Raw genomic sequence first — 56,552 nt, forward strand, 5'->3', positions numbered from 1 at the left:
CGCGACATGGGCGAGCTGGCATTGGTGGTGGCGCGCGCGCCCTTGATCTGGGCGACATTCTTGTGGTCGGCCTGTTCGAGTACCTGGATGCCCATTGTGATGACGAACGGGCACGGGTAGCCGAGCTGGCCCAGGTAATAGTCGCCGATCAGATTACCCATGGCCCAGAGCGGAAAGTCCTTCGGGTAGCCGGTCACGCTGTACAGGCGGCTGTGCACTTCGCTCGCTTCGCCCGGCAGGCCGTAGCGCAGCGATTTGCCGTCGTCGGTTGGTACGCAGACCGTGTCCTGGTCCACGATCTGGTGGCGGATCAGACGCCCCGGATCGTAGGACTTCTTGTAGTGGGCCGAGCGGGTCAGCAGCTTGTTCGGGTTGGTCAGCTCGTAGCACCAGTTGATCAGGTCATTCGGGGACCAGTTCCAGCAATCGAAGTTGGCTGCCTTCAGCGTAGCGTGGATGCCGTCGCGCATGCGCACCAGTTCTTCAATCACCGTGACGTCGCGCGGGTCGCAGTGGCGCGCAATCGACAGCACCAGCCGGAAATCGCGCACCAGCATCGGGATGTGCGGAATGAGGCGCCGAGCGGTGCCGCGCATGTAGTAGTCGATACGGTGGCGCGCCATGGCGCGGAAGATGTCGGCGCTGCGCCGTTCCCCTTCATCGGGCGGCGCGGCTTCGCCATTGTCGCGCAGCAGCGCGTACAGCTTCATGCGATCAATGATGCGCGATCCGCCGTACAGGCTGACCTGCATGAAGGTGCCGCCTGGCGCCGAGGCGATGATGGGTGCGAGCACGTTGATCATCTCTTCGGTGGCGCCGGTCTGCGGTGTGAGTTCGATCACCATGCCGAGCGCCTCGCTGCGTCCTTTCGGATCGCGCTCTCCCGTATCGAGGACGAACAGTCCGTCGACCTCGTCGTAGGCGCAGTGGGGCAGGAGAGCGCGAAAGCTTTCCGTGTTGGTGATCTCGCGCATGGCGCGTAGCGGTGACGGCTGGTACGGCTCCGGGTCCCCGCGCGACAGTACATCCACCATGGGTGCGAGCAGGCTTTTGAGTCCCGTGTGCAGGTTCATGTCAGTCTCCTGACTCGGCTGGAACAATGGCTGCGTCACGCGCAGATTGTTGCGCCTGGGCGTCGTCGCGCACGTTGGCCAGCTGGCCGGCCGCCGGGCCCCGTGTTGTGGTACCCGCATCAGCTGCCGGCACGCGCGCAGTGCCCAGCGGCTGCAGGCGGCGTATGGTTCTCTGCACCGTAGCGGCGCTACTGTGCTCCACTTGCCACTGGCCGGGGGCGATCATCATGTAGAGATAGGACTGGTCGTGCAAGGTATCGTCTTCGTCGCGCCATGGCGCCACCCAGATGCGCAGCATGCGCGGCTGGCTGCGGATCGGCATGCCGGCGGCCATGACAGGTAGTGCCGACGTGCCAGGGCGCGCGGGCGCAGCGTCCGTCGCCGGCGCTGATGTACCCGCGCGCGCTCGCGGCCGCAAGGCGGGCAGATTGTTCTGCTGGGCGTTGGCATAGACGCCGCTGACCGACGTGCACGAAACACCGTCGGGCGCCTTGCACGCGAACTTCTCGTTTCCCGTCAGGCCCGTCATGGACAGGCAACCCGACAGCAGTGGCGCCGCCAGCAATGCACACGTAAGTCTTGGATTCATGGCAATCTCCGGTTCAGGGGCGCGCCAGGCGTTCTTCAAGTTCGGCTGCGGACATGGCGCCGGCGGCGCTGCCGCCGTTGCCAAACAGGATGTACGGGGTGCCGCTGATGCCAGACCGTTCGGCCAGCGCCACGTTGCGCGCGATAGGCGTGGCACACGCTACCGACGTGGGTAACTTGGACGCCTTGCCTGTCTGGTTGAACTGGCGCCACGCTGCCGCACGGTCTGCATGACACCAGATCGCTTTTGCCACTGCGGTGGCCTGCGGGTGCAGCGAGGCGAGCGGAAACAGGAAGGTGTAGACCGTTACATTGTCGAGTTTTGCGAGTTCCTGTTCCAGCTGCCGGCAGTACGGGCAGTGGGGATCGGAGAACACGGCCAACTGGCGCGCGCCGCTGCCACGCACGGTCTTGATGGCGTCTGCGAGCGGCAGGTCCTGGAACGTGAGCCGGGGACGGTCTTGCTTCTCCTGCCGCAGTGCGCCTTCCTTGCTCGCAGCGGTCAGGTCGGTCTGGGTCTGCATGTCGTACAGGTGGCCGAAGATGAAGTGCCTGCCCTCGTCGGTCATGTAGGCCACGTTGGAGCCTATCCACACCTCCCATAGCCCGGGCACTGGCGTGCGGGCGATGGCGCCAAAGGTGGTGGAAGGGTAGCGCTGCGACAGCAGCTGGCGCATTGCCGTCTCCGCCGTGTCTGCCGTGCCGGCCTTATTGCTCGAGTCGACAGGGACAGCGTGCGGCGCCGCCGCAGCGCGGGTAGCGTAGTCTTGTACGGCACTGGCAGCGCCATCGGGCGCGGCGCCGACAGCCCCGTAGCTGGCCAGCAAAGCGGCCGTGGTCAGCAGCACGCGCGTGCGGGTGCTATTCGTGTTCAGGGTCGACATCGACTTTGACTCCTTGGGTGAGGACGATATCGACCACGCGACCGGCGTCGATCTCGATGACTGGAAACATCTTTTCTGCGAGCTGGATGTAATACGTCGCCAGGCGATCGAGCGCCCGGCCGACACCGCTGCCTATCCCGGACTGGAATTCCTGGCCCGGCTTGATCGAGTTGGTCGATCCCAGCGGGGACACCGACTGCACCGACGACGATCGCTCCAGCCCGGTGCCGATACCCGCCACCACGCCGGCCAGCAGGGCGTTGCCGAGCACCTGTCCCTGTTTGCTGACCAGGCGCCCACGCATGCCGGCCTTGCCGTCTTCGCCGACGATGTAGCCCTTGATCGGTACGTCGAGCACATGGCCGTCTTTGGAGACGCAGGACAGCGACTCGGTGCGGATATAACCGCGTTCGCTGCTCAGGTCCCCGTAGCCGGCGCCCGTGATCAGGCACTGCGCCCAGTCGTAGCGGTAGCGGTTGGGCAGCACTGCAAGGTCATGTAGTTGCAGCAGGACTGGGTGGGGATTGGACTGCGACTGGCCTCCGGTCGGTGCGTCGAGCCCGGAGAGCAGGATTGCCTGGCCGAACATGCCCGCTGGCAGATAGTTCTGCGCGGTCTTGCGTGCGGCCCTGGACTCTGGCGAATTGGCCACCGCAGCCGGGGCTGCGCTGCGTGTCGCTTCCGGTCCCCGACCGAGTCTCACCGTCAGGATGCCGCCGCTGATCGGCGCCCCCGCGTTCCTGGCACCCTGGCCGGGTAGCTTTTGACCTGGTGCACTCGCTGTTTGCGGTGCTGGCTTCGGAGGTGTCTGCCCGGGCACCGGTGCCGAGGGCGTGCCGGCCGGGTAGCCGCTGCTCGTCTTGTCGATCTTCTTCTCGTATTCGGCCAGGCGCCGGTCAAGATCGGCATCGCTCATTTTCTCGGGTGTCTGCTCTGGCGTTTTTCCGGCCGCGTTGTCGCGGGTAGCGCTGCCCGTACTGCGCGCGGTCAGGATGCGGTTCTCGTTTTCCAGTATCGCCAGCTTGGCCTCCATCGAGGTCAGGCGGGAATCCGATACGCCGCGCCAGGCGTCTTGCGGATCGACCTTGTCGCCGGGCGCGATGTAGCTCTTGGTCTTGATGTCGGCCTTGGATGTGATACCTGCCTGCGGCGCCGCATCGGAGGTGAAGTAGACGCCGACGGACGCAATGGCGAGGATGCCGAGCAGGACGCCGCCAAGCAGAACGTACTGCTTGCGCCGCGCACGCGTGGTGGGCGAGGGCTTATTCATGTTGGGCCTTCCTGCGGATGATGTACAGGCGCGTTGACGCCTCAGGCGCCAGGTTGAGCTGGTCGAGCGCGATCACGTGCACGCCCTGGCGGTAAAACTCCCGTTCATCGAGCACCATCGGGGCTTGCGAGACGTTGGCGATCAAGTAGCGTTCACCGACCATGTCGCCGCTGCTGTACCTTGTTTCGAGCAGCATTGATGCCTCCTGCCAGAGGTCGAGCTTGCGGCCTACCTGGGTCACCTCGATGTCCACGGGCAGTTCGTCGCCAGCCATCACGCTGATGAGCCGCTTTATCGCCTTGTCGTACGCGCCGGACTTGAAGTCGTTTTGGGCGAGGGCGCTACGCTGCCTGGGTTGCTTGATGATGATCGAGTCGGCCGGCGCGTCGACGATCTGCAATACCAGGGTGTAGGTATTGCCGGCGTCCGTGGTCAGGAAGCCGTTAATCGGTTTGCTGGCGCCGTCCGGCACCGTGAGGAAGACCTGCCCGGTTTCCTCGTCGGGGTCGATGCCCAGTTCTCCCTCGCGCACACGCAGCGAGGCGACGCGGCCATGATCGACCGCCAGCCGCGTCATTTCCTTCTTGGACAGCTTGGCGTAGACGGTACTGCCATCGCCGCCCTCGACGATCTGGACGGCCTTGGCCGGAGCGCAGGACAACGCCAGGGCAGTTGCCAGTGCTATCACCACTGCCACCGACGCGCGGGCAGTGCGACTATTTTTTTTCAGCGAAGGGATCATCGAGGTCTGCCTCGTGGTGGTTGGTGATGTAGAACCGGCCGCCGGTGTGAACGAAATCGATCACGTAAGCCTGGCGCCGGGGCGGAAATGGTTTGCCTGAAACGATGGTGATCAGGTCGCCCGTGATGGCGACGCGGCGGTTGCGCATGTCGGTGCTGATCTCCCTGACCGAGAACATCGAGCTCGATCCATCGCGCTTGACGCGCATCTCCTGCAGGTCGCAGCGCTTCTTGTACGTGTCGCGGTCGCGCGGTAGCACGTAGGTCAGGTACTGTCTGCACGCGGTCTTGACGGTTTCGGGCGTGACGTTCAGGGACAGGCCGTTGATGAATTGGCCGAGGTCTTCGTAATACGATTGCGAGGCGTCTTCGCTGCTGATCCAGAAAGGGCGCGTGATTTCCGGCGGCACGAACGCGGTCTTGGTTTCGCCGGTTTGCGCGAGCACCGTGCTTGCCAGGATGATGATGGCGACGATGCAGCCCGCCAGCATCCAGCGCAGCATGCGGTTCTTGTTTTGCTCGTCCGAGAGCTGGCCGAGGTAGGAGTGCTTGTCCATGGTCAGCCTATGAATTCACGGGTGGACGATGGCGGCAGCGAGGGAAACGGAAACACAATCTCGCTGGGCAGGTACCAGTACATGATGTGGACCACGTACATGCGGTGCTTGCCGGCCTTCTTCTTGCTGTACCAGCGTGCGCACCAGACGCCGATCACCACCCCCAGTAGCAGAAAGCCGGACAGGATGCCGAAGACTACGCCGATCATGAAAATGATGGTCTGGTCGAAGTCCCACCACAACATCTTGGGCGGCTCGTCGTGCTTGGTGGGGATGGCGAAATCCATGGCGTCACCTCAAACGACCGCGGTCAGGATAGATTCGATCAGGGACGGACCGAAGCCGATGATCAGCGCCAGGACCAGGCCGAAGATGGCCGGCATCGGGTTCTGGCGCGCGGCAGAGAAGCCGGCGCCGATCAGGAAGGCGGCGATGGCGAAGATCTTGCCGAGGTAGCCTTTGGCCCAGCCGACGATCAGGTCGTAGGTTTCCTGGAATTCGGTACCGGTCACGCCCGCGTGGGCGCTGCTCATCAGTATCGCGATTGCCGCCAGTGTCAGCGCCACGCTCAGATGACGTTTGCTCACCAGGGGCGAGCGGTGTTGGACGATTGTGTTCACTTTGCATTTCCTTTCATGTGGACATCAGCAGGGGGAGTGAAACGTACCGATCCCCGCCGCTGCATGGCCTGTTCGGCGCGTGCAACCGGGCGTGGAGCGGCGACCTCTTGGCGCTCGATCATCTGGGCGCCGGGAGCCAGGCGGGCGACGATGCTGCGCATCGCCCGCGCGCGGGCCGCGATGACGGCACGCTGTCCGGCAGGCGGTCCAACGAAATCCGAGCGGGCGGTCATCTCGACTTGGCCGTTTGGATGCGCCTGCGCCGTCCTAGACAGCAGGTGACGGTCTGCATTGCTCACCCGCGAAGAATTGAAGGGAAAGCCGATATCGACGGTCAGCTTCACGTCCTCCTTTTCTCCAATGCCGACGGCTGCGCGGGCGACGGGTGTCGCTGTCGGCACTGGCAAAACAGCTGTCTTCACGCTCGGCACGGGGCAGGTCGGCACGGCGCAGTACACGTACCGCGTGCTCTGGCCAGTTCCGACCTGGGTGGTGATGTCGAACCGTGGCGCGGGCAGTGCTGACGTGCGCGGCGCCGCCGCAGTCACTGGCGGCAATGCGGATGTACCGCACGCGCACAGCGAGGCCGCCAGGCACGCAATCAGCGCGCTGCGTTCAAGTGTCTGTAAATTTTCCATGCGTACTCCATCCGTTTGGATTCGCTAGCTGCGTTATAGGCGCCCACGGCTTGCCATGTATCGCCGAAGCGGCGCACGTTCTTGGCGAAGATCCATGCGCCCACGTGGACGTTGGTGCAGGGTTCAAGCAGGTCTTGCTCGGTGATGCCGAACTGGCGATGCAGCATCGGCAGCCAGCTGCTGTTGATGCCCATGCAGCCGATGTCGTAGGTGCCGTTGCTGTTGACGGAATGACGTGCGATACATGCGCTAGATGACTCTTGCTGGGCAAGTGCGCGCAGGATGTCGGGGCGGGGCAGATTGAAACGTTTGCCGGCGTCGTCAAAGCACTGGCGAGGAATTTCCTTCGCGGTTGCGCAGGTGGCACAGGTGAGAAGAAGGGCGGCTGCGAGGTAGCGGCCGGGCAGAAATCCCTGTCCATCCTTTGTGTTTTGGAAATTCGGGCACATCTTGTGTCTCCCGCTTATTGTTTTGTAGCGAGCAATAAATTTCGTATAAAAGCTCGCGTCTATAGCCAGTTTTGATCAGTTAAATTTGCGCGTCAAGACAATTTGGATGGTTAAAAATTGCGTTTGATGGAAGTCATGTCTGCCGATTTCAGCCTTTACAACGCGAGATTTCCTGCATGGTTTTGCACTTTCCTTTTGAGTGATTTTTTGGTGGTACTGCGGCGCGGAAGTTGTCTGAGGGGACAAGGCCTGCTGGTACTTGAGGTGGACAGGTCAGGTTCTTCAGTATTGACGAGGCCTCAGAAAAACGGGGCCGGAAACGTCGCTAGCGGTGGTGCGGGCTGCGCGAACTACGCGGGCGTGCCGAAAGGGTGCGCCGTATCGAAGGGCTTTAAGCTGGTCGTGCAATGTGCGGCATGTCCCCGGACTCCGGATGCCATACCCAGGCAGTCATCTTGCTGCCGTCGATGAGCTCTGCCAGTGCCGCTGCATAGTCGTCGCCACTGCCAATTGGCGGAACGAACATCGCCGTCGGTGGCTTGGTGTCCGCGAGTACGGCAACTGCGAGGGGGCGGTTCTGCGGCAGGTTGTATCGCAGTCCTATCAGGAACCGCCTGCCATCTGCGGTCAGCATATCGAGTAAGCTTTTTTCCGCACGGTTCTCGAACGGCAGCCAATTTTCGGTGGTGGCCATCAAGGCCATTTCCTCGATGGTGGCCACGCCAGCCTGATTGACGCCGAAGGTCGCGATGGTGACCAGGTGGGTGCCGTCGATGCTTCCCCACAGGCTCAATTCCTGGTCGAAGCGTTTAAGCAGGCGCTCGTTCATGCCCGGTCCCAACATGAAGGGGAAGTCCGCCGAATGCCGGACGACGAGTTTGTGCCCGTTGCGGGACGGCGCAAAATCCTTGACCTCGGCGATCAGTACCAGCAGCCTGCGCTGGCCTTGATGGCCGCCTGTCTGGGCGACTTGCGCCAATTGAGCGGTACGCCGATGCGCGATGGCCTGCTTGCGTTCGAGCGTGAACGGCTCCGGGATATACAAAAGATCTGAGAGGTCGTAACCTTTTACCTGCTTATGCCGGGCCGCTTGCAGCAGGTACTTGCGCAGCACGGCCCAATGGCGCTTGCCATGCATGGCGGGCGACCACTTGTGAAAGCCGGCTTGCTCCCACAGGAAGTGCAGCAGGGCGCGCAGCGACAGCTTCCTGGCGTCGGTCTTGACGCTGTCAACGTCACCATCGTCAGGCTTGGGTGCTGCACGGCCGCCCGACTTGGTGAGCGCAAACTGCAGCTTCAAGGTCGTGGCGTCGAGGTCGGGCACTTCGATGATGGCCGACTCCAATACCTCGCCAAGCCCTGACAATTCCGGGGGCGGCTCGTACGAGGTGCAAACGGGATCGTGGTCGTCGGCGGAGTAGGGCATGCGCTTGATGACATAGCGCTCGTCGATGCGGGCGACGTACATGTCGACCCCGCCCGGGCGGCACAGGCATTTCGGACGTTGCCTGGCGCCATAAGCAGCGGCGAGCAGCGTCTCAAAATTGTGGTCGCCTTTTTCGACTGTAGCGCCGCCGATTTTGTAGAGCGTCATGAAATCCTCGCAAACAATATCGCTCGGGAGAGCAGTACGCCCACGATTCGAGTGGACGTGAGTTGATCATCGTGCTCCGACTGTGCTCCGACGATTTGCGCTATATGCTATTTTTGATCAATCGCTTCCATCTTGCGGAAACGTTGCGGTCCCGCTAGATTGGCTTGCTACAATTGATTTCACCAATTCATTGTTGTCCAGCATTGGCGCCGATCCGCCAGCTGCTTTCTCCTAGTGAGGAAAAATATGCATGTGCCCGATACTGAAGGCAGTTCCGCGTCCATCGTTGACGCTGTGGGGGAGCTGCTACTGCGCCACGGGGTTCCTTCGCGTCAGCGCAGCAAGAAGTTGGCGGAAATTCTGGGCCTCAGTTATTCGCAGGCGCACCGCAAGCTTAATGGCGGGGTGGACTGGACCATCGGCCAAGTGCGAACGGTGGCCGATTTTTTCAACGAGCGTCTCGATAATGTAGGTTTGGGAGGGGCGGGTGGCGGTAATGCGACCGATGCCTCACGGGCGACGCTGACGATGGGTGCCGATGGCGCCCGGTATCCCTGTATGGTGTGGATCGGCGAGCAACTGAGCACCAGGGCGAAGGTTGACTTCGTCGTGATCGCGGAGGGCGACGGTTGGGCAGTGATTGAAAGTTCCAGGTGCCTCGACGATGCGGCGCGCTATCGCGTCAATAAGCTGGAAATCGTTGTCGAGAACCCATTCGCGCCGACCGTGGCGATCGTTGACGATGAGCGCGGCTTTGCTGACAGCCTGTGCGATTATCTGAACGATAGCGGCTTGCGGGCGGTTCCTTTCTATGACTTGGCGTCGTTTGAGCGGTCAATGGCGGAACGCGAGTACGATGGCTATGTGATGGACTGGATACTCGGTGAGCGGACGTCGGAGTCACTGATCAAAAAAATCCGGTTGTCTGAAACTAACGCGGTGCCGATATACGTCCTCAGCGGAAAGGTTGCCAGCGGAGATGTGGCCGAGGCTGAAGCAGCGCGTGCGATCCGGCAGCTCGACGTGCACTGGCGCGATAAGCCGATCAGGATGGCGACGTTCGCTGCGGAGCTGCAGAAGACCTTGGGTGCGTAGCAGGCTGGATACCACGGCTTGCAGCCGCCGGTATGACAGGTCACGGCTTTATTTTGTGTGCATGTTTGTACGGCGCGCGAATGCCCCACCCTGATGCCGCCGGCGGCATTCCATAAACCCTGTCAGGAGCAAGACATGAAGCTAGTTCGCCTTTCGGCCAAGGACTTTGCGCGGATCGCTTCGCGAACCCGGTTGGGGCCGGCCGCAACTGCCATGGCTTCCGGCATTCTGGTTGAGCGGAGAGGCTTGACTGAGGTCGCTGCCGAGCATGGCGTTACCAAGCAACGTGTATTTCTGGCGGTGGAGTCGGTTCGCAAGGAGTATTCGAACTCGCTTGAACAGTGTGGGAGTTTAGCCGTAGAACTTGAATTGCCCCACACGCTGGCCGCGCCGCTTGAGCAGTTTGTGTTGGCACTTGACGCCCAGGAAAGCGGCGAGTTAAAACTTGCCATGGTCAGAAGATTGGCCGTGGCGCTCGAGTAAGGTTTTTGTCGGATGGAGAATCCCGGTAAGCGTCCGCTCAGCGCCGTCTTTAGCGCTCGGGCGGTTTTGATCGATGATGGCGTCACATCGCTGGGAAGGGGCGTGATCTCAAAGGGCTGCTGGGAGGTTGCAATTCCAAGGCCATAAATTATTAACCTGATGGACGGGCTGATCGGCGATATGCGTAAGCACATGACGTAACCACGCCTCCGGGCGGCACGTTTCAGCTTGGCACAACATTAGCGGAGGCCTCTACTGGCTTGTTGAGCTAAAAAGAAAAACGACTACCAGGACCAGTCCTACTAACACGACCGCCGCGCCCGCCAGAAACGGGCGCGCGGGCTTTGGGAGCGTGTCAACCTTGCGGCACACGATGGCGCACCCGTCGTGCTGCACCAGTGCTGCGAGTTCGCTCGATGAGGCCAGGTTCAGATAAACCGCGCGTTCCAGACCTCCAGGCTTCAGAGCAACCACCATTGCCGCCATGGCCGCCAGCCGCGTAAATGCCCTTGTACTGTCAATGTCGGCCACAAAAGGTGACGGTGCGAGGCCGTTGTCCGGTTGGAGAGGGATGTCGAGGAGCACCGCCATCACAGCTTCGTCAATTTCATCGTTCTCACCCTGTACCGCCGCGCTCCAGGCGTCTTCACCTAGCGTGTCCAAGTACTTACCGGCATCTTCAAACGAACCGCTACGCTGCCGGATGTTACATAGCCAGGCCAGCAGTTGAGCGGCAAGCGCTTGGCCATCTGGCTGGACCATTACATGCAGTGCATAGTGGATTCGTGCGCCTTTGCTGTCGGTGCGCGCCGACGCGATGCCCGACACAAAAATCTTTCCGGGCTCGACCAGGATCGTTGGGCGAGAAAAATCAGTCCAGCGCCCGTAGTTTTTTTCCCACCAGCGTTCTGGCGGCTGGCCGCGTCCAACAAAACGATAATCGAGTATTTTTGAGCGCGTGCGTACCTGAACCGAAATGCCGTTCATGCCGGCTCCTGCATCCTGACAGGCTGCGCTCGCTGACTCAGTTTCATGTCGTTCAGGCGTGTAACCGCCGCGCGCAGTTCACGGCTTTCGCCCGTTATGTAGCGCCACAAATTCTTCAACGGAGACCGGTCCTGCTCATTTTCTGCACTGGCCAGCTGGCGCGCAAGCAGTACCAAAATGTCCAGTGCGCCATCCACCTTTCTTTTGCCAGGAGGCAGCACGCGAAAGACAGGATGACTTTCGAGATACATGTCATCGGCCATCTCCCAGCCGGCATCAACCAAGTCAACGCAACCAATCGTGTTGACTGGCGCGTAATACGCGGACACCAGGCCGCTGCCGTCCATCTCTTCCGCAACGGCGGCAAACATGCCTTCGTACAGATCGTCGACAAGTCGACGCTGCAGCTTTTCGGCGAGCGCACGCGTCGAGCCGGGCGCTACCAGGTAGCTCTCGCACTTCACGGGCGCGAGGACAATCGTTCCTGTCTCGTTTGCAGCCTTCCGCTCCTTCGCCCACTCGCGCACGATCGAGGTGACTTGTGTAATCTTCAGGCGCGTACGACACGCTTTCTCCTCTGCGGCCGTCGCACAATTCATGGCCAGAACAGTATCCACCGGCAGGATCAGCACGCTGGAAGCGTTGATCCACTCTGCACACTTCTCCCATTCGGGGCCTTGTTCGCTGAGCCAGCCGCCCGGGTAATCCAATATATTGATTGGCAATTTGGACTTTCCCACATCGAGCGAAAGCTCATAGATACTGACGTCGCTCGTGCTATTCCTGACGGCTTCGGGCTCGAAGGTGCCGTGCGCAAGCGCGCCGGCCAGTTCGTCGACGTTATCGGAAATACGTGCAGCGGTTGAGCCTTTGGATTTCAAGCTAGCAGGCGTGCCCGCCAGTGCTGTCTGGGCTTCAGCGAGGATCGAACTGACTAGGGAAGTCTTCCCCACCCGCGTCGGACCAATCACGGCGATCTTGTATTCGTTATCACTCATGCTGCGCTTTCACTTTCAGTTTGTCGATGGCACTGCGCGCGCCGGCAAAAGCTGCTTTCACTTGGCGAGCGTCGATGCGCGATGTGGCGATGGCGTCGAACTTTCCGGGGAACAGTTCGTCCCGCCAAGACCGCGCGAAGCGATGAAATTCCTTTTTGCTCGTGCCGGAGCGAATGAAACTGTCATCAAATTGTTCGACTGCGGCGTGGATGATTTTGTCCATAAGGCTCGATTCACGCAGCAGGCCATCACGCACCGATGCCGATGCCTTGATGGCCAACAGGCGCAGCTCGGACAGCAGATGACGGGCAGCGACCACATCTACGCCTGGCACGTCGATGGTGAGCTTGATGGTCTGGGTTTCAGGATCTAAGTACCGATGCTCGAGGATGTCGAGGCGGGCGCGAACGACCGGGTGGAAGTGGCTGCGGTAGCTCACTTTCAGGCTTGACAGTTCATTCGTTGCACGCTGCAGGTTGACGCAGGTTTCGTCACCGGCCGTGAGCAGTACCGCGAGCCGTTCGAGCGCCTCCCGCCCCGATAATCCATGCATCAAACGGCCACAACGTTCTACAAGGATGCCGCCCACTTCATCGAACAACGCGTGCGTCTGCGCAGCGAGTTGCTCGTCGAGGCCGCAATAGACTTCACCAATATGAACGCGAATCCGATTCAGCTCGGTCATGGCGAGGTTCGAACTGTCCCGGTTCACGGCGAACTCGCCGAGCGCCTTGTCGATCCATGCGGCTTCGCCGGTTCCCAGTGCGTCGTCGGCCCATGATTTGATCTGTGCATGCGCAGCGCGAATCGCGACTGTCAGAGTGGCGTCATCGGCTTCGGTCCGCGCACTGATGCGGTGGCTCTCAAGAATCGGCACCAGGTCGCGTGCAATGAGTTGTCGCATCTGCGTGGTCAATTCACTCAATTTTTCCGTGACGCCGCCGGTTTCCGGCAGGCTGGCAGTCATCGCCGCCTCCAGCGCCTGCAGATGGTTGCCGACGTGTTCACATGCGGTATTGGCCAGAATCCGGGCTTGTTCCAGTACCTCTTGGTCCATTACTGGCAGCCGGTCGACCAAGTGCGCGAGCACCGGCTCGAGTAGCTGCAACCCGACGCTTGCCGGATCCTTCCCTTGGCACCGGAACAATGTGATCGGCGCATGCTCCAACCCGACGTTGGCGTCCAGCCTGATTGAAGCAAGCATCTCTTGGAGCGTTTCGTCCGGAACCCCGCCTTCATTCGACAAAATACCCAGAAAATCGGCCGTATTCGAGATCGGCTTTCGCGCCTCGTCGATGAGCTTGCGCGCCAATCCGTCCTGCTTGGTCCAGAATGCCATGCCTTCATTGGCGCGCTTAACCAAGACGACGAAATCTACGTCGTCGCGTAATCCTTGCACGTGGTGCGCTTCGGCCGACGCTGCAATTTCACCCAATCCGGGCAGGTCGATCAAACCGATAGAACGCGCAATCGGATCCGGGAAAGGACATTCGATCGTGGCCTCCCGCACCGCCAAGTAGCGGTTGTCTTCCTGCGCTGCCGTGTCGCGTTTCGGATAGGCGATCCAGGCGCGCAATGCCGAAAAATCCGAAATGACGCGGTCGGCGCCGTTCAAGTGCTCCGCGTATGACGCGAGCGAATCGCGCATGCGGCGCAGTCGCTTGAGCATGACGCCCCGTGTATTTTCGTCGTCGGGACCTGGCGTTGGATAGTCGCGCCTACGGAAATCCTCAAGCGTCGCGGGAACCGGGCCGAGCCGCAGGTCGTCGTGATATGGCTTCAGCACCTCGTCGCGGAAAGTCGCCCAGCTATGCATGCGGAGCCTTGCAACGCGTTCTGTACTGCTGAGGATGCGACTGCGCACCGCCGTTACTGGATTGCCCGTCCCGGTAGGGATGGCCTCTTCGCTTAAGCCCGACAGTGCTTGCAGGAGCGTGCTCTTGCCCACCCGCGCCTGCCCGGACACTCCGAGGTTAATAGTCGGCCGGCTAAAGCGTGCCTGAACCCGTGTCATTTCATCTACAGCGACTTGTACGTGGTCTTTGCATGACTGCAAGTCGGCAGTTGCGATAACACCACGCAATTCTGCTGGAGTTTGCGGATGCTTTACAAGCCCCGCGAGGGCGTCGTCGAGTACGCTCAAGGTGGTGGTGAGAGCGACCAAGCTCTCCTGCTTTTCGCGGACCACCGGTAATTTGGTGCGTCGCGCGCTCAATACGACATCAACCTGCTCTGCAATCCCCAATTGACCTCTCCTCAGTGACAAGCATTGAACATACATGATTTCTTGCCACAATGGAATATTGGATTTTCTTTTCAGATATTTTTCTTATGATCCTCGCGCGTCCTCGTAGCGGAAGTAAGCGTGTTCCTAGCGCCGTCTGGACTGCGTGAGCACCGTCATCCATGATCGAATTTTGGCAAAGCATTTGTGCCCACAAATTGATTATGGACACAAATTTTCAACCCAGCGAGCTCCGGCTGCAGGCGCAAAGGCCCGTAAGTTTCACGGTCTGCAGGTGGGCCGCCTTGATGGTCACCTTCAATCGTTCATCGTCCTGTACCCGCCGCGACGGCGGGCGATCGAGCGCCGCATAAAAGCCGCTGCGCGACACATCGAAGACGCGACACAACAGGCCAAGCGGGTATTCAAGTCGAACCTATTTCATGAGCGCATAGCGGGCAGCGACTCCCTGGCAAAGTACCCCGTGGCCTTTTTTAACACTTCCTTCTCCATCCGTTCGACAGCAAGCTCCTTACGCAGCTTGGCGACCTCGGCCTCCAGCTCGGCGACGCTGCGGCGCCCTGGTGGCGCGTTGGCGTCCGTGCCGCGCTTGGCCGCGCTCACCCAGTTGGCCACCGTCCCTTTGGGCGTCGCGATGCGCTGCGCCGCTTCCTCTATCTTCAATCACTGCACCAATACCAGTTTGACTGCCTCGGCCCGGAACTCCGGCGTTTATGTTGGTTATTTCATGTTTTCACTCCCTTTGACAAGTTTATCAAATGGCAGTGTCCATTAATTTCAGAGTACCTCAGTAGTCTAGGCAAGCAGACGCCACAGCGGCTGCGCCCGCATGCGCCGGTAGGTCGCGATGGCTTTGTATGCTTTCACTCCCATGCTCCAAAGTGCGGGTATCGCCCATCATGTGGTCATCACAATGCAACACATACAAGAATCAAAAACATTGCATTGCCACATTCCAGAGCAACTTATATACTTCACGCAACAACCCGTACAAGCATTCGTTAATCCGATAGAGCACTCAGTAATGCCCAAAGATAAACTTGCAGAATTGACCCAGCCGCAGCGCGACCGGCTCGCGTTCATTGAGCTGCGTGTGCGCTTCGTGGGGGAGATCCGTAGGCAGGACCTGGTTGGGCGGTTTGGCATCCAGTCCGCAGCAGCAACCCGGGATTTAGCACTCTATAAGGAGTTGCACCCGGGTAACATCGACTACGATCCCAAAGGCAAGGCTTACGTCCTGGGACCGGACTACCGGCCCGTGTTCAACTATCCCCCGGAACGGGTGCTGTCTTGGCTGACTCAGGGCTTTGGAGACGGCGAACCCATGCGGCTCAATGCGTGGGTGGCTAGCGAAAGCCCGTCACGGCTCACACACCCGGATCTGGATGTCTTGGCAAGCGTGACTCGTGCGATTCATCAGGGGTGTCCGCTCCGCGTTCAGTACTTCTCCATATCTAGAGGCTGTACTGATCGGGAAGTCGTCCCCTTTGCGCTGATCGACAACGGCTTGAGGTGGCATGTCAGGGCGTTCGACCGGAAGTCTCAGGAGTTCCGGGATTTCGTCATCACCCGGATCAAAAACCCCGTTGTGCTCAAGGGGCAGTCAGTTGCAACCCATGAGATGAGCGATCAAGACATTCAGTGGACCCGGATCGTCGAACTGGAGATGGTGCCGCACCCGGACCAGCCCCGTCCCGATATTACGGAGATGGACTACGGCATGGTTCGCGGTTCATTGCGGATGAAGCTGCGGGCTGCGACCGCTGGATACATCCTGAGGCAATGGAGTGTCGACTGCTCTCCGGACCATAGTCTGCGTGGACATGAGCACCGGCTCTGGCTGAAGGACCACTTGGCGCTATACGGCGTCAAGAATGCTGTTTTGGCACCAGGCTACAAAGAACCCCGCTTGGACGAGGCGAAGAAAAATTATTAACTGTGCTGCCCCCCTCCGCCGCATGGTTGAAAAAACGATTTAGGACTTTTGATGAACGCTATCGCAACAACAATCGCAGAGCTCCGAGTTCTGATTGGTTACCTAGGAGAGAAGGGCCAGGCCAATTGGTGGGGCTGCGAGTTCTTCAGCGCCACAGCCACTGCTTTTTTGGCGCCTATATTCAACCGCTCTTTGTTTCTTGCCCAATACCAAGGGGCAACGGCAGCGGCGGCAAAAGTCCACGACGAAGCCATTGGTGTAGGCCGTATCTATCATCTTTTCCGCTTGCCTATAGGACTCGAACAAGCATCAGCAGATGCTCTCAACGACGCCACATTTGTTCAAGCAGTGCAAGCTAGATTGGCGAATCGTGAGTTGGCGCTGACGCGCCTGACTGAATTGGCTGAAAAAGCAGAATCCGCATCGCCGGGCCCCGTGTCACTGGGGCAGATGAGTCAAGATATCAAAGCCGAATTACAATGTGCTGCTGGCTTTTATTGTGCCGCCTTCACTTCCGGAATTCAGACGTTCCCCTACGTTCGGGAGGTTGAGTGAGTCAGCAGCGCTACTACACCACCCAGCTTCAAGCCGGGCTGGGTCTCCTGGAAGAAACAAGGCAACTGCTCCAGGTTTATCAGCCTGGTATGAGTGCGTCGCAGTTCTACGAAGCGGCGCTGGCATCGGGGCGCTTCCCTTTGGTAACGGCAAGACGCCTACGCAATATTGTTGCCGAGTGCTTTGCTCCACGCTACATGCGCGCCCCGCACGTTGCCGCGCGCCTCAAGTCCCTGGTTGATCGTTTCACGATCGCCGAGCTCAATCAGCTGCTCTTTATCTATACGGCGCGCGCCAATCTTGTGTTGGCAGACTTTGTCCGAGAGGTTTACTGGGCACGCTATTCAGCCGGGCGAAACGACCTTCAACTGGAAGACGCACGCACATTTGTTGCCAACAGCGTGCGCGAAGGAAAAACGCAAAAGCCATGGTCTGAGACCACGATCAAGCGCATCTCATCGTATTTGATGGGATGCTGCGCCGACTATGGATTGCTCACCACCACAGGCCGCAACCAGCGCTCGATTGCTGCGTATCGCATCTTGCCAAAGGTCACTGCCTACTTGGCCTACGACTTGAAGTTCAGTGGTCTCGGCGACAACCAAATTGTTTCAAGCTCCGACTGGAATCTCTTCGGGCTGGAACGTGCCGACGTCCAAGATCAACTGAAACGTTTGTCATTACAAGGCCTGCTCATATTCCAGGCCGCCTCCGATGTCGTGCACATCGGGTGGACCTATAAAAGCATGGAGGAACTGATCGATGTCATCGCTGAAAGCTGATTTCAATGAGTTGATGGAGCGAATTAAGCAGGGGCGCGAATTCGGCCATGCCAGCTTCGAGCCCATTTTCTACTTGGTTTTCCCACCGAATCAGATTCTCAATGTGAAGCGCGAAACACCCGCGTGGATGCACCGACTGCGCAATGATGGCTGGGAAGTCGAAACCTTTTCGATCGCCGAGCATGTTGCAGACATTATCGAGAAGGCACCGCTTCGCAAGATCTGGCTCGCAGCCGATCAGAAAGCGCCGTTGGCATGGGACAAGACCAATACGTCGCTCGCCAATGCCATCAGTAATGGCGCGTTGCAGGCACGCATCGAAGCCAAGCTGGCCGAGCTTGAGGGCAAGCCTAAGGCCATTTTGCTGGTTACCGACCTTGAGGCGCTGCATCCCTACACACGCATCGGTGTCATCGAAGGCAAGCTGCAAGGCAAGTTCCATGTGCCCACAGTGTTCTTCTACCCTGGTGTGCGCACCGGCAAGACCCGACTCAAATTCCTGGGGTTCTACCCCGACGATGGCAACTACCGCTCTGTCCACGTCGGCGGATAATCATTGAGGCAAAACATGACGATCAAAAAACTCTTCGACCCCAGCAAGAACATCAATCGCAGCATTGAAAAGGTCATCACCTATGGCGTGTCACAAGAGGCGCGCCTGAAATCGGAAATCTCCGAATATGTGGTCACCGACAGCATCGACCAGCAGTTCGAGAATCTCCTGCTCAAAATGGAAGCCGCCATGGATATTGGTGGCGAAAATGAAGTCGGCGTCTGGGTGTCTGGTTTCTATGGCTCCGGTAAGAGCTCGTTCACCAAGTATCTGGGCTTGGCATTTGACGATCGCATCACCATTGATGGCGTCCCATTCATCCAGCACCTTAAAGATCGACTCAAGCGCCAGCAAACCAAATCGTTGCTGTCGAACGTAGCCAAGCGCTTTCCAGCTGCAGTGCTGATGTTGGACCTGGCCAGCGAACAGGTCGCCGGTGCGACCATGGAAGAGGTGTCGACGGTCCTGTTTTACAAGGTCCTGCAATGGGCGGGCTACTCGCGCAATCTTAAGGTTGCTGCGCTCGAACGCAGGCTTAGGAAGGAAGGCCGCTACAATGAATTCCTGGATGCGTTCAAAGAAGCTGCAGGTGGTGAAGACTGGAACAACTACCGCAATGACGAGTTGGTGGTCGACAGCCTCATTCCTGAGATCGCTCAAAAGCTGTACCCCACGCTTTTCAAGACGCCTACCTCGTTCACCACCGAATTCAGTGAGATCGTCGTCTTCGAAAACGACCGTGTGCGTGAAATGCTGGAGATTGCCCGCGAGGCGTCGGGGAAGGAATACATCATCTTCATCATTGATGAAGTCGGTCAGTACGTTGGCCCGCGGCCCAACCTGATCCTGAACCTCGATGGTCTGGCGAAGAACCTAAAAAACATCGGTGACGGCAAGGTGTGGATTGTCGGTACAGCGCAGCAAACACTTACCGCTGATGATGCGAAGGCCGCCCTCAACTCGCCGGAGCTCTTCAAGCTCAACGACCGCTTTCCAATCCAAATTGCTCTTGAATCCAACGACATCAAGGAAATTTGCTATACGCGGCTGTTAGGTAAGTCGTCAGCAGCGGAAGCCGATTTGGGAGGGTTGTTTGATCAGTATGGCCAGCAGCTGCGCCAGAACACCAAGCTTGTCGATGCGCGCGTCTATGGCGTCGATTTTGATCGCAAGACCTTTGTCGATCTCTACCCGTTCCTGCCTGCGCACTTCGACATCCTGCTGCACTTGCTCGGCGCACTGGCCAAGTCCACGGGTGGCATCGGCCTGCGCTCGGCGATTAAGGTGGTGCAAGACATTCTCATTGACGGCTCTGAAGGCAAGCCCGCTGTGGCAGAGAAAGCCGTGGGATGGCTGGCGACCACGGTAACGCTGTTTGATGCACTGGATAAAGACATTAAGCGCGCCTTCGCCTCGTTGCACGCCTCAGTGGAGAAAGCCACCAAGATCCGCTTCTCGCATTCCGAGCTGCATCAAAACATCGCCAAAACGGTCGCCGTTCTGCAAATCCTGGGCAACCTGCCCATCACCCGTCAAAACGTCACGAGCCTGATGCACCCCAGCATCGCCGGGCCGTCTCAGGCAGACGCAGTGGCCAAGGCAGTGGAAGATTTGATCAACGACCCCATCGTTCCATTTGGCGAACAAGACGGCAACCTTTGCTTCTTCAGTGAAAAGCTCAACGACATTGAGCAGGAACGCAGTCAAGTCGCACTGCGCGGCGTCGAGCTGCGCCGCATCTTTAATGAAGCGTTGACCAGCGTCTACGCACCATTGCCCGCAACCCAATTGCACGGCTCCTATGCCGTAACCACCGGCCTCAAGGCGCAATCGGCAGGCAACGTATCAGCATCTTTGGCCGGTGAGCGCAACCAGATCCAAACCATTGTGGAGCTGGTTGATCCCAAAGAAATCGATAACGCACGTTCCCGGCTCACTGACGAGTCGCGTCAAAACTCGTCCAAGTTCAACATCTACCTGGTCGGCCGCAACACGCCGGAAATGGACGAACTGACGGCCGACATCCACCGCTGCCGAGAAATCGCCAACCGCTACCGCAGCGATCCGGATCAAGAAATCCGCGAATACTGCAACGGCCAGGCTGACCGAGCTGAGCACCTCAGCACCAAACTGCGAGCGCAGATTCAGCGCAGCCTGTTGCAAGGCTCGTTCATCTTTCGAGGCCAGGTTGTTGCGGTCGATACGCTGGCGACCGAATTGCTGGATGCCGCACGCAAGCACCTGAGCGAAGTCGCTGAACAAGTTTTTAATCGCTACGCAGAAGCCCCAGTGCGCGCCGGAACCGAGCTCGCCGAGAAATTCCTCCGGGTCGGCAATTTGTCGGGCATCACCAGCGCGCTCGATCCGCTGAACCTTGTGCAGACCCAAAGCGGACGCCACAGCATTCGCACCGACCACCTGGCCATGGTCAGCATCCGTGACTACATCGATCGCAATGGAACCGTGGATGGAAAGCGCCTGACCGACGTCTTTGCCGATGCGCCCTTTGGTTGGTCAGCAGACACCCTGCGCTATCTGGTGGCAGCCATGCTGCTGGCTGGTGAGATCAAGCTCAAGGTGGCGGGACGCGAAGTCACCGTCAATGGTCAGCAAGCCATCGATTCCATCAAGACCAACAACACCTTCAAAAGCATCGGTATTTCATTGCGTGGCGGTGATCGTCCGTCAAACGACGTACTAGCGCGCGCTGCAACCCGGTTGACCGAACTCACTGGCGACACCGTCGTACCGCTGGAAGACGACATCAGCAAAGTCACTACCAAGCTCTTTCCACCGCTGCAGCACCAATACGGCCCGCTCACAGAGAAGCTGCGCGGCCTCAACCTGCCAGGTGTAGATCGACTGCAAAACCTCACCCACGAAATTAACGACGTGCTGCTCACCGATGCGTCGGATTCGCCGCGCCGCTTGGGCAACGAGCAGTCCGAGCTGTTCGAAAGTCTCAAATGGGCCGCCGAAGTCAAACTCAAGTTGGAGCAAGGCCTGGAGCAAACGCTGCGCGATCTGCGTCAGCACTGTACGGCGATTGCCAACCTGCCGAACGTGGCCTTGCTGGCCACGCTGAAAGAAGAGTTAGCTGAAGCACTCAGCCTCATCGAGGAACGCCTGCAGCAGGCTGACTTCTATCGTTTTGCGGCCGATTTCAGCACTAGCCTCACCACCATTCGCGCCCGCATTCGCGATACCGTGATTGCGATGCAAGACCTGCTCAAAACACGGATCAAGGAAGCTGAAGTTGACCTTAAGCGCGTGCCGGAATGGATCAAGCTCACCCAACAAGAGCAAGCCGAACTACTGGGCAACCTTGAGCGCCTGATTGTGGATGTAGCCGCCGACCTGGCGGGCCTCACCACCATGCTCAACAAGGACTACGAACTGCAGTCGCAGGTGCAATCGCTTAAGCACCGCATTGAGCGTTTGGGACAGCAGCGCATCAAGGAAGAATTGGAACGTGCTCAGGCTGAAGTGCCGACCGGTGAGACACCCGAGATCAAGCAGCCCGTCGCGCGCAGCATCAAGGCGCGCACCAAGATCACCACAATGGACGACCTGGATGCGCTGATCACGCAACTGCAACAGCTGCGTGGCGAACTGAAATATGCCCACGCTTTTGCCGTCAACCTCGAACTGCAGGACAAATAAATGGCCTTCGATCAATCCACACGGGGCCGCCTGCAAAAGCTGGTTGATAGTTGTCGCAGCTTGCTGTCCGATGAGTTCAGTATCCAGCTTCAGCAAACCTATGGCCTGGACCCCAAGACCGGTGGAGTCACGCCCATGGCCCGACTTACCCATCTGGACGACCGGCAACGCCACACTGCTGAAGTGCTGCGCCAAACCCTGGCGCACTACCTCGGTGCAGATGTAAACGACACCGATCACCGCATCGCGGTGCTCGACCGTATGGTGCGCGAGCAAGCCTTTACCGTGCTCAACCGTTTGGCAGCACTGTTGATGATGGAATCGCGTGGACAACTGATCGAGTCGGTCAGCAAAGGCTACCAATCGCGTGGATACCAGTTGTACAGCAAGATCGCTGGTACAGCCCTGGGTGAAACCGGCCAAGCTTACCAAGTTTATCTGTTCAGCGTGTTTGATGAACTGGCACAAGAGCTGCCCGCCCTTTTTGATCGCTATGCCGCCAATGGCTTGCTGTTCCCACGCGAGACCGCGTTACGTGCGCTTCTGGATCAACTTAATCATTTCGAGATCGAGCAACTCTGGGCAGAAGATGAAACCATCGGCTGGATCTACCAATACTTCAACTCGCCGGAAGAGCGAAAGGCCATGCGCAAAGCAAGAGCTCCACGGACAAGTCGCGAGCTCGCTGTGCGCAACCAGTTCTTCACGCCGCGCTACGTGGTGGAATTCTTGGTCGATAACACGCTGGGGCGTCTTTGGTTTAACGCCACTGGCGGAGAAACGGATCTGCGCGACCGCTGCCAATACTTGCTGATAAAGTCTGATGAGCAACCGCAAGCAGCCATCAAGCTGCGCGACCCGCGCACGCTGAAGCTGCTAGACCCGGCCTGCGGCTCCATGCACTTCGGCCTGTATGCCTTCGATTTGTTCGCTGAGATCTATCGAGAGGCCTGGTCCTGGGAACAACAATGTGGACCAGGCTCATTGGATGTTTCAACGCAGCCCCAAGCTGCGCTAAAGCCGCTTTGCCAGACCTACGAAGACCAGGCGGCATTTCTGCGTGATGTGCCGCGTCTGATTATCGAAAACAACATCTACGGCGTGGACATCGACCCACGCGCCGCCCAGATCGCCACCTTGGCGCTGTGGCTGCGGGCACAGCGTGCTTGGCATGATGCCGACGTAAAAGCTAAAGATCGGCCATGCATTGCGCATGGCCACGTAGTAGCAGCAGTTGCACCGCCAGCAGAGCGTGAGTTGCGCCAGCTGTTTGCCAAGCAACTTGATCCACTTGACGCAGACCTGTTCGAGAGGACCCTTCAGATGTTGAGGCATCTCCCAGAAATGGGGATATTGCTTCAAGTAGAGCGAGATCTTCCTCAATTAATCCAGCAGGTATATGTGGGCAAAGGCACTGGCTTGTTTGCCCAGCAAGAACAAGAAAGTTGGCAGAAAGCTGAGTCACGTCTACGTAGCGCGCTTAGTGCATTCGCGCAGACTGCAAAAAGCACTTATCAAAGCCACTTATTCGCGCAGGATGCCCTGCAAGGATTGCGACTGGTAGATATGTGCAGCGAGGTATTTGACGTCATAGTTATGAATCCCCCTTTTGGCGCCCTTAGCCTTGGCAGCAAAGAGAATCTAACGAAGTCATATCCATTTTCGAAAAATGATCTGCTTGCAATTTTTGTCGAGCGAGCTCTAGAGCTCCTACGTCCAGGAGGGAGAGTTGGAGCCATTACTTCACGTGCATGCTTCTTTCTCTCCAGCTTTGAAAAATGGCGAACAAATGTCGCACTAAAGAAAGGTGAGCCAGAGTGCTTTGCTGATTTCGGCCATGGGGTGATGGATGATGCAATGGTGGAAGCTGCAGCATACGTTTTTCGGAAGCCTATTAGTGACCCCAAAAATGGAGCGAAAAATTTTCCATGCATTCGAGCGCTCAAAGACGAGGATAAGAATTCCGCACTCCTAAAGGCCGTAAAAAATACCGACGACAGCAATTATTTCCTTGCGGATATTGATTCGTTTGAATTTTCGCCTGGCAAAGCGTTTACCTATTGGGTGCCAAAAGAAATTTTGGAAAAGCTCAACAAATTTAAACCAATTGAAGGAAGTCAAGCAACGGTGAAAGTTGGCCTACAAACCGGCGATGACTGGAGATTTCTACGTCAATGGTGGGAGGTTGAAAATACAGCTATTGCTGATGCATCTAAAGTGAAAAATGATGGTCAAGGCTCTTATCCGGAAAAAATTAGAAGCATCATTCGCAACCAAACAACGAGCGGGAGTTGTAAGTGGGCGATGTATTCGAAAACGGATTATTCAGCGCCTTGGTACTCTCCGCTTTTGCAGGTAGTTAATTGGAAAAATGATGGAGATCATTTCCTTCATTTTTTTGATGCAAATGGAAAGCTAAGAAGCCGGCCTCAGAATTTGGAGCACTACTTTCTCCCCGGATTTAGTTACATGCTCCGGTCATTCAGGCTTGTTCCGTACATTGTTCCTGCTGGAGCCGTTCCAACAGCCGGCCGATCGCAAGTTTTTCCTCTAGGGGAAGATGTATTAGATGTGTTTGCTATTTGCGCATCTAATCTAGGAAGTGCTGTAGCTCGCTTTAACGGGGAGAAATTTGCATGGCCAAAATTTCAGGCTGGCATGGTTCAAGGGATTCCATCTACCAAATTTGGTCTGTCGTTAAAAGAGCTTCTCCAGGACAAAGTCAAAGGCGAAGTTGACACTCGTAGAAAAATATTTCAATTGCACGAACCATTTATTGAGTTTGTTTTGCCTGCATATTTGATGAATGTAAAAGAATCGCTGTCATGGCAAAAGGACTCTTTGTTAGGGCATGAGCTTGAACTGAAAGTCGCTTCAGCTTACGGTTTGAGCTCGCAAGAGTTCGAAGCACTTGAGAAGGATATTCTTGAGGCCATTGAAAGCCAGTCAAAAATAAATTGGTCGGATGATGACTCCGATGGTGATGAATCAGACGATGATTCAGACACACCGGAATCGGCCGAAGTTATTGACGAAAGCCCTAGGTCAATTGCAGATGGCTTCATATCCTATCTCGTAGGATGTTCGTTTGGCAGATGGGATATTCGAATTGCAACGTCCGACTGGAAACAAGGTGGAAACATTGATCCGTTTGCCCCAATTTCTTGTCGCCCTCCGGGTTTCCTCCGAAATGGTGCCGCAACGTATTCAAATAATGAGTTAGAAGATATTTATCCAATCAGCGTATTTGCATCTGGTGTTGTCGCTGAGGATGGGGCAGGTAGTGATGATCTTGTTAAAAATTTAGAGAAAACACTTAGATATATTTTTAATTCAGATTTAGACTCCAAGGAGCAAGATTTGCTTTCGAAATTGCAGTTCCCTTCCGTACGAGACTACATAAAAAAGCCCACAGGATTTTTTTCCGACCATCTGCGACGCTACTCCAAAAGCCGTCGCAAAGCGCCTATCTATTGGCCGTTGTCCACCGCCTCCGGTAGCTACACGCTCTGGGTTTACTACCCATCCTTGAACAATCAGACGCTGTTTACAGCGGTCAATGATTTCCTCGACGGTCCCAACGGGAAACTGACGCAAGTCAGCCGTGAGTGCGCAGAGTTGCGCATGAAGGCCAGCAGTCTGTCTCGCGATGAGGTAAGGCAGTACGAAACGCTGCAAGCCTTCGAGCAAGAGCTCATCGATCTGCGAGACACCTTGCTCAAGATCGCTCCGACCTACCAGCCCAACCGTGACGACGGTGTTCAAATTACTGCTGCGCGGCTGTGGCCGCTATTCCGCCACAAGCCCTGGCAGAAGGTATTGAAAGACACCTGGACCAGGCTGGAAAAAGGCGATTACGACTGGGCGCACCTGGCCATGGCCTACTGGCCGAATCGTGTGCGCGAAAAATGCAAAACCGACAAATCCCTCGCTATCGCACACGGGCTGGAAGATCTGTACGTGGAGCCGGAGGCGGCACCCAAGAAAACGCGTGGCAGAAAAAAGGTCTGGGGTGAGGAATGATCCAGGACGTCAAAGCATTCCCCGTCAGTTTTTACTTCAATCCGGATGCGGCCACTTCATTCTTCATTCCCAAGTACCAGCGTGAGTACGTTTGGGGGTGGTCGAACTGGGATGCGCTGTTCAACGATCTGGATGAGTCGCCTTCTGGTCACTTCTTGGGGTCGATCATTTGCGTCAACGGCCAGAAGGACTCGATGGCAGGTGGCAAGCTGGAACTGATCGATGGTCAGCAGCGCTTTACCACCATCAGTCTGCTCTTCTGCGCGCTGTACGACAAACTGAAGACAAACCCTGAACCCGATGACGACTTCAACGTTGAGATGGTGAACCTGAAGAACCGCATCTTCATCAAAGCGAACAATCAATGGCGCTTTGAGCCCAGCGAGCAGATGCAGAACAAGGCTGACTTCCAGCGGATTCTGAGTGAGCTTTTCCCAAAGCTAGTGACCGCACCCAAAGGACTGGCCAACTTCGGGAATCGCCGTATCGCGAAGGCTTACAAGTATTTCCGTGAGCGGCTTGCGCCACTGACCATTAGCCAGGCCGTGGCGCTGCTTGAAAAACTCAAGTCCGCGATCTTGGTCAAGATTGAGGTTCAAAGCCATTCAGACGCATTCATGTTGTTCGAGTCGATCAACAACCGCGGCATCCCGTTGTCGGCCATCGACATCATCAAGAACAACTTGCTGGCAGAGCTCGATAAGCGCCCTGACTACGGTATAGACCGGGCGTTTGATGAGTGGAAGGACTTGATTGAATTGCTGCCTGATCCGGTCGTACAAGAGCGATTCTTGCGGCAGCTGTACAACGTGTTCAATTACCTCAAGCGGGTGGAGGCCAGAGGTTGCTCAAGGGCAACCCGCTCCAACCTCATCACCATTTACGACACCTTGTTGCGCAAGCGCCCGGTCTGGCTTTTCCACGCTCTGCAATCCCAGGGAAAGATCTATTCGGCGCTGCTCAATCCGGCAGCCGCCAAAGATCAATGGAGCGAAGTTACTGCAGCCAACTTGCAGGACCTGCAGCGCCTCGGTGCCGCACCCGCTTATGCATTTTTGCTGTGGGTGAGCCAAGTTGCACGGAGTCAGGTGTGGGATGAAAGCAAGGCGCTGAGTCAAATGGCCTGGCTGCTCACCAAGTGGTTCTTCTGGCGGAACTTGACTGACATGCCGCCAACCCGTGAGCTCGATCCGATGTTCGTGGAGTTGATTGGTGAGCTGCTGCAAGAGATGCGTTCGCAGTCGATTGCAAAGCTGGACGAATTTGTGAAACACGCGAGTGACTGGTTACTAGCACGTGCGGCCCCCGAAGATGTGTGTGATGCCCGCCTGAAGGGCAATGTGTACCTCGACAATTACGAGTCCACTCGTTTCATGCTGTGCAAGCTGGAAGAAATGCATCAGACCCGCGAGAACAAGCGCGACCTGTGGGCGCACGACACGAACGATCGTCCCGTTTTCACGGTTGAGCACATCTTGCCAAAAACAGAAAACCTTGGCCCAGGCTGGGTGGCCATGCTGGAGTTCAACAGCAAGGGCACTGCGGACGCCATACGCCAGCGCTGCGCCCACCAGCTCGGCAACCTGACCCTGAGTGGGTACAACTCCAAACTCGGCACGATGGAATTCATGAAGAAGCGTGACCGCCAGAACGACAAGGGCGACTTCATCGGGTATCGCAATGGGCTTTATTTGAACGCTGATTTGGCCCAGCGCACCGAATGGAATGAAGCCGCGATGACGGCACGAACAGACAAGATGCTCAAGGAGGTTAAGTCCATCCTGAGCCTAAGGAGCAACTCATGAGCATTGCTAAATTCATTCAGAACAAAATTCTTCGCCCCCGTTTGCAAAAGACGGGCAGTCTGGTTGTGTATGACCCTGCAGGGCACTACCACGATGTCTGCAACGGTTTGGCCGACGAAAAGCTGCTGGTTGTAGATGCATCAAAGAGCAGCATCGAGAGTCGGGTTGCTGCGATGCAGGGCTTGCGTGATGTGATCGATCAGCAGCTAGCTGGAATCTTGGTCTATGTGCCTGCAAAAGCGCCAGAAAGCGATGAACAACGGCAGGCTGATCCATTCGCGCCCATTGCCGCAGCAGGGGCGATCTTTCCCGAAGGCGATGGTGACAGTTTTGAGAGCCTGTGTCTGAAGGCGAAGCCAGATCACGCCACGGCCATACGGGCCATCTTTAAGCAGGATGCTTCGCCAAGTTTTGCGGTGGTGGATACGATTGGTGGCGGCTTGGGCTGGCCCAATTTGCGTGCGCTACTGGCAGTCGAGTCCGCCCGGGACATTCTGTTTGCACTGCTTGTGCCAAACGATGCGCAGCAAACGGCATTAAAAGGTAGCGACAGCTGGGTGACGGAGGCACGTGATTTGCTCCGCAACAGCATGGGCCTGTCATTGAAGACCCGGGGTAAGACTTGGGATTCGGTTGCCAATGAGCTGTGGCGCTTTGTCTTGTTCAGCGAGTTTGTGTTTGATCTGCCGGGTGCTTTGCCCGCCAGCCTGAGCGATGTGCCGCGAGCAGAAACGCAAGCCAAACCCTTGATCGAATACCTGTGCGATCTGTTGCGTAATGATCGCCGTACGCAGAGTGTCTATATCGACCGTGCGGAAGAAATTGAGAAGGATCTCAATCTGGTCAGCCAATTTGGAGGCTGGTCTGATTTGGGCGACCGCGACACCTTCCCATTTGAGGAACGCACGTTTTTGAGCCGAGCGATCGAAGGCATCTTGCGTGATGACATCGACCGTGTGCGGAGCATCTCAGAGCGTCATCAGCAATCGGTGTGGACAGGAAAAGGCGAAAGCCGCGCCCAGTGGGATTTGATTCAATCAGCCACAGAGCTGCTGCAAACCTGCGATGACATGGAGCGGCAACTCTCAGACAACGCACGCAATCTTGATGTGCTGCTGGCCTTTTACGTGAGCAGCCTGCGTGAAGCTGATCGCTTGCATCGCGAGTTTGAACAGGCAGTTAGCGATTACGACTGGCAAGACGCGCAAGGTGTCATGACGCCGGTTAAGCAGCAGGTGCGTAAGCAGTACGGCAAGCTGGTAGCGAAGGTGCAGTTGATCTTTACTCGCCATGTCGAGCAAAGCGGATGGCCGCTGGCTGGACAGCTATCGAATGCTGATGTGTTCGACCGCATCGTCGCGCCCAAGCTGCAAAAGAACGGCCACAGGGTGGCGTACTTCATGATCGATGCGCTTCGCTATGAATTGGGTGTGGCGCTGAAGCGGCAGTTGACGGAAGACGGACAGGTTGAAGTGCAGGCTACCATGGCGCAGCTCCCAAGCATCACTCCAGTAGGCATGGCCAGCTTGTTGCCCGGGGCTGGTCAGCAGCTTCGCATCAAGAATGACGCACAGAGCCTGGTGCCAATGCTAGGTGACCAGGTGGTGGATACGGTTGCGCAGCGCATGGATGTGTTTCGGAAGAAGTATGGCCAGCGCTTTGAAGAGGGGCGTTTAGAGGACTTCGTTCGCGGTCGTTTCGATTTTTCGCCGGAAACCGATTTGTTGGTGCTGCGTGCGGTGGAAATTGATAGCCACTTTGAAAACCACCCCGACACTGCCCCTGCAGAGATTACCAATGCGCTCAAACGGATTCGCGTCGCCATCCATAAGCTGAAAGAGCGTGGCTTTCACGAGGTGGTGATCGCGACAGATCATGGCTTCTTCATGAACACCCACGCGGGTGCGGGAGATGTCTGCAGCAAACCCGCTGGCAACTGGATTGGCATCCATGACCGGTGCGCGTTGGGCGATGGTGCTGGCGACGGTAATCACCTGGTCGCTTCAGCAGAGAAGATGGGCATTCGCGGAGACTTTGCCAAGTTCGCTGCGCCACATTCGCTGGCTGCCTATCGCAGTGGTTTGCTCTATTACCATGGCGGCATTTCTTTGCAGGAATGTGTGGTGCCGGTAATCACAATGCAGTTGAAAACTTCCAATCAACCGACACTGCATAAAGCATCTGTGGCGATGAGCTACAAGAACGGTGCCAAGGCCATCACCACACGTATGCCGGTGATTGACCTTGCGGCTGAAACGGCAGACATGTTTTCAACTGAAAACGAGTTCGAAATTTTGCTGGAGGCACACGACAGCAAGGGCGAAGTTGTGGGCGAAGCGAAGGCCGGCGGCGCAGTTAATCCAGCAACTGGGACATTGTCATTGAAGCCTGGCGACAAGGTTCAAGTCACGATCAAGATGCAAATGGATTTCGAGGGGAAATTCAAAATAAAGGCTTTGCATCCAACCACTTATACGGTGTACTGCCAACTTGACTTGGCAACAGACTACGCGGTGTAAAAACTATGAATGAACTCGACCAAAAGCTGACAGCCACCTTTGATGGCAAGGTGCTGCGCAAGGATTTACTCCATCGGATTAAGAAGGGAACCAACGTCCCAACTTTCGTGCTAGAGTTTTTGCTTGCGCGCTTTTGTGCGAGTGATGATCAGGCCGAAATGGATTCAGGCATGGAGGCGGTGCTTGCCAGCCTGCAAGACAACTATGTAAAACCTGACGAGGCCAATGCCGCGCAGTCAAAGGTGGCAACCAAAGGCAAGCACCGCTTTATCGACAAGGTCCATGTTCGGTATGTCGAGAAGGAAAAGCGCCACTGGGCATCGTTGGAGAACTTCAATTCACAACGCATTGCCATCGGCGAGAAATTCTACCGAGACAATGACCGCCTATTGGAGGGCGGCATTTGGGCTGAGGTGACGCTGGCACATAACGCGATCGAAGAAGACGACTACGCGTTTTACATTGAAGATCTGCGCCCCATCCAGATCAGCCGCTTTGATTTTGACCGCTACTGTGAAGGTCGCACTCAATTCACCCGTGACGAGTGGATTGCGGCGATTCTGCGCACCGTTGGCCTGGAACCGACAAAGTTGTCCAAGCGCGTGCAGATGCACTTTATTGCGCGCTTGGCAGCTCTCGTTGAACCCAATTACAACTATATTGAGCTTGGGCCACGCGGCACTGGGAAGTCGTATTTCTTCAGCGAATTTTCGCCCTACGCCACATTGATTTCAGGTGGTCAGGCAACCAAGTCGGCGCTGTTCTACAACAACGCACGCCGTAAGGTTGGACTGGTTGGCTTTTGGGATACCGTGGCTTTCGACGAGGTGGGTGGCATCAAAGTCAAAGATCCAGACACCATTCAAATCATGAAAGATTTCATGGCGAACGGCCGCTTCTCGCGTGGTGCAGAGGTTATCGCTGATGCCAGCCTGAGCTTCGTTGGCAACTTCGATCTATCCATCAGTCAAGTGGTCAACTCAGTTGAGCATGATCTTTTCCAGCCATTGCCCGCTGAGTTTGATTTGGCGATCATGGATCGATTCGCGGCCTATATACCTGGCTGGGAAATGCCAAAAAACAGCAGTGAATTTTTAACCAGTAGCTATGGGTTCATCACCGACTATTTGGCAGAAGCATTTCACTACCAGTTCAAGCACACCAATCGGTACGAAGAGGTCAGCAAACGCATCCGACTTGGAAAGAGCGTTGAGGGCCGTGATGAAAAAGGCATCAAGAAGACCGTTTGTGCCTTCCTGAAGATTCTTCACCCCACAGGTTCTCCAACAGATGAAGAGTTCGAAGAATATATTGCCTACGCAGTCGAGTGCCGTCGGCGTGTGAAGGAGCAGATGAATAAACGCAAACCCGATGATGAGTTTGCGCGTATCGATCTTTCATTCCTGAATACACAAGGGCAAGAGGTTGTTGTCTATTGCCCTGAGTCCAAGGATGCTCCTGCCACACAGCAACCGTTGAGGCGACAGCTCAACGAAAAGCTTGCGCCTGAGCGTGACGTTGCGGCAGAGGCCATTCAAAAGCCGCGAGTGCCCGAGTCTGCAGTCGGGGTCGAATCAACGGCCCCTATCGTCGCCCCCGTTCTTGTAACAGATGAGTTGGTGGAGCGGCACTTTACGATCATGTACGGTGACGTCGGCCACAGCTACGAGTCGATCATTGGTCCCTACCTACGAGGAGCAAAGACGGTCGTCATTGAAGACCCGTACATTCGACTCCAGCACCAGATCCAGAATTTCGTCCGCTTTTGTGAGTGCGTATTGAAGGCCGGTACAGTCAAGAAAATCAATCTCATCACTGGATACGACGACAACATGCAGTTGGCAGATATTGCGGAGAAACTGGAAGAGTTAAAGCAGAGCCTGCTTGAGATGGATGTAGAACTTGAGGTCAAACTTAACCCGAATATACACGATCGGGAAATTCGCCTGGACAACGGCTGGATTATCAAAATCGGGCGCGGCCTAGATTTTTACCAGAAGCCTGGTGGGTGGTTTGAGGTGGGGGCCAACGACTTGACCCTGCGCAAGTGCCTTGAAACCAAGGTGGACATCTTTCGCGCGTAGTTCCCACAACGTTGGACGATCCATCAGCGCTAGGTGAATCTTGTAGATTGACATATAGGCATTCATGGAAAAGATCAAGATCGACGTATGGGCAAGTCTGAGGTACTCTGAAATTAATGGACACTTCTATTTGATGTAAGCGTCTGCCCAGTGACGTCTTGAGTGGTTTGGTAATTTGATCGATGATGGCGTCACACCGCTGGGAAGCGGCGTCATCTCAGAGAACTGCTGGCAGGATGCAGTTCCAAGGCAAGAAATCATCGACCCGGTTGACGGGATGATCGGCGATATGCGTCAGCACGTGACGCAACCAAGCTTCGGGATCGACACCGTTCAGCTTGGCCGTGCCGATCAACGAGTAGATCGCGGCGGCCCGTTCGCCACCGCTGTCGGCGCCGGCGAACAGATAGTTGCGCCGACCAATGGCGACACCACGCAGGGCGCGTTCGGCCGCCGAGTTGTCAATCTCGATGACGCCGTCGTCGCAGTAGCGCAGCAGCGCCGGCCAGAGCTTGAGCGCGTACAGGATCGCCGCCGCCGTGTCGGACTTGCGTGATAGCGTGTCGAGCGTGGTGCGCAGCCAGCGTTCTAGGTCGTCGAGCAGCGGGCGCGAGCGGGCTTGCCGAACTTGTCGTCGTTCGTCGGGAGGCTTGCCCCGGATCTCGGCCTCAATCACATAGAGCTCGGCGATCCGGCGCAGCGCCTCGGTCGTAAGCGGCGTCGCGCGCGCCGCGTGCAGGTCGTGAAATTTGCGCCGCGCGTGCGCCCAGCAAGCCGCTTCGCGGATCGTGCCGTCTTCGAACAAGGCGTTGAAGCCGGCGTACGCGTCCGCTTGCAGCACGCCCTCGAACTTGGCCAGGTGGGTTTGCGGATGGATGCCCTTGCGGTCGGGCGTGTAGGCAAACCAAACCGCCGGCGGCGTGGTGTCGCCGGCGGGCCGGTCATCGCGCACGTACGTCCACAGGCGGGCCGTCTTGGTGTTGCCATTGCCGGGCGCCAGCACCGGGATCGGCGTGTCGTCGGCATGCAGCTTCGACGCCGTCAGCACATGGCGGCCAATGGCGTCGACCAACGGGCGCAGCAATGCGCTGGCGGCGCCGACCCAACTCGCCAGCAGCGCACGATCAAGGTCGACGCCTTCGCGGGCGTAGATGACGGACTGCCGATACAGCGGCAGATGGTCGGCGAACTTCGCCACCAGCACATGCGCCAGCAGGCCGGGCCCGGCAATGCCGCGCTCAATCGGCCGGCTTGGCGCCGGCGCCTGGACGATGGCGTCGCAGCAGGAGCACGCCAGTTTCGGACGAACATGGCGGATCACGCGAAAGCTGGCCGGCACGAACTCCAGTTGCTCGGCCACGTCCTCGCCCAGCGGCCGCAGACCGCCACCACAGGCTGGGCAGGCATCGGCCGGCGGCGCATACACCTTATCGTCTCGCGGCAAATGATCGGGCAACGGCCGACGCACCGATTTTTTGCGCGGCGTCTGGTCGGCCGCCGGCATCTCGCGCGCCGCCTCGGCCTCGTCGGCTTGCAGGTCTTCCAGTCGCAGCTCAAGCTGCTCGATCTGGTGGTCCAGCTTTTCCGACTTGCGGCCAAACTGCATGCGCCGTAATTTGGCAATCTGCAGCTTGAGGTGTTCGATCTCGACGGCGCGTGTGTTTAATTGTTCACGCAGCCCTTCCACCACCTCGTCTTGGGCGAGCAGCAGCGCCTTCAAGGCGGCGATGTCGTTGGGCAGGTCGGCTGGGCTGAGCATGTGGCAAGTTTACGCGAGGCTTGCCACGTTTACAAGGCCGACATTGGTTTCCAAGTCCGCTCAGGTCGCCGCCAGTCGATCCCCTCAAGCAGCATCGACAGCTGCGCTTGCGTCACTGCCACCGAACCGTTGGCAGCCTGCGGCCAGATGAAGCGACCACGCTCAAGCCGCTTGGCGAACAGGCACAGGCCATCGCCGCTCCACCACAGGAGTTTGATGAGGTCGCCACGCCGACCCCGGAACACAAATACGTGGCCGCTGAACGGATCTTCCTCTAACGCCGTCTGCACTTTGGCGGCCAGGCCATTGAAGCCGGAGCGCATGTCGGTGGTGCCGGCGGCCAGCCACACCTTGGTGCCGGCGGGTAAGCCGATCATCGCAGTACCCGATCGAGCACCTGCGCCAGCGAGGCCGCATTGGGTTGGCCTTCGATCCGCACGCGCACTTCGCCCAGCTCAAGCACGATGGTGCCGCTGGCGTCGCCATCGGCATCGGCATCGGCGTTGTTCGGCGCGGGCGCCGACGGCGCCAGCACCACCGGCAACAAGGCATCGTCGCGCATCAACGCAGGCACGCCGAGGCGCCCTTGTTGATAAAGGCGGCGCCAGCTGAACACCTGGTTGGCGTTGACGCCGTGTTCGCGTGCAATGCGAGCGACCGAGACGCCCGGCTCCAACGACAGCGCCACCAATGCGCGCTTGAACTCCAACGAGTGCTGCCGATAGTGGCCGCGCGCATTAGTGGAAGTGATCGGTTGAAAATTTGTGTCCATAATCAGAATTTGTGGGCACAAATGCTGTGCCAAAATTCGATCATGGATGACAGTGCTCACGCAGTCCAGACGGCGCTGGGAACACGCTTACTATTTGATAAACTTGTCAAAGGGAGTGAAAACATGAAATCACCAACATACACGCCGGAGTTCCGGGCCGAGGCGGTCAAACTGGTACTGGCGCAGGGATTGACGATAGAGGAAGCGGCGCAGCGCATCGCGATGCCCAAAGGGACGTTGGCCAGCTGGGTGAGCGCGGCATCCACGGTTGGGTGAACCTCCCGCTTACGTTTATTGGATGACATTCAGGGCTCTCATTAGATTCACTGAGTTTGGCCATGTGTCAGCAGCAGTTGTACAGGCGGTAATCGCGGCTTTGAACGATCGCCCTGCATCTCGGTCGAACTTATCGCTAGCATGGCCCGGTGAACATATTCGAAGCCCCTGGAATTTTGAGGGTCATCTTCAGGGTCATCCAGCCATGTCAACCAAAGAAATCGAGTTTTTTTCCTCTACGAGTTATTTCATTATGACTTCCACCGTCTCCGCCAGAACCTTAAAAACCCGCTTCGGCGGGTTTTTTCACGTCTAGCCCTCTCATAGGGGGAAACGGCCTTTTTTGAGTCCAGCAGCGTCCGCCAGAATACACTCCAAGCCAGCGCGCACTGGGGGGGGGCTGGGAGAATTTCACCTGCGGCCCCTCGCAGAACCGGACGTGAGCCTCTCGATTCATCCGGCTTCCATCACCCAGCATTAGGTAGACATCCCAGTTTTGAGTCCCCGAAAGCTATTCTCCTCACAGTACTTCCCGATCGGCGCCTGGCGGCCTGCCGATGATGCGCTTGAAAGCACGACTGAATGCGGCTTGAGATGTATAGCCAAGGCGGCGGGCAACGACGTCGATGGACACTTTCTCGTGCGTGAGCAATTGCTTGGCAAGACGCATCCGCAGTTCCGTGGCATACCGCAGGGGTGGCACCCCGATGGTGGTTTGAAAGCGGCGAGCGAAGACAGAGCGAGAGACGTGAGACTCCGCCGCCAACTGTGCAACGGTCCATTCCCGTCCAGGTTGGCGGTGCAGCGCCAATATGGCAAGTGCGAGACGCGGATCACGCAACGCGGCGAGGAGACCGGAGCCATTTTCACAACCGCATTCAATCCAGCCGCGCACGATCATTGCTGCTGCAACCTCGGCCAGTCGAGCCAGAATGCCTGCAAAGCCAATACGACCGGCGCAGATTTCACGCTTCATTGAATCAAGCACAGGCAGTAACCCGGGATAACTTTGCGCTTGCGTATCGGCCACCATGACGGTTGGCATCAATTTACCGATCCTCTGCATCCCGCCGAGATCGAATTCCATGCAGCCGTAAAAAATTACTGCACTGGGCACGGAAGCCGTACTGGGACAGGTGTCGACTCCGCTAACGGATTCCCCAAGGGGCGCGACATCGAACTTGTCGATTTCCTCAAAAGCAATGCCCGCTTCAGACAGAAGCTGGTGCCTCCTGCCGTGCGGCATGAGCGCCGCGCTGCCGGCGGTCAGCTTATGCAACTCGCCATCATCGGTGCAGATATAGGCGGTGCCAACCGCCACATAGTGGAAGTAGGCGTGGCCTGGCTTGTCTTCAAAGCCCATGCCGAAGTCCGGACCGGTCTGAATGCGGCGGTACTGGACTCCGCGCAGGCGCATATCCGTCAACAATTCACTGACGAGGCCGGAGGACGCGAAAACTTGATTCTTCTTGGTCATTTCAGGTGTTTCGATCAAAACATCAAGACTTGTCATCATAGATCATCCCGGATTTTATCTCTAGACTTTCGACTCTGATCGTTTTAGGAGTTTTAGAGATGAATGTTGTGGATAACGGGCAAACGCCCGACGCGAGCCATGCGACCGCCGTAGAACCACCGGCAGCAGCATGGATGGCAGTGTTTTCATTGGCAATGGGAGTTTTCGGCCTGCTGACAGCGGAGTATCTGCCCGCCAGCCTGCTGACGCCGATGGCCGTCGATCTTGGCGTATCGGAGGCGTTGGCCGGTCAGGCGGTGACGGTGACGGCGATCGTGGCCATGGTTGCCGGGCTTGTCGTGCCGCGCCTGACGCGCAGTGTCGACCGGCGTGTCGTCTTGTTGGCTTTCACGGTGTTGATGATCGCATCGAACTTGCTGGTGGCATTATCGTCAAGCCTGGCGGTTTTGTTGGTGATGCGCATACTGCTGGGCGTGGCGCTCGGTGGCTTCTGGAGCATGGCGGCAGCCGTGGCTATGCGACTGGTGCCGGCAAAGCTGGTGCCGCGCGCGCTCTCCATCATCTTCAGCGGCATCGCCATCGGGACCGTTGTTTCCGTACCGTTGGGCAGCTACTTGGGGGGAATCTATGGCTGGCGCAGTGCATTTATGGCAGCCGCAGCTGTCGGAGGGCTAACCCTTTTGTTTCAATTGTTCACGCTGCCCCGCATGGCACCGCGCGCGATGATGCACACCACGTCGGTAGTAGCACTGCTGCGTCGCCCGGCGATCGGGATCGGAATGCTGGGCTGTGTACTTGCCCACACTGGGCAATACGCATTGTTCACCTATATTCGCCCCGCGCTTGAAAGCGTTGCCCACATCGATGTCAACAGTTTGTCGCTGATGCTCCTGGGTTTTGGTGTCGCCAACTTCATCGGTACGCTACTGGCCGGCTGGCTCATGGAGCGCAGTCTGCATGCGACTTTAGTGATGATGCCTGCGCTGGTGGGCTTGGCAGCATTCGGCATGATTCTGCTGCCAGTCCAAGGAACCGGCCTGATGCTTTTGGTGGCGCTCTGGGGCCTGGCGTTCGGCGGCGTACCTGTCGCCTGGTCCAACTGGGTAGCTCGTGCGGTTCCAGATCAGGCGGAGACGGCTGGCGGCATGGTCGTCGCTGCGGTGCAATCTTCAATCGCTGCTGGCGCTTTACTGGGCGGCATCATGTTCAAGTTTGGTGGCGTCACAGGCGTTTTCATTATTGCCGGCGTTGTGATGCTGTTCGCTGCTCTCGTCATCGCTTTAAGAGTTCAAGTCGAACCGCCACAGGACGGTGCGACGGGTGCCGCAGCGCTGCACATTTGACGTAAGCTGCATCTAATTTTGAGCAGCTTGGTGGAGTACTCGAGAGAACCGGGCAGGGTGCGCCTGCGTATCGAAGGCCGCCCCGATCCCGCTACGCTCGTGCTCATGCTCGAGCACGTGCTGCGATGATCAGCCGGTAAAGAGCCAGTTTTTCTTGCCGATAGCAATCGGACGGATGGCGTTTTCGATCGGAGCGAACTGGTCGCCATCGCCGACGCGGAAACCGCGTTGGGCCCGGTGCGCCTGAATGGCGAATTCGATCGTACCGCGTTCCAGTTGCGGTGTTTTGCCGACCTGGCCGAAGCCGGTGTACCGTTCGCCCATGTCGATGATCCGGCTGTGTCGGGCCCACCGCCAGGCGGCCATCCGGCCATGGTGCGTACCCTGGTGCCGCTGGGGCCGGTGGCGATGTTCTCGGCCAGCAATTTCCCGTTTGCCTTCAGCGTACTGGGGGGCGATACGGCTTCGGCGCTGGCCGCCGGTTGCCCGGTGGTGATCAAGGCCCATTCCGCCCATTTGCAGCTGTCGGCCCGCGTGCATGCGCTGGCGCAGCAGGTGCTGCAAATTCTGGGCCTGCCTGCCTGATCGGCATGGTGCAGGGCGCCGATGGCGAGGTGGGCGTGCAGCCTGACGGTCACGCTGTGGGGTGTCGAACAAGAAGGCGACGATGCGCGCCGACTGGTGTCGGCGGCGCAGCAGGTGGCCGGCCGCGTGCTGTTCGCGGGCGTGCCGACCGGCGTGGCCGTGACTGCCGCCCAGCAGCATGGCGGCCCGTGGCCGTCGTCCATGCAACCGACGACCACATCGGTGGGTGATGCGGCGCTGGACCGCTTCCTGCGGCCGGTTGCGCTGCAAGACGCGCCGGCCTGGCTGCTGAAACGCAAGGGGCAGCCAGGCTGAATCACATCGTACTGTTCCGACGGCTGAAGGACGTGGCGCCGGACGCCGCCGTCGAGGCCGCGCTGGTCGAGCGCATGCATGCGCTCGAGGGCCAGATCGACTGTATCCGCACCTGGCGGGTCGCCGCCAACGAAGTGGATCGGCCGATCTGCTGGGATTACGTGCTGGAGTCGGGTTTCGACGACGTCGATGGCTTGAATGCCTACCTGTTCCATCCCGTGCACCAGGCGCTGATTGCGGACCTGAAAACCCGCTTCGAGTGGGCTGCGGTCGATTACACCGTGCCGTTACAGGCATAGTTAATTTGTCGCATCCCATGTCTCGCAGCGCAGTGCGCGACCTTGGATGCCATCAACCGCCTACCGGCCCCGTCCCTTGAGCGGCAATGCCCCGCCCGACAGCAGGAAATAAAACGCACCGAACCCGGCATAGCCGGCCACCGTCGCCACCGATGGTTCTGCTGCTGCGCTTGCCTGAGAAATGAAGAAACCTCCGGCCAGCGCGGACTGTGCGCCGCTCAGCACCATTGCCCACTGTGCGCCCGAGGTTTTCCAGCGGCGCACGCCCGTGGCCAGTTGCAGCACGCCGGACAGAATCGCCCAGGTACCGAATATGGCCAGCACGCGGTGCATGTCGGGCAGCGCGAGCGCCACCGCCACGGTGACGGCCAGGCTGGCGATGACGTTGAGGGCCTGCGAGCGATTGGCCGTCAGCCCGCCGCTGCGCTGACCGTCCAGCAGGTTGGTCAGCGCATCCCAGAGCGGGTAGGCAACCAGCAGCAGCGCTGCTGCCGTGGTGTGGGCCCCGGCGTTGAACGCCGCCAGCATCCACAGGGCAGAGAAGGCGCCCCGCACCAGATAGTATTTTTTCAGCCACTGGGTCTGGCCGGCTTCAGGCATCGCGTTAGTCTGGTTCATGTCTATATTCCTTGTAGAGTTTTCGTAATATACCTACTAGTAGGTAGGTTTTTGGTGCAAAAAAATGTCCAGGCAGCGCACCGATGAGGCACGTTTCAGCGGCCGGCCGCCAGGCGCTGCAACTGGGAATCCATGATGGTGCCGAACATGGCGGTATCGCCGTAGGCGCGCGCCGACAGCATGGCGCCATGCAGCGATGCCATGAACAACTCGGCCTCGGTTTGCGGCGTATTGTTCAATACGATGGTGCCGCGCGATACGCCGCGTTCGAGCACCGCCGTCAGCCAGCCGGACAGGAAGCGGAAAAAGGCCCGGACCTGCATGCGGACTTGTTCCGGCAGGATCGGCATTTCGCTGGCCAGCAGGGCGCACAGGCAAAACGGCGCCGTCTCGTCGCCGATGCAGCGCTTCCAGTGCCCGATGTAGGCGCGCAACTGGTCGAGCGGTTCGGGGATCGCATGTTCGAGGTTGCCGAACCCTTCCTGCGCTTGTTCCAGGTAACCGGCAACCAGGGTCGTTACCAGGTCGGCCTTGCTGGGGAAGTGGTGGTGAATGCTTGGCTTGCGGATGCCGATCACCTCGGCAATGTCCGCGTAGCTGAAACCGTTATATCCGCCGCTGGCGATCAGCGAGCGGGTGCAGGCGAGTATGGCGTCGGCAGTGGAGGATGTCTTGTTCATGGCTTTCACTCTACCTTCTGGTAGGTAGATTGTAAAGCACAGTTTGCAGTTTTTTCGATGTCAGTCTACTCCCGCAGCAACGACGTCCCATGCAGCCGCAACAGCCCCGCGATCCGCACCATCGCCGGCGACAGGTAAGTATTGCTGCGGTAGAGCACGCCCATGCGGCGCGGCATGGTGGTCTGCTCCAGCACCACCTCGCGCAGCCCGGTATCCGGCGAGCGCAGGTTGGCATTGCTGGCAAAGCCCAGCAAGCGGGTTTTTTCGATGACGGGCAGGATCATGTTGAGCACCGTCGATTCGATGTGCACCTGCGGGCGCGCCAGCCGGTTGCGATCGAAGGTCTGGTCCAGCCACTGGCGACTGGCCACGGTCGTGGCCGGCAGCACCCAGCGGTAGGCCAGCAGGTCGGCCATCGTGTAGGGCCCTGCGAACAGCGGATGCTGCTTGCTGGCGACCACCACCATCTGGTCTTCGACGATCTGTTCCGACACGAACTCCTGGTCGCTTTCGAGCATCGGTCCCACCACCAGGTCGAACTCGCCGCCGCGCAAGCCTGCCAGGAGCGCATCGTTCATCGCCACCCCGAGCCGGATGGTGACCTCGGGCGCTTGCTCGAGCATGTCGTGCAATATCTGCGGTAATAAATGCTCGGCCAGCGTGGGCACGCAGCCGAGCCGGATATGGCCCTTCAGCCCCGCCGCATGGTCGCGCATTTCGCGCGCGGTGTCTTCGATCATCAACCCCATCTGGCGCGTGCGCGACAGCAGCACATTGCCGGCTACCGTCAGGCGCATGCCGCGCCCGTCTTTCTCGAACAGTTTGGCGCCCATCGACGCCTCCAGCCGGTCGATGCATTTCGACAGCGCAGGCTGGGTGCGGAACAGCTTTTCCGCCGCGCGCGCCAAGTTGCCTTCCTGGGCGATCACCTCAAAAAACTTCAGATCGCGAAAATCCATCGATACATTCTCCGTAGTTATGTTTTTTAAAAAATAATTGAATATACATTATAAATTGTCGCTCCTATACTCAAATCCATAACAAGAGCAACAAGAAATCCCAGGCCGGTAGCGCAGGTTTCCGGCAGGGCAATCTCAATCGCAGGAGACCGGCATGACACTTCACCACACCTCTCACCACCAGGCTGTCCATCCACCGCGCCAGTTGCGCAGCGGCTGATTGGCGCCCCGGCGTGCGCCGCCACGCCTGTTCCTGATTGCAGTTTCCCCCAATAACCGTCGCCGGCCTGCCGGCGCGGCAGGGGCCCTTTTACGCCATTTTTTACGAGGCCATTCCATGACCACTACCTTTCCCTCCCAGCCCGACGTGATCCGCGAATTCGAACGGGTCGATCCGGCCATCGTCGCCATTGCTGCCCAATACCCATCATCTATCCTGGCCGACGTTGCCGGCCGCCGTGGCACCCTGAGCAGCCGCATTGCGCCGCTGGCGCCCACCATGCGCATCGCCGGTCCGGCGCTGACCATCGAAGTGCGTCCCGGCGACAACCTGATGATCCACGCTGCCATGGCGCTGGCCCAGCCCGGCGACGTGCTGGTAATCGACGGCAAGGGCGACGAAACCTGCGCCTTGATGGGCGAAATCATGGTGTCGCAGTGCATGGCGATCGGCATTGCCGGCGTCATCATCTATGGTTCGGTGCGCGACACCGAAGCGATCCGCGCACTCGGTTTCCCCATGTACGCCACAGGCGCCAACCCCAACGGCCCGACCAAGCTCATTCCCGGCCGCCTGAACTGGCCGATCTCGGTAGGCGGCACCACCGTCAACCCGGGCGACCTGATCGTCGCCGACGCCGACGGTGTGGTGGTGGTCGAGCGCCGCAAGGCGGCGTCGCTGATGCCGCTGGCCAAACAGAAGGTGATCGACGAGACCACGCGCATTGCCGGCATCCGTAACGGCGAACAACTGCGGCCGAAATGGCTCGACGGTGCGCTGCGCAAGGCCGGTGTGCTGGCCGAAGGAGAAACGCTGTGAGCGCCGCCCAGGTTGTCCTGGTCACCGGCGCCGACCTGGCGCCGCAGGCAGTCGAGATGCTGCGCGACTACACCATCGTGTACGCCGGTAAAACCCCGGATGAACAGCAATTGATCGCCCTGTGCCATGAACATCAGCCGGTGGCGATCATCGTGCGGTACGGCCGCATCACCCCGGCCGTGATTGCCGCCAGCGCGCAACTGCGCGTGATTTCCAAGCACGGTACCGGCATCGACACCATCGACGCCGCAGCGGCCGCCGCGCGCGGCATCGCCGTCAAGGCGGCGCTGGGCGCCAACGCGGCCGCCGTGGCCGAACACACGTGGGCGCTGATCCTGGCCTGCGCCAAGGACGTGGCCCGGCTCGATGCCCGCATGCACGACGGCCACTGGGACAAGGCCACCCATAAAAGCCTGGAGCTGAAAGGGCGCACGCTGGGCCTGGTAGGGCTGGGAGCGATCGGGGTGCGGGTGGCGGCCGTCGGCCAGGCGCTGGGCATGCGCGTGCTGGCGCACGATCCGTATGCGAAAGCGCTGCCCGCTGGCGTGGAAAACGTGGCGCTGGCGGACCTGTTCGCAGCGGCCCACGTGGTCTCGCTGCATTGCCCGCTCACGCCTGACAACAGCAACATGATCGACGCGGCCGCGCTGGCGCTGATGCCCGACGGCGCCATCCTGGTCAACACGGCCAGGGGCGGCCTGATCGACGAAGCGGCACTGCTGCAGGCGCTGCAAAACGGCAAGCTGCGCGCGGCCGGGCTGGACAGCTTCTGCATCGAGCCGTTTTCCGGCGACCACCCGTTCGCACACCAGCCGAACGTGATCCTGTCGCCCCATATCGGCGGCGTGACCAGTGACGCCTACGTGGGCATGGGCACGGCAGCGGCCGCCAATGTCCTGGCGGTGCTGGCCATGCTGGACGGGGAGGCGCGCGCCGCGGCGTAACGCCGAAATAACTCGCCGGCGCCGACCACGGCGCGGCGATTTCGACTATAAATGCAGGATCTGGAGGAAGACAATGGATACCATAACAACAAATGTCACCCAACTGGAGAAGGACACGATGCGCAAGGTTACCTGGCGCCTGATCCCTTTCCTGATGGCGTGCTACCTGCTGGCGTTTATCGACCGTGGCAACATCGGCATGGCATCGCTGCAAATGAACCACGACATCGGCATTTCGGCGCAGATGTTCGGCTTTGCCAGCAGCCTGTTTTTCATCTCGTATTTCATGTTTGAAGTGCCCAGCAACCTGGCGCTGCAAAAATTCGGCGCCCGCAAGTGGATCGCCCGCATCATGGTCACCTGGGGTACGGTCTCGGCCGGCACCGCGCTGGTGCAGGGGCCGTACTCGCTGTACGCGGTGCGCTTTTTGCTGGGCGCGGCCGAAGCCGGCTTCTTCCCCGGCGTGCTCCTGTACATGACCTACTGGATTCCGTCCGCCTATCGCGGCCGCATCGTGGCTATCTTCATGGTGTCGATCCCGATGGCCAGCTTTATCGGCGCGCCGCTGTCGGCCGCGCTGCTGCAAACCGATGGCATGCTGGGCCTGCGCGGCTGGCAGTGGCTGTTCATCCTGGAAGGCTTGCCCACCGTGCTGTTCGGCGTGGCCTGCCTGTGGTTCCTTACCGACCGTCCGGAACAGGCAAAATGGCTGACGGCCGAGCAGCGCGACTGGCTGTCGAAGCGCATGGATGGCGAACGTGCCGCCAGCAAGGCCAAGGCCCATGTCTCGATCTGGAAGCTGTTCCGCAGCAAGGAAGTCCTGGGCATGGCGCTGGTGTGCTCTACCGCGTCGGCCGCCGGTAGCGTGCTGAGCGTGTGGATGCCGCAGATGTTCAAGTCGTTCGGCCTGAGCGTGATGCAAACCGGCTGGCTTGCTGCCGTGCCGTACCTGGTGGCCTCGGTGTTGATGGTCCTGTGGGGACGTCATTCGGACCGCAAGAACGAGCGCCGCTGGCATACCGTGATTCCGCTGGCGCTGATCGGCGCCGGCATGCTCAGCACCCTGTTCGTGTCGTCGCTGGCAATTACCGTGGTCATGCTGACCTGCGTGCTGATTGGCGCCTACTCGTTCAAGGGCCCGTTCTGGGCGCTGAGCTCCGGCTGGCTGGCGGCTGGCTCGGCGGCAGCGGGACTGGCTGGCATCAATGCCGTCTCCAACCTGATCGGTGGCGGGCTGATGGTCAACGTCTACGGCTGGATCAAGGCCGAGACTGGTAGCCATGCGCTGGGGCTGTTGCCGATCGCCGTGCTGGCGATGGCCAGCATCGTGACCCTGCTCACGCTCAGCGCCAAGGCCCGGCGCGAGGCTGCTGCTGCCGCTGTTGCTGCCACGGGACGTCCGGTAGCCGACAAGCTGACCGCCTGACGATCCTGCGCGGCTCGCGGGCCGCGCTGCACCACACCCTGCGCATTGCCATCCATCCCGCGCCCGACGCGCCGCCACAAGGCGCGCGGGCGCGTGGATTTGCACGACCACCATAATCATACGAGACACACTATGAACCGCAAAACCCATGCCGCCGCCATCGCGCTGGCGCTGCTGCCGTGCGCCGTGCTGGCGCAATCTTCCACCGTCGTCATCTACGGCAAGCTCAATGTCGATGTCGAGACCCTGTCCGCCAACGGTCCCAACGCCTCGGACACCCGCAAGCATCGCGTCAGCAGCAATTCGTCGCTGCTCGGCTTTCGCGGCGAAGAAGCGCTGGGCGGCGGCCTGTCGGCGTTCTTCCAGATCGAATCGTCGGTCGGCGTCGATACGGGCAGCGGCACGCTGGCCGGCCGCAGCTCGGCCGTCGGCCTGAAAGGCCCTGCCGGCAGCCTGCTGATGGGGCAGTGGGATACGCCGTATAAAAATTCTACTTTGAAACTCGATCCGTTCACCAACAAGACCTTTGCCGGTTATGGCGCCGTCCTGTACGGCAACAGCTCGCCGACAGTGGGCAATATCGCCAATCGGCAGGCGTTCGACCGCCGCCAGAAAAATGTGATCCAGTACTGGTCGCCGGAGTCAAAAAGCGGCTTAAAGGGCCGCCTGGCCTACGGCATGGGTGAAGAAAAGGGCACGTGCGCGGTGGCGTGCGACCCGCGCCTGTTGTCGGCGTCCGGCACATACGAGCATGGTGCGCTGACCCTGATCGCCGCGTACGAGCGCCACGACGAGTATGCCAACACAGCCACCGTGCGCACGCGCGACGATGCGCTGCGGCTGGCCACGCATTATGTGTACGGCGCCACCACCTTCAGCGGTATTGTCGAGCAACTGACGTACCGGGGCAACCTGGCCGCTACCGGGCTACCCAAGGCATTCACGCCGGGCAATGCAGCGGCGGTCAAGGTGCGCAACGCGTGGGGCGCCGTCACGCACCGGATCGGCAGCCAGCTGCTGCGTCTGTCCTATGGCCAGAGCGCCGACCTCAAGCTCGATGGGGGCGGGCCGGGCACCAGCGCGGTCGATACCGGCATGCGCTACTGGGCGGTGGGCTACGCCTACCAGCCGTCGAAACGTACCGAGCTGTACATGACGTATGCCCGGATCGACAACGACGCCCGTTCGAGCGGCGACTTTGGCACCGCCGCGCTCGGTGGCATGACGGCGGGCGCGCACCCGACCGGCTTCGGGATGGGTATCACGCACTCGTTTTGAAGCCTGCGACAAAATGCCCAGCACACTCCCGGCCCGGCGCGAGGCCACTGCTGTAAAATAGGCCGATGCACAAGACCCGACAACGCCGACGTTACCTCGCATGGCTGCTCTGCGCCGCCATGCTGATGACGGCGTTGATGCCGGCCTTGTCGCGCGCGTTCGCGCCGGAGCGGGCAGCCAGTCCCGCGTGGCTCGAGATCTGCTCGGCCATGGGCACCCGCTACGTCCAGGCGCCCGATACTTCCGATAGCTCCGATAACACCGACAAGCGCAGCAGCGGCATGAACGACTGCCCGTACTGCCGCGTCCACTCCGACATGCCGGTGCTGCCGCCATCGCCGCCGCTGGTGCCGCAAGGTGCGATTCTGTCCGAACGGCCGGCGCTGTTCTACCATGCGCCAACGCCCCTGTATGCATGGGTAATCGCCCATCCGCGCGGTCCGCCCGCCGTTTGATATCCCGTAGTTTCTAGTTCCAGCCTGGCGCCGTATCTTTACGTTGCGCCAGCTGGCCAGAGGCCGCCCATGGCGGCCAGGATATTCATACGCGTCTCGAATTCATGCACACTCATTTTATTTTGTCGCGCACGGCCGCCGCGTGCGCGCTGGCGCTGCCGCTCGTCGTCACTGCCCAGGACAGCACCTTGCCCACCGTCGTCATCACCGCCCGCGACGACAGCGGTGGCCTCCACACTGCCGCCGGCACCGGCTCCAACCTCGACCTGTCCCGCTTCGACACCCCGGCCAGCGTGGACGCCATCACCCGCCAGCAGATCGAGCAGCGTGGCGACCGCAGCCTGGTCGATGCCATCACCCGCGCACCGGGCGTGAGCGCCATGCCGCACCCAGGCAATGGCGGCTCGTCGGTGGCCGCGCGCGGCTTTACCGACACCTTGTCGGTCATGCGCCTGTACGACGGCATGCGCCAGTACGGCGGCGCCGGGCTGACTTTCCCGTTCGATACCTGGGCCATCGAGCGCGTGGAAGTGCTGCGCGGGCCGGCGTCCGTGATCTACGGCGACGGCGCCATCGGCGCCGTGATCAACGTGGTGCCGAAGCAGCCCACGCGCGGCGCCATCGAGACCGACGTGCAGGCGGGCGTGGGCACCGAGAACAGCCGCCGCTTCGCCATCGGCAGCGGTGGCGCCCTTGACGAACGCTGGTCGTACCGCTTCGACGCCAGCACCGACCGGTCGGACGGCTGGGTGGACCGGGGGCGGTACAGCAACCGTGCCGTCTCCGGCGCGGTGCGGCTCGACATCTCGCCACGCCTCAACGTGCGCCTGAGCGCGGCCCGGGGCCGGCAGGAACCGATGCAATATTTCGGCACGCCGCTGGTGAACGGCAAGCCCGATCCGGCGCTGGCAACGAAGAACTACAACGTCGCCGACAGCGTGATGCAGTACGACGACCGCTGGCTTGACGCGCTCGTCAACTGGACCCCGAACGACAGCACCACGGTGCGCAGCCGCTTCTACAACATCGACAGCAACCGCCACTGGCGCGATGTCGAAGCTTATACGTATAACGCCGCCACCGGCCTGATCGACCGCTCCGACGCCACCGAGATCTATCACGACCAGTCGCAGACCGGCAACACCACCGACGCCGCCTTCAAGGGGCAATTGCTGGGGCTGGACAACCGCTTCGCCCTCGGCTTCGACATCAATTCCAGCGCCTTCAAACACACCAACAACACCTATGTTGGTGACGCCACCTCGGTCGATCCGTACCACCCGGACCCCGGCTGGTTCGCCAGCCCGGTGCCCACCATTCCGCGCTATGCCAGCAAGGCGCGCCAGTACGCGGTGTTTGCCGAAAACCGGCTGGCGCTGACTGGCCAGTGGTCGCTGCTGGCGGGCGTGCGCTACGACCATGCCAGCGTGCGCCGCACCGACCTGGTGGCCGACCGCCTCGCTTACGATAAAACCTTCAGCAACGTCGGCTGGCGTCTGGGCACGGTGTACCAGGCCACGCCGTCGCTGGCGCTGTACGGCCAGGTGGCCAAGGCGGCCGATCCGATCAGTTCGCTGTTCTTCCTGTCGGCCGCCAACAGCGCGTTCAAGAACGCCACCGGCCGCCAGGTGGAAGTGGGCGTCAAGCAGGCCTTCGCGGCCAATACCGCCGAATGGACGCTGGCCGTGTACGACATCACCAAGAACAACCTGCTCACGCGCGACCCCGCCAATCCGAGCCGCAGCCTGCAAGTGGGCGAGCGCACGTCGCGCGGCGTGGAGGCCACGGTGACGGCGGCTTTGCTTCCCGGCTGGCGCTTGGAGGCGAATGCCGCGCTGCTGCGGGCGCGTTTCGCGGACTTCAGCGAAGCCTCTGGCGGCGTGCTGGTCTCGCGGGCCGGCAACACGCCGCCGGACGTGCCGCAGCGCCTTGCCAACCTGTGGCTGCACCACGAACTGGCGCGCGGCTGGACCGCCAGCGCCGGCCTGCGCTACGTGGGTGAGCGCAATGCGGACAATGCCAACACGCTCAAGCTGCCATCGTATGCGGTGACCGATGCGACGCTGCGCTGGAAGGTCTCCGGCGCCACCAGCGTCTCGCTGCGGGTGGCCAATCTGTTCGACCGGCGCTATTTCACCACGGCGTATTACACGCCCACCCAGTGGTTCTTTGGTCAGGACCGGCGCGCTGACCTGGTCGTTGAACACCGCTTCTGACGGAGACGGGCAATGCGCCGCATTCTGTACCTGATCCATCGCTGGACCGGGATCGCCATGTGCGCATTGATGGCGCTATGGTTCGTCAGCGGCATGGTGATGCTGTTCGTCGGCTACCCCAAGCTCACCCCGGCCGAACGGCTGGCCGCCTTGCCTCCGCTCGCCGCCGGCTGCTGTATCGAGCCGGCGCAGGCGTTGGCGCGCAGCCATCACCCGGCTGCGGTGCAAGTCATCACGCTGACCTCGATCGCCGGCCGTCCGTATTACCAGTTGCTGGAGCAGGATGGCCGCACCACGCAGGTGGATGCTGCGACCGGCGCGCTTGCACCGAAGCCCGATGCGCAGGCAGCGGTGGCGGCGGCACGCATGTTCAATCCGGGAGCGTCGGCCCGTTACGCGGGCCTGGTGGAAGAAGATCGCTGGACCCACTCGCGCGGATTGAACCCTCACCGGCCGCTGCACGTGGTGGAACTCGATGACGACGCGGCCACGCGCGTGTACGTGTCGTCGGCAACGGGGCAGGTGATGCTCGATGCGCCGCGCGCCGAGCGTTACTGGAACTTCGCCGGCGCCTGGCTGCACTGGCTGTACATGCTGCGCCAGCAAAATACCGATCCGGTGTGGACCTGGACCCTGATCGGCCTGTCCGCCGTGGGCGTGCTGTCGGCAGTGACGGGGATGGTGAACGGCGTGCAGCGCTGGCGCTTCCGTGGCCGCTACAAGAGCGGCGCGCGCACGCCGTACCGCGAGTTCGCCATGCGCTGGCATCACGTGCTGGGGCTTGCCTTCGGCCTGGTGCTGTGCACCTGGATGTTCAGCGGCCTGATGTCGATGAATCCGCTGGGGGTGTTCAATGCGCGGGGTACCAAGCCCGATGCGGCAGCCATGCAGGGCGGCGCGCCGGCCAGCGTGCGCCTGGCGCAGCCGGTGGCGCAAGTGCTGGCGCTGTTGCACACGCAGTCGTTTAAGCCGCGCGAACTGGAATGGCGCGTGCTCGGTGGCGAGCCGTTCATCGTGGCGCGCGATGGTCGCAACGACACCCGCATCGTGGCGGCCGGCGGTCACGGACTGCCCCCGACGATGCAGTGCGACACGCGCATCGCTGCAGCCTGCGGCGACGGACTGACGGTGGCCAAGCAGTGGGAGCCGGCGCGTCTGGAGGCGGTCGCGCGCAAGCTGCTGCCTTACCCGGTGCGATTGTTCGAAATGGTAACCGCACCGGACGCCTACTATTACCAGCGCGGCGACGCCTCCATGTACGGCGGCAACGAGCGGCGCCTGCCGGCGTTGCGCGTGGTGTTCGACGATCCGGGGCATACCTGGGTGTATCTCGACGCGGCCACCGGCCAGGTGGCGCTGAGCGTGGACAGTACCCAGCGGGTGGGGCGCTGGCTGTTCAATTTTTTGCACAGCTGGGATGTTCCGGCGTTGCTGTCGCCTGTGCATGGCGGGGCGCGCATCGCGGTGCTGATCGCGCTGAGCGCCGGCGGTTTGCTGTTGAGCGCCACGGCAATCGTGATCGCGTTGCGGCGATTGCGGCGCATGGCGTGAGCGTGCTGCCGGTTCAGGCGTGACTGGCAGCTCACTCACGCCCAACGCATCGGGCGGCTCGCGCCTCGATCGCGCGGGCGGTGCTGTGCGAAGAACGTCAATTCGATAATTGTTGAACTATCGCAGGCTTTGCAAGTAAAATACTTCGACTATCGTTGAACTATGAAAGTGATGTCATGGAAACCAGGCAAGTTCTCGCCGCGCTTTCGGCCATCGCCCAGGAAAGCCGGCTGGCGATTTTCCGGCTGCTGGTGCAAGTCGGCCCCGACGGCATGGCCGCCAGCAAGATCGCCGAACAGCTCGACATTGCGCCATCGTCGCTGTCATTCCACCTGAAGGAGCTCGTGCACGCCGGCCTGATCACGTCGCGCAGCGCGGGCCGCTTCGTGATCTACGCGGCCGACGTGGCCGTGATGAATGGCCTGATCGGCTACCTCACTGAAAACTGCTGCGGCGGCGTGCCGTGCGGGCCGGCCGCCTGCGCCACTGCTACAGCCTCGGAGAACAACCATGCCAGATAATCCGCGCCACATCCTGTTCCTCTGCACTGGCAACTCTTGCCGCTCGGTGCTGTCGGAGGCGATCTTCAACCACCTGGCGCCAGCGGGGTGGCGGGCGCTCAGCGCCGGCAGCCAGCCGGCCGGCCAGTTGCATCCGCACGCGGTCGCACTGCTGCACGCCAGGGGCATCGCCACCGACGGCTACTACAGCAAATCGTGGCACGACCTCGACGTCACGCCCGATATCGTCATCACCGTGTGCGGCAGCGCCGCCGGCGAAACCTGCCCGGCCTACCTCGGGCCGGTCGTGCGCGCGCACTGGGGCGTGGACGATCCCAGCCACGTGGTGGGCACGCCAGCGCAGATCGATGCCGCGTTCGAGCACGCTTACCGCCTGATCCGCGCCCGCATCGAAGCTTTCCTGGCATTGCCGCTTGCGCAACTGCTTGGCGACCGCGCTGCGCTCAAGGCGGCGCTGGACACCATCGGCGCCTTGCAGCGCAACTGACCCCGGAAACACCATGCTCATTGCCTTGCTGATTTTTCTTGTCACCTTGACCCTGGTGATCTGGCAGCCGCGCGGGCTCGGTATCGGCTGGAGCGCCGCTGCCGGCGCCGCCGCTGCCTTGCTGGCCGGGGTGATCGATGCCAGCGATATCCCGGTCGTGTGGCATATTGTCTGGAACGCCACCGGCACCTTTGTCGCGGTGATCATCATCAGCCTGCTGCTCGACCGGGCCGGCCTGTTCGAGTGGGCGGCGCTGCACGTGGCGCGGTGGGGGCAGGGCAGTGGCACGCGCCTGTTCGTGCTGCTGGTGCTGCTGGGCGCTGCCGTGGCTGCGCTGTTCGCCAACGACGGCGCGGCGCTGATCCTCACGCCCATCGTCATTGCCATGCTGCGTGCGCTGAAGTTCTCGGCGCAAGCCACACTGGCATTCGTGATGGCGGCCGGCTTCATCGCCGATACCGCCAGCTTGCCGCTGGTGGTGTCCAACCTGGTCAACATTGTCTCGGCCGATTATTTTGACATCGGCTTTGCGCGTTACGCTGCCGTCATGGCGCCGGTCAACCTGGTGTCGGTGGCGGCTACGCTGGTCGCGTTGCTGTGGTTCTTCCGGCGCGATATTCCCGGCCGCTACGACATGGCGTCATTACGCGTGCCACGCACCGCGATCCGCGACCGCGCCACGTTCAACGCCGGCTGGTCGGTGCTGGCGCTGCTGCTGGTGGGCTTCTTCTGGCTCGAGCCGCTCGGCGTGCCGATCAGCGCGGTGGCGGCCGGCGGCGCGGCGGTGCTGCTGGCAGTGGCTGCGCGCGGCCCGCACATTGCCACGCGCGCCGTGCTGGCCAACGCCCCGTGGCAGGTTGTGGTGTTCTCGCTGGGGATGTACCTGGTAGTCTATGGCCTGCGCAACGCGGGGCTGACGGCCTATCTGACCGCTGCGCTCGACTGGTGCGCCGGCTACGGCGTGTGGGGCGCGGCGTTCGGCACCGGTATTCTGACCGCGCTGCTGTCGTCGGTGATGAACAATATGCCCACGGTGCTGGTGGGCGCGCTGTCGATCGACGCCACCTCCACCCAGGGCGCCGTGCGCGAGGCCATGATCTACGCCAACGTGATCGGCAGCGACCTGGGGCCGAAAATGACGCCCATTGGCAGCCTGGCCACGCTGCTGTGGCTGCACGTCCTGGCCAGCAAGGACATCCGCGTCTCGTGGGGCTACTACGTGCGCGTCGGCGTGGTGCTGACCGTGCCGGTCCTCGTGCTTACCCTGGCTGCGCTGGCAGCGCGGCTGTCCTGACGGCCGGTTAATCTGGGGATAATGTTCCCCGGATAGAGTTATTCCAACGCAACAATAACGTTGAGAATAATGCCATGCCAGATGTTCTTGCCACATCGTATGCACCTGCCGCCACGCCGCGCACGGCGCCGGCCAGGCCAGCGCAGTTCCAGGTCGAGACCTTCGTCCGTGGCCAGTCCGGGCGGCTCGAACTGGAAGCGTTTATCGCGCATGCCTTTTTTGATTCTTACGGCGCCGAGATCAGCCATTTTTGCGACGTGCTGCTCGGTTGCCGCGACGAGCAGGGGCGCTGGGTGGCCGCGCTCGGCTACACGCTGGCCGCAAGCGGCCCGATGTTCCTGGAACAGTACCTCGATCACCCGCTCGAAGCGGCGCTGGGCGCGCGCATGGCCGACCCGGTGGCGCGCGCCGAGATCGTCGAAGTCGGCAATCTGGCTGCCGTCCATCCCGGTGCGGCGCGTGCGCTGATCGTCAGCACCACGCGGCTGTTGCACCAGCTTGGCCTGCGCTGGGTGGCCTTTACGGCCACGGTCAGCCTGCTCAATTCCTTTACCCGATTGCGACTCCAGCCCCAGGTGCTGGCAGTGGCGGACCCCGCGCGCCTGGCCGATACCGGCCGGCGCTGGGGCAATTACTACGAAACCCAACCCAAGGTGATGTATGGCGATATTCGATACGGCTATGGACAACTTGCTTGATGCCTACGCCCCCGGCGTGCCGGTGCTGACCGACGGCGTCACCGCGCTCGACGCCGACCAGGTACGCGCCCGGGTCGCCCAGGTGTGCGCCGCGCTGGCGGCCCGCCGCTGGCCCGAGGCCCCGGTGGCCATCCTGGCCGACAACGGCCCCGGATGGCTGGTGGCCGACCTCGCCACCCAGCAACTGGGCGTAACGCTGGTGCCGCTACCGCTGTTCTTCACGCCGGCGCAGTGGCACCACGTGCTGATGGAGAGCGGCTGCACGGCGCTGCTGTGCGCGCTGCCGGAGCAGGCCGCGGCGCTCGGCTTCGGCGCGCAGTCACTGCTGACGGGGCCGCTGGGTCTGTACGAGGCGGCCACCAGGGCCGGCGGCGCGGCGTTGGGCGCCACGCAAAAAATCACGTTCACGTCCGGTACCACGTCCAGCCCCAAGGGCGTGTGCCTCGATGCCGACCAGCAGTGGCAACTGGCCGGCGCGCTGCAGCGCGGGCTGGGAGGCCTGCAGCTGCAGCGCCACCTGTGCCTGCTGCCGTTCAGCGTGCTGCTGGAAAACATCGCCGGGCCGTACACGGCGCTGCTCAGCGGCGCCACCGTGATCTGCCCGCCGCTGGCCGAAACCGGGCTGTCCGGCGCCAGCCAGTTCGATCCGCAGCGCTGCCTGGCGGCAATTGCGCGCTACCAGGCGCAGAGCATCATCGTGCTGCCGCAAATGCTGCAGGCGCTGGTGGCGGTCACCGCCGACCACGATCCGCGCCTGGCCAGCCTGCGCTTTGTCGCCGTCGGCGGTGCCCGCACGCCGCCGCGATTGTTGCAGGCGGCCCGTGCGCGCGGCATCCCGGTCTTCGAAGGCTACGGCCTGTCCGAGTGCTGCTCGGTGGTGGCACTGAACCTGCCCGGCAGCGAGCGGGTCGGCAGTGTGGGCCGGCCGCTGCCGCACCGCCCGGTGCGCATTGCCGCCGACGGCGAGATCGAGGTGGGCGGGCGTGCCGGCCATTACGTCGGCCAGGCACCGGCCGCCGCTGTCGGCACCTGGCTCGCCACCGGCGACCTGGGCCACCTCGACGCCGACGGCTTCCTGCATATCGACGGCCGCAAGAAGGATGTGCTGATCACCGGGTACGGGCGCAACGTCTCGCCCGAGTGGCCGGAATCGGCCCTGCTGGGCAGCGGCGCGTTCGCTGCGGTCGTGGTGGTGGGGGACGCCATGCCTTACCTGGCGGCGCTGCTGGTGCCCGTCAGCGCCGCGCTGACGCCGGAGCAGCTGGCAGCAGCGGTGGCGCTGGCCAACCGCGACCTGCCCGATTATGCGCAGGTGCGGCGCTGGCGCGTGGTGCCGCCGTGGGGCCCGGCCACGGGCCTGTCCACCGCCAACGGCCGGCCGCGCCGCGCCGCCATCGCCCGCCATTACGCGACCGACATCGCCGCGCTGTACGACAACCTGGAGCACATTGCATGAACTTCTTCGACACCCTGAAAGCCCAGTCCGACCTCGAACGCCAGCAGCTGTTTTCCATCCCGATCATCCAGGATGCGCTGCGCGGGCAGGTCACCAAGGGCCAGTACATCGCCTTCCTCACCCAGGCCTACCACCATGTGCGCCACACGGTGCCGCTGCTGATGGCGTGCGGCAGCCGCCTCGACGCCAGCCACGAGTGGCTGCGCGAGGCAATGGCCGAATACATCGAGGAGGAAGTGGGGCACCAGGAATGGATCCTGTCCGATATCGCCGCCTGCGGCGGCGATGCCGACGCCGTGCGCCACAGCGAGCCGCACGCCAGCACCGAGCTGATGGTGGCTTACGCCTACCACCAGGTCGACCGCCGCAACCCGGTCGGTTTCCTCGGCATGGTGCACGTACTGGAAGGCACCAGCACGGCGCTGGCCACCCACGCCGCCGACACCATGCGCAGCGCGCTGGCGCTGCCGCCGGAGGCGTTCAGCTACCTCAATTCGCACGGCAGCCTCGATCTCGAACACGTGGCCTTTTTCGAGGCACTGGTCAACCGGCTCGAGCGCCAGGACGACCGCGACGCGGTGCTGCATGTCGCGCGCAGGATGTATGGCCTGTACGGCGACGTGTTCCGCAGCCTGCCGCGCGGCGCAGCCGTGTTCGAAGGAGACGCGTGATGGCTGCCATGCAGCGCCCGCGTTACCGTGCCGTGATCACGGGCGCCGGCGGCGGCATCGGCGCGGCCATCGTGCGCGAACTGGCGCCGCTGTCGGACGCGTTGATCCTGGTGGGACGGCGCGAAGGACCGCTGCACGCCCTGCGCGCCGAACTGAAGGTGCCGGTGCAAGTGGTGTGCGGCGACCTGACCGACCCGTCCACCCTGGCTGCGATTGACGCGGCGGCGCGCAGCATGGGCGGCCTCAACCTGCTGGTCAACAACGCCGGCCTGAGCGACTTCCACAGCTTCGAGTCGCAGCCGGTGGACGCGATCCGCGCGCTGCTCGACACCAACCTGCTGGCGCCGATGCTGCTCACGCGCCAGCTGCTGCCGCAACTGAAGGCTGCCCCGGCCGCGCAGATCGTCAACGTCGGCTCCGTGCTGGGGTTGCTCGGCTTCCCCGGCTTTGCCGCCTACGGCGCCAGCAAGGCGGGCCTGAAAGGCTTTACCCAGGCACTGCGGCGCGAGTTGTCCGATACGGCAGTGGAAGTGCGCTCGTTTGCGCCGCGCGCCACCGATACGGCCATCAATACCGATGCCGTCACCGCCATGAACCGCGAGCTCGGCACAGCGCAGGACACGCCGCAGCAGGTGGCTGCCGCCTTTGCCGCGTTCCTGGGCGGGCAGCGCGGCCATCTGACGCTGGGGGCGAAGGAGCGCTTTTTCGTGCGCCTCAACGGCCTGCTGCCGGCCGTGCCGGATGCGGCCATCCGCAAGCAGCTGCGCATCATCCGCAAGTACCTGCCCGTGTAAACATTTTATGAAAGACCACATCATGACCCCGAGTTTCCGCCTTCGTATCGTTGCGCTGCTGGCCCTGTGCGTGTTGTCCGCCCATACCGCTTGGGCCGCAGCGGGCGACGATGTCGTGCGCCTGCAACAGCAGTGGGAGCAGATCCGGTATCGCACACCGGCACCGGCGCGCGAAGCGCAGCTCGAGCGCCTGCTGGGCGAGGCCCGCAAGACCACCGCTGCCAACCCCGGCAGCGCCGACCTGCTGATCTGGCAGGCCATCATCGAATCGACCTACGCCGGCGAAAAGGGCGGGCTGGGCGCACTGTCCAACGCCAAGGCCGCCAGGACCGCGCTGGAGCAGGCGCTGGCCATCAACCCGGACGCGCTGGCCGGTTCCGCCTACACCAGCCTCGGCTCGCTGTATTACCAGGTGCCGGGCTGGCCGATCGGCTTCGGCGACGACAAGAAGGCGCTGGAGTTGCTGAAGAAGGGCCTGGCCGTCAATCCGGACGGCA

At 60.5% G+C, this 56,552-nt stretch carries 54 protein-coding genes and 1 pseudogene (2 of these 55 cut by a window edge); 32 read left to right on the plus strand and 23 right to left on the minus strand.

Annotation, left to right across the window (positions count from 1 at the left end; translation table 11 throughout):
* The 11 genes from traC to F8197_RS00325 form a co-directional block, all read right to left on the minus strand.
* Nucleotides 1-1,073 carry the 5' portion of a type IV secretion system protein TraC gene (gene traC / locus F8197_RS00275; RefSeq protein ID WP_193333289.1) on the minus strand. The gene continues 1,528 nt to the left of window position 1, outside the view, so only the first 1,073 of its 2,601 coding nucleotides appear in the window; its start codon is at nucleotides 1,071-1,073; its stop codon lies off the left edge, out of view.
* 1 nt (nucleotide 1,074) lies between these two features.
* Nucleotides 1,075-1,662, minus strand: a complete 588-nt coding sequence (gene traV / locus F8197_RS00280; RefSeq protein ID WP_152879011.1) for a type IV conjugative transfer system lipoprotein TraV — start codon at nucleotides 1,660-1,662, stop codon at nucleotides 1,075-1,077.
* Between the two features lie 13 nt (nucleotides 1,663-1,675).
* Nucleotides 1,676-2,545, minus strand: coding sequence for a DsbC family protein (locus F8197_RS00285; RefSeq protein WP_152879013.1), 870 nt, complete (start codon nucleotides 2,543-2,545; stop codon nucleotides 1,676-1,678).
* Nucleotides 2,523-3,815, minus strand: coding sequence for a TrbI/VirB10 family protein (locus F8197_RS00290; RefSeq protein WP_152879015.1), 1,293 nt, complete (start codon nucleotides 3,813-3,815; stop codon nucleotides 2,523-2,525). The genes F8197_RS00285 and F8197_RS00290 overlap by 23 nt, the downstream gene beginning before the upstream one ends.
* Complete coding sequence (locus F8197_RS00295) at nucleotides 3,808-4,503, minus strand: type-F conjugative transfer system secretin TraK (RefSeq protein ID WP_193333290.1); 696 nt, start codon at nucleotides 4,501-4,503, stop codon at nucleotides 3,808-3,810. Before F8197_RS00295 ends, F8197_RS00290 begins: the two co-directional genes overlap by 8 nt.
* A 28-nt stretch (nucleotides 4,504-4,531) precedes the next feature.
* On the minus strand, nucleotides 4,532-5,113 hold the full coding sequence (locus F8197_RS00300) for a TraE/TraK family type IV conjugative transfer system protein (RefSeq protein WP_152879019.1): 582 nt from the start codon (nucleotides 5,111-5,113) through the stop codon (nucleotides 4,532-4,534).
* A 2-nt stretch (nucleotides 5,114-5,115) separates the two neighbouring features.
* On the minus strand, nucleotides 5,116-5,400 hold the full coding sequence (gene traL, locus F8197_RS00305; protein ID WP_152879021.1) for a type IV conjugative transfer system protein TraL: 285 nt from the start codon (nucleotides 5,398-5,400) through the stop codon (nucleotides 5,116-5,118).
* Between the two features lie 9 nt (nucleotides 5,401-5,409).
* Entirely contained in the window at nucleotides 5,410-5,733 is a 324-nt protein-coding gene (gene traA, locus F8197_RS00310) for a TraA family conjugative transfer protein (protein ID WP_152879023.1), read from the minus strand.
* Entirely contained in the window at nucleotides 5,730-6,371 is a 642-nt protein-coding gene (locus tag F8197_RS00315; RefSeq protein ID WP_152879025.1) for a hypothetical protein, read from the minus strand. Before F8197_RS00315 ends, traA begins: the two co-directional genes overlap by 4 nt.
* Nucleotides 6,335-6,820, minus strand: a complete 486-nt coding sequence (locus tag F8197_RS00320) for a lytic transglycosylase domain-containing protein (RefSeq protein WP_152879027.1) — start codon at nucleotides 6,818-6,820, stop codon at nucleotides 6,335-6,337. The genes F8197_RS00315 and F8197_RS00320 overlap by 37 nt, the downstream gene beginning before the upstream one ends.
* Nucleotides 6,821-7,211: 391 nt before the next feature.
* Nucleotides 7,212-8,414 (minus strand): DUF1173 domain-containing protein, encoded by a 1,203-nt coding sequence (locus F8197_RS00325; RefSeq protein ID WP_152879029.1) that lies wholly within the window; start codon nucleotides 8,412-8,414, stop codon nucleotides 7,212-7,214.
* 246 nt (nucleotides 8,415-8,660) lie between these two features.
* Between F8197_RS00325 and F8197_RS00330 the strand changes: the two genes are divergently transcribed.
* A complete protein-coding gene (locus F8197_RS00330; protein WP_152879030.1) occupies nucleotides 8,661-9,509 on the plus strand; it encodes a helix-turn-helix domain-containing protein in 849 nt (282 codons plus the stop codon).
* A 135-nt stretch (nucleotides 9,510-9,644) separates the two neighbouring features.
* Nucleotides 9,645-9,992, plus strand: coding sequence for a TrfB-related DNA-binding protein (locus tag F8197_RS00335; protein ID WP_152879032.1), 348 nt, complete (start codon nucleotides 9,645-9,647; stop codon nucleotides 9,990-9,992).
* A gap of 108 nt (nucleotides 9,993-10,100) precedes the next feature.
* Here the strand turns inward: F8197_RS00335 and F8197_RS00340 are convergent, their stop codons facing one another.
* The 4 genes from F8197_RS00340 to F8197_RS00355 are packed head-to-tail and all read right to left on the minus strand — an operon-like array spanning nucleotide 10,101 to nucleotide 14,222.
* Complete coding sequence (locus F8197_RS00340) at nucleotides 10,101-10,232, minus strand: transposase domain-containing protein (protein ID WP_152879034.1); 132 nt, start codon at nucleotides 10,230-10,232, stop codon at nucleotides 10,101-10,103.
* Between the two features lie 12 nt (nucleotides 10,233-10,244).
* The gene (locus tag F8197_RS00345) at nucleotides 10,245-10,979 is read right to left on the minus strand and encodes a hypothetical protein (RefSeq protein WP_152879036.1); all 735 of its coding nucleotides are present in this window, start codon (nucleotides 10,977-10,979) and stop codon (nucleotides 10,245-10,247) included.
* A complete protein-coding gene (locus F8197_RS00350) occupies nucleotides 10,976-11,977 on the minus strand; it encodes a hypothetical protein (protein ID WP_152879038.1) in 1,002 nt (333 codons plus the stop codon). Before F8197_RS00350 ends, F8197_RS00345 begins: the two co-directional genes overlap by 4 nt.
* Nucleotides 11,970-14,222, minus strand: coding sequence for a hypothetical protein (locus F8197_RS00355; protein ID WP_193333291.1), 2,253 nt, complete (start codon nucleotides 14,220-14,222; stop codon nucleotides 11,970-11,972). Before F8197_RS00355 ends, F8197_RS00350 begins: the two co-directional genes overlap by 8 nt.
* Nucleotides 14,223-14,367: 145 nt before the next feature.
* Between F8197_RS00355 and F8197_RS00360 the strand changes: the two genes are divergently transcribed.
* From F8197_RS00360 to brxL, 10 genes are all read left to right on the plus strand, one after another.
* On the plus strand, nucleotides 14,368-14,997 hold the full coding sequence (locus F8197_RS00360; RefSeq protein ID WP_152879042.1) for a hypothetical protein: 630 nt from the start codon (nucleotides 14,368-14,370) through the stop codon (nucleotides 14,995-14,997).
* 249 nt (nucleotides 14,998-15,246) lie between these two features.
* Nucleotides 15,247-16,158 (plus strand): YafY family protein, encoded by a 912-nt coding sequence (locus tag F8197_RS00365; protein WP_152879044.1) that lies wholly within the window; start codon nucleotides 15,247-15,249, stop codon nucleotides 16,156-16,158.
* A gap of 51 nt (nucleotides 16,159-16,209) precedes the next feature.
* Nucleotides 16,210-16,713 carry a BrxE family protein gene (locus tag F8197_RS00370; protein WP_152879046.1) on the plus strand — a complete coding sequence of 168 codons (504 nt, stop codon included), beginning with the start codon at nucleotides 16,210-16,212 and terminating at the stop codon, nucleotides 16,711-16,713.
* Nucleotides 16,710-17,495, plus strand: coding sequence for a BrxA family protein (locus tag F8197_RS00375; protein WP_373996744.1), 786 nt, complete (start codon nucleotides 16,710-16,712; stop codon nucleotides 17,493-17,495). The genes F8197_RS00370 and F8197_RS00375 overlap by 4 nt, the downstream gene beginning before the upstream one ends.
* On the plus strand, nucleotides 17,476-18,048 hold the full coding sequence (locus F8197_RS00380) for a BREX protein BrxB domain-containing protein (RefSeq protein ID WP_152879048.1): 573 nt from the start codon (nucleotides 17,476-17,478) through the stop codon (nucleotides 18,046-18,048). The genes F8197_RS00375 and F8197_RS00380 overlap by 20 nt, the downstream gene beginning before the upstream one ends.
* Before the next feature lie 15 nt (nucleotides 18,049-18,063).
* Nucleotides 18,064-21,711: a BREX system P-loop protein BrxC gene (gene brxC / locus F8197_RS00385; protein WP_152879050.1), complete on the plus strand. Its 3,648-nt coding sequence runs from the start codon at nucleotides 18,064-18,066 to the stop codon at nucleotides 21,709-21,711.
* Nucleotides 21,712-25,734, plus strand: coding sequence for a BREX-1 system adenine-specific DNA-methyltransferase PglX (pglX, locus tag F8197_RS28710; RefSeq protein ID WP_227011999.1), 4,023 nt, complete (start codon nucleotides 21,712-21,714; stop codon nucleotides 25,732-25,734).
* Nucleotides 25,731-27,539 (plus strand): DUF262 domain-containing protein, encoded by a 1,809-nt coding sequence (locus F8197_RS00395; protein WP_152879052.1) that lies wholly within the window; start codon nucleotides 25,731-25,733, stop codon nucleotides 27,537-27,539. The genes pglX and F8197_RS00395 overlap by 4 nt, the downstream gene beginning before the upstream one ends.
* On the plus strand, nucleotides 27,536-30,058 hold the full coding sequence (locus tag F8197_RS00400; RefSeq protein WP_152879054.1) for a PglZ domain-containing protein: 2,523 nt from the start codon (nucleotides 27,536-27,538) through the stop codon (nucleotides 30,056-30,058). Before F8197_RS00395 ends, F8197_RS00400 begins: the two co-directional genes overlap by 4 nt.
* A gap of 5 nt (nucleotides 30,059-30,063) precedes the next feature.
* Nucleotides 30,064-32,142, plus strand: coding sequence for a BREX system Lon protease-like protein BrxL (brxL, locus tag F8197_RS00405; RefSeq protein WP_152879056.1), 2,079 nt, complete (start codon nucleotides 30,064-30,066; stop codon nucleotides 32,140-32,142).
* A 217-nt stretch (nucleotides 32,143-32,359) separates the two neighbouring features.
* Here brxL and F8197_RS00410 read toward each other — a convergent pair whose 3' ends face one another.
* From F8197_RS00410 to F8197_RS00420, 3 genes are read right to left on the minus strand one after another with little or no spacing between them, the layout of a single operon-like run.
* Entirely contained in the window at nucleotides 32,360-33,901 is a 1,542-nt protein-coding gene (locus tag F8197_RS00410; RefSeq protein WP_152879058.1) for an IS66 family transposase, read from the minus strand.
* Between the two features lie 29 nt (nucleotides 33,902-33,930).
* On the minus strand, nucleotides 33,931-34,278 hold the full coding sequence (gene tnpB, locus F8197_RS00415) for an IS66 family insertion sequence element accessory protein TnpB (RefSeq protein ID WP_152879060.1): 348 nt from the start codon (nucleotides 34,276-34,278) through the stop codon (nucleotides 33,931-33,933).
* On the minus strand, nucleotides 34,275-34,673 hold the full coding sequence (locus F8197_RS00420) for a transposase (RefSeq protein WP_152879062.1): 399 nt from the start codon (nucleotides 34,671-34,673) through the stop codon (nucleotides 34,275-34,277). Before F8197_RS00420 ends, tnpB begins: the two co-directional genes overlap by 4 nt.
* A 123-nt stretch (nucleotides 34,674-34,796) precedes the next feature.
* Here F8197_RS00420 and F8197_RS28460 point away from each other — a divergent pair.
* Nucleotides 34,797-34,934 (plus strand): annotated as a pseudogene (locus F8197_RS28460) (transposase); the annotation flags it as partial.
* Between the two features lie 535 nt (nucleotides 34,935-35,469).
* On the opposite strand, the gene F8197_RS00430 reads toward F8197_RS28460, so the two are convergent.
* The gene (locus F8197_RS00430; RefSeq protein WP_152879066.1) at nucleotides 35,470-36,465 is read right to left on the minus strand and encodes an AraC family transcriptional regulator; all 996 of its coding nucleotides are present in this window, start codon (nucleotides 36,463-36,465) and stop codon (nucleotides 35,470-35,472) included.
* A 59-nt stretch (nucleotides 36,466-36,524) separates the two neighbouring features.
* Here F8197_RS00430 and F8197_RS00435 point away from each other — a divergent pair, with 59 nt between their 5' ends.
* Complete coding sequence (locus tag F8197_RS00435; protein ID WP_152879068.1) at nucleotides 36,525-37,769, plus strand: MFS transporter; 1,245 nt, start codon at nucleotides 36,525-36,527, stop codon at nucleotides 37,767-37,769.
* A 129-nt stretch (nucleotides 37,770-37,898) separates the two neighbouring features.
* Here the strand turns inward: F8197_RS00435 and F8197_RS29400 are convergent, their stop codons facing one another.
* Nucleotides 37,899-38,093 carry a hypothetical protein gene (locus F8197_RS29400; protein ID WP_373996805.1) on the minus strand — a complete coding sequence of 65 codons (195 nt, stop codon included), beginning with the start codon at nucleotides 38,091-38,093 and terminating at the stop codon, nucleotides 37,899-37,901.
* Here F8197_RS29400 and F8197_RS29405 point away from each other — a divergent pair.
* From F8197_RS29405 to F8197_RS00445, 3 genes are read left to right on the plus strand one after another with little or no spacing between them, the layout of a single operon-like run.
* Nucleotides 38,007-38,354 (plus strand): aldehyde dehydrogenase family protein, encoded by a 348-nt coding sequence (locus F8197_RS29405; RefSeq protein ID WP_373996799.1) that lies wholly within the window; start codon nucleotides 38,007-38,009, stop codon nucleotides 38,352-38,354. The genes F8197_RS29400 and F8197_RS29405 overlap by 87 nt on opposite strands.
* Before the next feature lie 21 nt (nucleotides 38,355-38,375).
* On the plus strand, nucleotides 38,376-38,669 hold the full coding sequence (locus tag F8197_RS29410; RefSeq protein ID WP_373996745.1) for a hypothetical protein: 294 nt from the start codon (nucleotides 38,376-38,378) through the stop codon (nucleotides 38,667-38,669).
* Between the two features lie 32 nt (nucleotides 38,670-38,701).
* Nucleotides 38,702-38,968 (plus strand): Dabb family protein, encoded by a 267-nt coding sequence (locus tag F8197_RS00445; protein ID WP_373996746.1) that lies wholly within the window; start codon nucleotides 38,702-38,704, stop codon nucleotides 38,966-38,968.
* Between the two features lie 60 nt (nucleotides 38,969-39,028).
* On the opposite strand, the gene F8197_RS00450 is transcribed toward F8197_RS00445, so the two are convergent.
* From F8197_RS00450 to F8197_RS00460, 3 genes are all read right to left on the minus strand, one after another.
* Nucleotides 39,029-39,586 carry a DUF308 domain-containing protein gene (locus tag F8197_RS00450; protein WP_152879072.1) on the minus strand — a complete coding sequence of 186 codons (558 nt, stop codon included), beginning with the start codon at nucleotides 39,584-39,586 and terminating at the stop codon, nucleotides 39,029-39,031.
* A gap of 95 nt (nucleotides 39,587-39,681) precedes the next feature.
* Nucleotides 39,682-40,266, minus strand: coding sequence for a TetR/AcrR family transcriptional regulator (locus F8197_RS00455; RefSeq protein ID WP_152879074.1), 585 nt, complete (start codon nucleotides 40,264-40,266; stop codon nucleotides 39,682-39,684).
* Between the two features lie 65 nt (nucleotides 40,267-40,331).
* On the minus strand, nucleotides 40,332-41,225 hold the full coding sequence (locus F8197_RS00460; protein ID WP_152879076.1) for a LysR family transcriptional regulator: 894 nt from the start codon (nucleotides 41,223-41,225) through the stop codon (nucleotides 40,332-40,334).
* Between the two features lie 337 nt (nucleotides 41,226-41,562).
* Between F8197_RS00460 and F8197_RS00465 the strand changes: the two genes are divergently transcribed.
* The 15 genes from F8197_RS00465 to F8197_RS00535 all read left to right on the plus strand — a co-directional run.
* Nucleotides 41,563-42,264, plus strand: coding sequence for an RraA family protein (locus F8197_RS00465; RefSeq protein ID WP_152879078.1), 702 nt, complete (start codon nucleotides 41,563-41,565; stop codon nucleotides 42,262-42,264).
* Nucleotides 42,261-43,208, plus strand: coding sequence for an NAD(P)-dependent oxidoreductase (locus F8197_RS00470; protein ID WP_373996747.1), 948 nt, complete (start codon nucleotides 42,261-42,263; stop codon nucleotides 43,206-43,208). The genes F8197_RS00465 and F8197_RS00470 overlap by 4 nt, the downstream gene beginning before the upstream one ends.
* Before the next feature lie 73 nt (nucleotides 43,209-43,281).
* Entirely contained in the window at nucleotides 43,282-44,634 is a 1,353-nt protein-coding gene (locus F8197_RS00475; protein ID WP_152879082.1) for an MFS transporter, read from the plus strand.
* A 132-nt stretch (nucleotides 44,635-44,766) separates the two neighbouring features.
* Nucleotides 44,767-45,912: a porin gene (locus F8197_RS00480; RefSeq protein ID WP_152879084.1), complete on the plus strand. Its 1,146-nt coding sequence runs from the start codon at nucleotides 44,767-44,769 to the stop codon at nucleotides 45,910-45,912.
* A 65-nt stretch (nucleotides 45,913-45,977) separates the two neighbouring features.
* Complete coding sequence (locus F8197_RS00485; protein WP_152879086.1) at nucleotides 45,978-46,367, plus strand: DUF2946 domain-containing protein; 390 nt, start codon at nucleotides 45,978-45,980, stop codon at nucleotides 46,365-46,367.
* Between the two features lie 104 nt (nucleotides 46,368-46,471).
* Nucleotides 46,472-48,583, plus strand: coding sequence for a TonB-dependent siderophore receptor (locus F8197_RS00490; protein ID WP_227012000.1), 2,112 nt, complete (start codon nucleotides 46,472-46,474; stop codon nucleotides 48,581-48,583).
* 12 nt (nucleotides 48,584-48,595) lie between these two features.
* Entirely contained in the window at nucleotides 48,596-50,134 is a 1,539-nt protein-coding gene (locus F8197_RS00495; protein ID WP_152879088.1) for a PepSY domain-containing protein, read from the plus strand.
* Nucleotides 50,135-50,310: 176 nt separating this feature from the next.
* Nucleotides 50,311-50,655 carry a helix-turn-helix transcriptional regulator gene (locus tag F8197_RS00500; RefSeq protein ID WP_152879090.1) on the plus strand — a complete coding sequence of 115 codons (345 nt, stop codon included), beginning with the start codon at nucleotides 50,311-50,313 and terminating at the stop codon, nucleotides 50,653-50,655.
* A complete protein-coding gene (locus F8197_RS00505; RefSeq protein ID WP_152879092.1) occupies nucleotides 50,645-51,142 on the plus strand; it encodes an arsenate reductase ArsC in 498 nt (165 codons plus the stop codon). Before F8197_RS00500 ends, F8197_RS00505 begins: the two co-directional genes overlap by 11 nt.
* A gap of 13 nt (nucleotides 51,143-51,155) precedes the next feature.
* The gene (locus F8197_RS00510) at nucleotides 51,156-52,436 is read left to right on the plus strand and encodes an arsenic transporter (protein ID WP_152879093.1); all 1,281 of its coding nucleotides are present in this window, start codon (nucleotides 51,156-51,158) and stop codon (nucleotides 52,434-52,436) included.
* 74 nt (nucleotides 52,437-52,510) lie between these two features.
* A complete protein-coding gene (locus tag F8197_RS00515; RefSeq protein WP_152879096.1) occupies nucleotides 52,511-53,134 on the plus strand; it encodes a thermostable hemolysin in 624 nt (207 codons plus the stop codon).
* A complete protein-coding gene (locus F8197_RS00520) occupies nucleotides 53,118-54,590 on the plus strand; it encodes an AMP-binding protein (RefSeq protein WP_152880724.1) in 1,473 nt (490 codons plus the stop codon). Before F8197_RS00515 ends, F8197_RS00520 begins: the two co-directional genes overlap by 17 nt.
* Nucleotides 54,587-55,261 (plus strand): TenA family transcriptional regulator, encoded by a 675-nt coding sequence (locus tag F8197_RS00525; protein WP_152879098.1) that lies wholly within the window; start codon nucleotides 54,587-54,589, stop codon nucleotides 55,259-55,261. The genes F8197_RS00520 and F8197_RS00525 overlap by 4 nt, the downstream gene beginning before the upstream one ends.
* On the plus strand, nucleotides 55,261-56,055 hold the full coding sequence (locus F8197_RS00530) for an SDR family oxidoreductase (RefSeq protein ID WP_152879100.1): 795 nt from the start codon (nucleotides 55,261-55,263) through the stop codon (nucleotides 56,053-56,055). The genes F8197_RS00525 and F8197_RS00530 overlap by 1 nt, the downstream gene beginning before the upstream one ends.
* Before the next feature lie 22 nt (nucleotides 56,056-56,077).
* Nucleotides 56,078-56,552, plus strand: partial view of a tetratricopeptide repeat protein gene (locus F8197_RS00535; RefSeq protein ID WP_193333293.1) — the 5' portion only. 179 nt of this gene lie beyond the right edge of the window; only the first 475 of its 654 coding nucleotides appear in the window; it begins with the start codon at nucleotides 56,078-56,080; its stop codon lies off the right edge, out of view.

Source organism: Duganella sp. FT27W (assembly GCF_009295655.1).
Classification (GTDB): Bacteria; Pseudomonadota; Gammaproteobacteria; order Burkholderiales; family Burkholderiaceae_D; genus Rugamonas; species Rugamonas zoogloeoides.

Excerpts from the sequence above, each read along its gene's own strand:
- F8197_RS00285 (WP_152879013.1), bottom strand. The coding sequence starts at position 2,545 with ATGTCGACCCTGAACACGAATAGCACCCGCACGCGCGTGCTGCTGACC.
- F8197_RS00505 (WP_152879092.1), top strand. The coding sequence starts at position 50,645 with ATGCCAGATAATCCGCGCCACATCCTGTTCCTCTGCACTGGCAACTCT.
- F8197_RS00350 (WP_152879038.1), bottom strand. The coding sequence starts at position 11,977 with ATGAGTGATAACGAATACAAGATCGCCGTGATTGGTCCGACGCGGGTG.
- brxL (WP_152879056.1), top strand. The coding sequence starts at position 30,064 with ATGAATGAACTCGACCAAAAGCTGACAGCCACCTTTGATGGCAAGGTG.
- F8197_RS00480 (WP_152879084.1), top strand. The coding sequence starts at position 44,767 with ATGAACCGCAAAACCCATGCCGCCGCCATCGCGCTGGCGCTGCTGCCG.
- F8197_RS00520 (WP_152880724.1), top strand. The coding sequence starts at position 53,118 with ATGGACAACTTGCTTGATGCCTACGCCCCCGGCGTGCCGGTGCTGACC.
- F8197_RS00515 (WP_152879096.1), top strand. The coding sequence starts at position 52,511 with ATGCCAGATGTTCTTGCCACATCGTATGCACCTGCCGCCACGCCGCGC.
- F8197_RS00435 (WP_152879068.1), top strand. The coding sequence starts at position 36,525 with ATGAATGTTGTGGATAACGGGCAAACGCCCGACGCGAGCCATGCGACC.
- F8197_RS00300 (WP_152879019.1), bottom strand. The coding sequence starts at position 5,113 with ATGGACAAGCACTCCTACCTCGGCCAGCTCTCGGACGAGCAAAACAAG.
- F8197_RS00500 (WP_152879090.1), top strand. The coding sequence starts at position 50,311 with ATGGAAACCAGGCAAGTTCTCGCCGCGCTTTCGGCCATCGCCCAGGAA.
- F8197_RS00455 (WP_152879074.1), bottom strand. The coding sequence starts at position 40,266 with ATGAACAAGACATCCTCCACTGCCGACGCCATACTCGCCTGCACCCGC.
- brxC (WP_152879050.1), top strand. The coding sequence starts at position 18,064 with ATGACGATCAAAAAACTCTTCGACCCCAGCAAGAACATCAATCGCAGC.
- F8197_RS00510 (WP_152879093.1), top strand. The coding sequence starts at position 51,156 with ATGCTCATTGCCTTGCTGATTTTTCTTGTCACCTTGACCCTGGTGATC.
- F8197_RS00400 (WP_152879054.1), top strand. The coding sequence starts at position 27,536 with ATGAGCATTGCTAAATTCATTCAGAACAAAATTCTTCGCCCCCGTTTG.
- F8197_RS00290 (WP_152879015.1), bottom strand. The coding sequence starts at position 3,815 with ATGAATAAGCCCTCGCCCACCACGCGTGCGCGGCGCAAGCAGTACGTT.
- F8197_RS00490 (WP_227012000.1), top strand. The coding sequence starts at position 46,472 with ATGCACACTCATTTTATTTTGTCGCGCACGGCCGCCGCGTGCGCGCTG.
- traV (WP_152879011.1), bottom strand. The coding sequence starts at position 1,662 with ATGAATCCAAGACTTACGTGTGCATTGCTGGCGGCGCCACTGCTGTCG.
- F8197_RS00370 (WP_152879046.1), top strand. The coding sequence starts at position 16,210 with ATGAACGCTATCGCAACAACAATCGCAGAGCTCCGAGTTCTGATTGGT.
- F8197_RS29410 (WP_373996745.1), top strand. The coding sequence starts at position 38,376 with ATGGCGAGGTGGGCGTGCAGCCTGACGGTCACGCTGTGGGGTGTCGAA.
- F8197_RS00525 (WP_152879098.1), top strand. The coding sequence starts at position 54,587 with ATGAACTTCTTCGACACCCTGAAAGCCCAGTCCGACCTCGAACGCCAG.
- F8197_RS00460 (WP_152879076.1), bottom strand. The coding sequence starts at position 41,225 with ATGGATTTTCGCGATCTGAAGTTTTTTGAGGTGATCGCCCAGGAAGGC.
- F8197_RS00475 (WP_152879082.1), top strand. The coding sequence starts at position 43,282 with ATGGATACCATAACAACAAATGTCACCCAACTGGAGAAGGACACGATG.
- traL (WP_152879021.1), bottom strand. The coding sequence starts at position 5,400 with ATGGATTTCGCCATCCCCACCAAGCACGACGAGCCGCCCAAGATGTTG.
- F8197_RS00430 (WP_152879066.1), bottom strand. The coding sequence starts at position 36,465 with ATGATGACAAGTCTTGATGTTTTGATCGAAACACCTGAAATGACCAAG.
- F8197_RS00395 (WP_152879052.1), top strand. The coding sequence starts at position 25,731 with ATGATCCAGGACGTCAAAGCATTCCCCGTCAGTTTTTACTTCAATCCG.
- F8197_RS00340 (WP_152879034.1), bottom strand. The coding sequence starts at position 10,232 with ATGTTGTGCCAAGCTGAAACGTGCCGCCCGGAGGCGTGGTTACGTCAT.
- F8197_RS00495 (WP_152879088.1), top strand. The coding sequence starts at position 48,596 with ATGCGCCGCATTCTGTACCTGATCCATCGCTGGACCGGGATCGCCATG.
- F8197_RS00530 (WP_152879100.1), top strand. The coding sequence starts at position 55,261 with ATGGCTGCCATGCAGCGCCCGCGTTACCGTGCCGTGATCACGGGCGCC.
- F8197_RS00380 (WP_152879048.1), top strand. The coding sequence starts at position 17,476 with ATGTCATCGCTGAAAGCTGATTTCAATGAGTTGATGGAGCGAATTAAG.
- F8197_RS00315 (WP_152879025.1), bottom strand. The coding sequence starts at position 6,371 with ATGGAAAATTTACAGACACTTGAACGCAGCGCGCTGATTGCGTGCCTG.
- F8197_RS00325 (WP_152879029.1), bottom strand. The coding sequence starts at position 8,414 with ATGACGCTCTACAAAATCGGCGGCGCTACAGTCGAAAAAGGCGACCAC.
- F8197_RS00320 (WP_152879027.1), bottom strand. The coding sequence starts at position 6,820 with ATGTGCCCGAATTTCCAAAACACAAAGGATGGACAGGGATTTCTGCCC.
- F8197_RS00485 (WP_152879086.1), top strand. The coding sequence starts at position 45,978 with ATGCACAAGACCCGACAACGCCGACGTTACCTCGCATGGCTGCTCTGC.
- tnpB (WP_152879060.1), bottom strand. The coding sequence starts at position 34,278 with ATGATCGGCTTACCCGCCGGCACCAAGGTGTGGCTGGCCGCCGGCACC.
- pglX (WP_227011999.1), top strand. The coding sequence starts at position 21,712 with ATGGCCTTCGATCAATCCACACGGGGCCGCCTGCAAAAGCTGGTTGAT.
- F8197_RS00420 (WP_152879062.1), bottom strand. The coding sequence starts at position 34,673 with ATGGACACAAATTTTCAACCGATCACTTCCACTAATGCGCGCGGCCAC.
- F8197_RS00450 (WP_152879072.1), bottom strand. The coding sequence starts at position 39,586 with ATGAACCAGACTAACGCGATGCCTGAAGCCGGCCAGACCCAGTGGCTG.
- F8197_RS00465 (WP_152879078.1), top strand. The coding sequence starts at position 41,563 with ATGACCACTACCTTTCCCTCCCAGCCCGACGTGATCCGCGAATTCGAA.
- F8197_RS00365 (WP_152879044.1), top strand. The coding sequence starts at position 15,247 with ATGCCCAAAGATAAACTTGCAGAATTGACCCAGCCGCAGCGCGACCGG.
- F8197_RS00410 (WP_152879058.1), bottom strand. The coding sequence starts at position 33,901 with ATGCTCAGCCCAGCCGACCTGCCCAACGACATCGCCGCCTTGAAGGCG.
- F8197_RS00335 (WP_152879032.1), top strand. The coding sequence starts at position 9,645 with ATGAAGCTAGTTCGCCTTTCGGCCAAGGACTTTGCGCGGATCGCTTCG.
- F8197_RS29400 (WP_373996805.1), bottom strand. The coding sequence starts at position 38,093 with ATGGGCGAACGGTACACCGGCTTCGGCCAGGTCGGCAAAACACCGCAA.
- F8197_RS00330 (WP_152879030.1), top strand. The coding sequence starts at position 8,661 with ATGCATGTGCCCGATACTGAAGGCAGTTCCGCGTCCATCGTTGACGCT.
- F8197_RS00345 (WP_152879036.1), bottom strand. The coding sequence starts at position 10,979 with ATGAACGGCATTTCGGTTCAGGTACGCACGCGCTCAAAAATACTCGAT.